Annotated in this window: 55 protein-coding genes and 1 pseudogene (2 of these 56 only partly in view); 23 read left to right on the top strand and 33 right to left on the bottom strand. The window is 63.7% G+C overall.

Features of this window, described 5'->3' with window-relative positions:
- The 7 genes from ACG0Z6_RS03060 to ACG0Z6_RS03030 form a co-directional block, all read left to right on the top strand.
- A protein-coding gene (locus ACG0Z6_RS03060; RefSeq protein WP_394458589.1) for an Rne/Rng family ribonuclease crosses the window boundary here: on the top strand, window positions 1-2,305 show its 3' portion. It extends 596 nt beyond the left edge of the window; the window shows 2,305 of its 2,901 coding nt (coding positions 597-2,901); its start codon lies beyond the left edge, outside the window; it ends in the stop codon at window positions 2,303-2,305.
- Window positions 2,306-2,417: 112 nt separating this feature from the next.
- Window positions 2,418-3,956 (top strand): POT-type proton-dependent oligopeptide transporter, encoded by a 1,539-nt coding sequence (locus ACG0Z6_RS03055; RefSeq protein WP_394458588.1) that lies wholly within the window; start codon window positions 2,418-2,420, stop codon window positions 3,954-3,956.
- A gap of 99 nt (window positions 3,957-4,055) precedes the next feature.
- A complete protein-coding gene (locus ACG0Z6_RS03050; RefSeq protein ID WP_394458587.1) occupies window positions 4,056-4,433 on the top strand; it encodes a GntR family transcriptional regulator in 378 nt (125 codons plus the stop codon).
- 26 nt (window positions 4,434-4,459) lie between these two features.
- On the top strand, window positions 4,460-5,359 hold the full coding sequence (locus tag ACG0Z6_RS03045; protein ID WP_394458586.1) for an ABC transporter ATP-binding protein: 900 nt from the start codon (window positions 4,460-4,462) through the stop codon (window positions 5,357-5,359).
- A 27-nt stretch (window positions 5,360-5,386) separates the two neighbouring features.
- Entirely contained in the window at window positions 5,387-6,508 is a 1,122-nt protein-coding gene (locus ACG0Z6_RS03040) for a hypothetical protein (protein WP_394458585.1), read from the top strand.
- A gap of 30 nt (window positions 6,509-6,538) precedes the next feature.
- Entirely contained in the window at window positions 6,539-7,420 is an 882-nt protein-coding gene (locus tag ACG0Z6_RS03035) for an ABC transporter ATP-binding protein (protein WP_394458584.1), read from the top strand.
- Window positions 7,417-8,784: a hypothetical protein gene (locus ACG0Z6_RS03030; protein ID WP_394458583.1), complete on the top strand. Its 1,368-nt coding sequence runs from the start codon at window positions 7,417-7,419 to the stop codon at window positions 8,782-8,784. Before ACG0Z6_RS03035 ends, ACG0Z6_RS03030 begins: the two co-directional genes overlap by 4 nt.
- Window positions 8,785-8,787: 3 nt before the next feature.
- Here ACG0Z6_RS03030 and ACG0Z6_RS03025 read toward each other — a convergent pair whose 3' ends face one another.
- The 20 genes from ACG0Z6_RS03025 to ACG0Z6_RS02930 form a co-directional block, all read right to left on the bottom strand.
- A complete protein-coding gene (locus ACG0Z6_RS03025; protein ID WP_394458582.1) occupies window positions 8,788-11,310 on the bottom strand; it encodes an esterase-like activity of phytase family protein in 2,523 nt (840 codons plus the stop codon).
- Window positions 11,311-11,395: 85 nt separating this feature from the next.
- Window positions 11,396-11,791, bottom strand: a complete 396-nt coding sequence (acpS, locus tag ACG0Z6_RS03020) for a holo-ACP synthase (protein ID WP_394458581.1) — start codon at window positions 11,789-11,791, stop codon at window positions 11,396-11,398.
- A 7-nt stretch (window positions 11,792-11,798) separates the two neighbouring features.
- Window positions 11,799-12,584 (bottom strand): pyridoxine 5'-phosphate synthase, encoded by a 786-nt coding sequence (locus ACG0Z6_RS03015; RefSeq protein WP_394458580.1) that lies wholly within the window; start codon window positions 12,582-12,584, stop codon window positions 11,799-11,801.
- A 7-nt stretch (window positions 12,585-12,591) separates the two neighbouring features.
- Window positions 12,592-13,383, bottom strand: coding sequence for a DNA repair protein RecO (recO, locus tag ACG0Z6_RS03010; protein WP_394458579.1), 792 nt, complete (start codon window positions 13,381-13,383; stop codon window positions 12,592-12,594).
- Between the two features lie 9 nt (window positions 13,384-13,392).
- Window positions 13,393-14,313 (bottom strand): GTPase Era, encoded by a 921-nt coding sequence (era, locus tag ACG0Z6_RS03005; RefSeq protein ID WP_394458578.1) that lies wholly within the window; start codon window positions 14,311-14,313, stop codon window positions 13,393-13,395.
- A gap of 28 nt (window positions 14,314-14,341) precedes the next feature.
- On the bottom strand, window positions 14,342-15,046 hold the full coding sequence (rnc, locus tag ACG0Z6_RS03000) for a ribonuclease III (protein WP_394458577.1): 705 nt from the start codon (window positions 15,044-15,046) through the stop codon (window positions 14,342-14,344).
- Window positions 15,047-15,108: 62 nt separating this feature from the next.
- The gene (locus ACG0Z6_RS02995) at window positions 15,109-15,468 is read right to left on the bottom strand and encodes a DUF4845 domain-containing protein (protein WP_394458576.1); all 360 of its coding nucleotides are present in this window, start codon (window positions 15,466-15,468) and stop codon (window positions 15,109-15,111) included.
- Window positions 15,469-15,503: 35 nt separating this feature from the next.
- Complete coding sequence (gene lepB, locus ACG0Z6_RS02990) at window positions 15,504-16,472, bottom strand: signal peptidase I (RefSeq protein WP_394458575.1); 969 nt, start codon at window positions 16,470-16,472, stop codon at window positions 15,504-15,506.
- A 14-nt stretch (window positions 16,473-16,486) separates the two neighbouring features.
- Window positions 16,487-18,295, bottom strand: coding sequence for a translation elongation factor 4 (gene lepA / locus ACG0Z6_RS02985; protein WP_394458574.1), 1,809 nt, complete (start codon window positions 18,293-18,295; stop codon window positions 16,487-16,489).
- Window positions 18,296-18,803: 508 nt separating this feature from the next.
- On the bottom strand, window positions 18,804-19,319 hold the full coding sequence (locus ACG0Z6_RS02980; RefSeq protein WP_394458573.1) for an RseA family anti-sigma factor: 516 nt from the start codon (window positions 19,317-19,319) through the stop codon (window positions 18,804-18,806).
- Window positions 19,320-19,365: 46 nt separating this feature from the next.
- On the bottom strand, window positions 19,366-19,965 hold the full coding sequence (locus tag ACG0Z6_RS02975) for a sigma-70 family RNA polymerase sigma factor (protein ID WP_394458572.1): 600 nt from the start codon (window positions 19,963-19,965) through the stop codon (window positions 19,366-19,368).
- On the bottom strand, window positions 19,946-20,449 hold the full coding sequence (locus tag ACG0Z6_RS02970; RefSeq protein ID WP_394458571.1) for a hypothetical protein: 504 nt from the start codon (window positions 20,447-20,449) through the stop codon (window positions 19,946-19,948). Before ACG0Z6_RS02970 ends, ACG0Z6_RS02975 begins: the two co-directional genes overlap by 20 nt.
- A complete protein-coding gene (fabF, locus tag ACG0Z6_RS02965; RefSeq protein WP_394458570.1) occupies window positions 20,446-21,690 on the bottom strand; it encodes a beta-ketoacyl-ACP synthase II in 1,245 nt (414 codons plus the stop codon). The genes ACG0Z6_RS02970 and fabF overlap by 4 nt, the downstream gene beginning before the upstream one ends.
- A 48-nt stretch (window positions 21,691-21,738) precedes the next feature.
- Window positions 21,739-21,978: an acyl carrier protein gene (gene acpP / locus ACG0Z6_RS02960; protein WP_394458569.1), complete on the bottom strand. Its 240-nt coding sequence runs from the start codon at window positions 21,976-21,978 to the stop codon at window positions 21,739-21,741.
- Between the two features lie 184 nt (window positions 21,979-22,162).
- Complete coding sequence (fabG, locus tag ACG0Z6_RS02955) at window positions 22,163-22,900, bottom strand: 3-oxoacyl-ACP reductase FabG (RefSeq protein ID WP_394458568.1); 738 nt, start codon at window positions 22,898-22,900, stop codon at window positions 22,163-22,165.
- 17 nt (window positions 22,901-22,917) lie between these two features.
- Complete coding sequence (gene fabD / locus ACG0Z6_RS02950) at window positions 22,918-23,859, bottom strand: ACP S-malonyltransferase (protein WP_394458567.1); 942 nt, start codon at window positions 23,857-23,859, stop codon at window positions 22,918-22,920.
- A gap of 41 nt (window positions 23,860-23,900) precedes the next feature.
- The gene (locus ACG0Z6_RS02945) at window positions 23,901-24,890 is read right to left on the bottom strand and encodes a beta-ketoacyl-ACP synthase III (protein WP_394458566.1); all 990 of its coding nucleotides are present in this window, start codon (window positions 24,888-24,890) and stop codon (window positions 23,901-23,903) included.
- The gene (gene plsX / locus ACG0Z6_RS02940; protein ID WP_394458565.1) at window positions 24,887-26,020 is read right to left on the bottom strand and encodes a phosphate acyltransferase PlsX; all 1,134 of its coding nucleotides are present in this window, start codon (window positions 26,018-26,020) and stop codon (window positions 24,887-24,889) included. The genes ACG0Z6_RS02945 and plsX overlap by 4 nt, the downstream gene beginning before the upstream one ends.
- Window positions 26,021-26,235: 215 nt before the next feature.
- Window positions 26,236-26,421: a 50S ribosomal protein L32 gene (rpmF, locus tag ACG0Z6_RS02935; protein WP_394458563.1), complete on the bottom strand. Its 186-nt coding sequence runs from the start codon at window positions 26,419-26,421 to the stop codon at window positions 26,236-26,238.
- Window positions 26,422-26,591: 170 nt separating this feature from the next.
- Window positions 26,592-27,140 (bottom strand): YceD family protein, encoded by a 549-nt coding sequence (locus tag ACG0Z6_RS02930; RefSeq protein ID WP_394458562.1) that lies wholly within the window; start codon window positions 27,138-27,140, stop codon window positions 26,592-26,594.
- A gap of 52 nt (window positions 27,141-27,192) precedes the next feature.
- On the opposite strand from ACG0Z6_RS02930, the gene ACG0Z6_RS02925 reads away from it, so the two are divergent.
- Together ACG0Z6_RS02925 and ACG0Z6_RS02920 are read left to right on the top strand one after the other, a co-directional pair.
- A complete protein-coding gene (locus tag ACG0Z6_RS02925) occupies window positions 27,193-27,819 on the top strand; it encodes a Maf family nucleotide pyrophosphatase (protein ID WP_394458811.1) in 627 nt (208 codons plus the stop codon).
- The gene (locus ACG0Z6_RS02920) at window positions 27,816-28,592 is read left to right on the top strand and encodes an SAM-dependent methyltransferase (RefSeq protein ID WP_394458560.1); all 777 of its coding nucleotides are present in this window, start codon (window positions 27,816-27,818) and stop codon (window positions 28,590-28,592) included. The genes ACG0Z6_RS02925 and ACG0Z6_RS02920 overlap by 4 nt, the downstream gene beginning before the upstream one ends.
- Before the next feature lie 37 nt (window positions 28,593-28,629).
- Here ACG0Z6_RS02920 and ACG0Z6_RS02915 read toward each other — a convergent pair whose 3' ends face one another.
- Both ACG0Z6_RS02915 and ACG0Z6_RS02910 read right to left on the bottom strand, forming a co-directional pair.
- Entirely contained in the window at window positions 28,630-30,102 is a 1,473-nt protein-coding gene (locus ACG0Z6_RS02915; RefSeq protein WP_394458559.1) for a DEAD/DEAH box helicase, read from the bottom strand.
- A gap of 40 nt (window positions 30,103-30,142) precedes the next feature.
- Window positions 30,143-31,267, bottom strand: a complete 1,125-nt coding sequence (locus tag ACG0Z6_RS02910; RefSeq protein ID WP_394458810.1) for an MraY family glycosyltransferase — start codon at window positions 31,265-31,267, stop codon at window positions 30,143-30,145.
- 228 nt (window positions 31,268-31,495) lie between these two features.
- On the opposite strand from ACG0Z6_RS02910, the gene ACG0Z6_RS02905 reads away from it, so the two are divergent.
- From ACG0Z6_RS02905 to ACG0Z6_RS02845, 13 genes and pseudogenes are all read left to right on the top strand, one after another.
- Window positions 31,496-33,295, top strand: coding sequence for an SLBB domain-containing protein (locus ACG0Z6_RS02905; protein WP_394458558.1), 1,800 nt, complete (start codon window positions 31,496-31,498; stop codon window positions 33,293-33,295).
- A 1-nt stretch (window position 33,296) separates the two neighbouring features.
- Window positions 33,297-34,415 carry a Wzz/FepE/Etk N-terminal domain-containing protein gene (locus tag ACG0Z6_RS02900; RefSeq protein ID WP_394458557.1) on the top strand — a complete coding sequence of 373 codons (1,119 nt, stop codon included), beginning with the start codon at window positions 33,297-33,299 and terminating at the stop codon, window positions 34,413-34,415.
- 18 nt (window positions 34,416-34,433) lie between these two features.
- Window positions 34,434-34,532: pseudogene (locus ACG0Z6_RS02895) on the top strand (sugar phosphate nucleotidyltransferase); the annotation flags it as partial.
- Entirely contained in the window at window positions 34,490-35,608 is a 1,119-nt protein-coding gene (locus ACG0Z6_RS02890) for a hypothetical protein (RefSeq protein ID WP_394458821.1), read from the top strand. The pseudogene ACG0Z6_RS02895 and the gene ACG0Z6_RS02890, both read left to right, overlap by 43 nt.
- Window positions 35,592-36,671, top strand: coding sequence for a rhamnosyltransferase WsaF family glycosyltransferase (locus ACG0Z6_RS02885; protein WP_394458556.1), 1,080 nt, complete (start codon window positions 35,592-35,594; stop codon window positions 36,669-36,671). The genes ACG0Z6_RS02890 and ACG0Z6_RS02885 overlap by 17 nt, the downstream gene beginning before the upstream one ends.
- Window positions 36,668-37,765, top strand: a complete 1,098-nt coding sequence (locus ACG0Z6_RS02880) for a hypothetical protein (protein ID WP_394458555.1) — start codon at window positions 36,668-36,670, stop codon at window positions 37,763-37,765. The genes ACG0Z6_RS02885 and ACG0Z6_RS02880 overlap by 4 nt, the downstream gene beginning before the upstream one ends.
- An 11-nt stretch (window positions 37,766-37,776) precedes the next feature.
- On the top strand, window positions 37,777-38,619 hold the full coding sequence (locus ACG0Z6_RS02875; protein WP_394458554.1) for a glycosyltransferase family protein: 843 nt from the start codon (window positions 37,777-37,779) through the stop codon (window positions 38,617-38,619).
- Window positions 38,616-39,740, top strand: a complete 1,125-nt coding sequence (locus ACG0Z6_RS02870; RefSeq protein WP_394458553.1) for an NAD-dependent epimerase/dehydratase family protein — start codon at window positions 38,616-38,618, stop codon at window positions 39,738-39,740. Before ACG0Z6_RS02875 ends, ACG0Z6_RS02870 begins: the two co-directional genes overlap by 4 nt.
- Window positions 39,741-39,783: 43 nt before the next feature.
- Window positions 39,784-40,779: an NAD-dependent epimerase/dehydratase family protein gene (locus ACG0Z6_RS02865; RefSeq protein WP_394458552.1), complete on the top strand. Its 996-nt coding sequence runs from the start codon at window positions 39,784-39,786 to the stop codon at window positions 40,777-40,779.
- Window positions 40,772-41,581 (top strand): glycosyltransferase family 2 protein, encoded by an 810-nt coding sequence (locus ACG0Z6_RS02860; RefSeq protein ID WP_394458551.1) that lies wholly within the window; start codon window positions 40,772-40,774, stop codon window positions 41,579-41,581. Before ACG0Z6_RS02865 ends, ACG0Z6_RS02860 begins: the two co-directional genes overlap by 8 nt.
- Window positions 41,582-41,589: 8 nt before the next feature.
- The gene (locus ACG0Z6_RS02855) at window positions 41,590-43,515 is read left to right on the top strand and encodes an HAD-IIIA family hydrolase (protein WP_394458550.1); all 1,926 of its coding nucleotides are present in this window, start codon (window positions 41,590-41,592) and stop codon (window positions 43,513-43,515) included.
- Entirely contained in the window at window positions 43,516-44,502 is a 987-nt protein-coding gene (locus ACG0Z6_RS02850; RefSeq protein ID WP_394458549.1) for a GHMP family kinase ATP-binding protein, read from the top strand. It abuts the gene before it with no gap.
- Between the two features lie 8 nt (window positions 44,503-44,510).
- Window positions 44,511-45,083 carry a D-sedoheptulose-7-phosphate isomerase gene (locus ACG0Z6_RS02845; RefSeq protein ID WP_394458548.1) on the top strand — a complete coding sequence of 191 codons (573 nt, stop codon included), beginning with the start codon at window positions 44,511-44,513 and terminating at the stop codon, window positions 45,081-45,083.
- 63 nt (window positions 45,084-45,146) lie between these two features.
- Here ACG0Z6_RS02845 and ACG0Z6_RS02840 read toward each other — a convergent pair whose 3' ends face one another.
- Window positions 45,147-47,018, bottom strand: a complete 1,872-nt coding sequence (locus ACG0Z6_RS02840; protein WP_394458547.1) for a polysaccharide biosynthesis protein — start codon at window positions 47,016-47,018, stop codon at window positions 45,147-45,149.
- Window positions 47,019-47,103: 85 nt separating this feature from the next.
- On the opposite strand from ACG0Z6_RS02840, the gene ACG0Z6_RS02835 reads away from it, so the two are divergent.
- Window positions 47,104-47,670 (top strand): Uma2 family endonuclease, encoded by a 567-nt coding sequence (locus ACG0Z6_RS02835; RefSeq protein WP_394458546.1) that lies wholly within the window; start codon window positions 47,104-47,106, stop codon window positions 47,668-47,670.
- 10 nt (window positions 47,671-47,680) lie between these two features.
- Here ACG0Z6_RS02835 and ACG0Z6_RS02830 read toward each other — a convergent pair whose 3' ends face one another.
- The 10 genes in view from ACG0Z6_RS02830 to ACG0Z6_RS02785 are tightly spaced (at most 26 nt apart) and all read right to left on the bottom strand, a layout consistent with a single transcriptional unit that may run on beyond the window.
- Entirely contained in the window at window positions 47,681-48,271 is a 591-nt protein-coding gene (locus ACG0Z6_RS02830) for a sugar transferase (RefSeq protein WP_394458545.1), read from the bottom strand.
- A gap of 5 nt (window positions 48,272-48,276) precedes the next feature.
- Window positions 48,277-49,464 (bottom strand): DegT/DnrJ/EryC1/StrS family aminotransferase, encoded by a 1,188-nt coding sequence (locus ACG0Z6_RS02825; protein ID WP_394458544.1) that lies wholly within the window; start codon window positions 49,462-49,464, stop codon window positions 48,277-48,279.
- Window positions 49,461-50,165 (bottom strand): class I SAM-dependent methyltransferase, encoded by a 705-nt coding sequence (locus ACG0Z6_RS02820; RefSeq protein ID WP_394458543.1) that lies wholly within the window; start codon window positions 50,163-50,165, stop codon window positions 49,461-49,463. Before ACG0Z6_RS02820 ends, ACG0Z6_RS02825 begins: the two co-directional genes overlap by 4 nt.
- A 14-nt stretch (window positions 50,166-50,179) precedes the next feature.
- Window positions 50,180-51,397: a glycosyltransferase family 4 protein gene (locus ACG0Z6_RS02815; protein WP_394458542.1), complete on the bottom strand. Its 1,218-nt coding sequence runs from the start codon at window positions 51,395-51,397 to the stop codon at window positions 50,180-50,182.
- A gap of 26 nt (window positions 51,398-51,423) precedes the next feature.
- Window positions 51,424-52,518 carry a glycosyltransferase gene (locus ACG0Z6_RS02810; RefSeq protein WP_394458541.1) on the bottom strand — a complete coding sequence of 365 codons (1,095 nt, stop codon included), beginning with the start codon at window positions 52,516-52,518 and terminating at the stop codon, window positions 51,424-51,426.
- Window positions 52,515-53,108, bottom strand: coding sequence for an acyltransferase (locus ACG0Z6_RS02805; RefSeq protein WP_394458809.1), 594 nt, complete (start codon window positions 53,106-53,108; stop codon window positions 52,515-52,517). Before ACG0Z6_RS02805 ends, ACG0Z6_RS02810 begins: the two co-directional genes overlap by 4 nt.
- A 2-nt stretch (window positions 53,109-53,110) precedes the next feature.
- Window positions 53,111-54,409 (bottom strand): lipopolysaccharide biosynthesis protein, encoded by a 1,299-nt coding sequence (locus ACG0Z6_RS02800; protein ID WP_394458540.1) that lies wholly within the window; start codon window positions 54,407-54,409, stop codon window positions 53,111-53,113.
- A complete protein-coding gene (locus ACG0Z6_RS02795; protein ID WP_394458808.1) occupies window positions 54,406-55,512 on the bottom strand; it encodes a DegT/DnrJ/EryC1/StrS family aminotransferase in 1,107 nt (368 codons plus the stop codon). Before ACG0Z6_RS02795 ends, ACG0Z6_RS02800 begins: the two co-directional genes overlap by 4 nt.
- Before the next feature lie 2 nt (window positions 55,513-55,514).
- Window positions 55,515-56,108 (bottom strand): N-acetyltransferase, encoded by a 594-nt coding sequence (locus tag ACG0Z6_RS02790; protein WP_394458539.1) that lies wholly within the window; start codon window positions 56,106-56,108, stop codon window positions 55,515-55,517.
- 11 nt (window positions 56,109-56,119) lie between these two features.
- Window positions 56,120-56,226: the 3' end of a Gfo/Idh/MocA family protein gene (locus ACG0Z6_RS02785; RefSeq protein WP_394458538.1), read on the bottom strand. Its footprint extends 976 nt past the window's final position; only the last 107 of its 1,083 coding nucleotides appear in the window; its start codon lies off the right edge, out of view; its stop codon occupies window positions 56,120-56,122.

The raw sequence follows: 56,226 nt of genomic DNA, 5'->3' as shown, positions 1-56,226 counted from the left end.
CGGCAAAGGCGCCTTCCTGATTTACCAGGAAAGCTCGCTGGTGATTCGCGCCATCCGCGACTACTTCACCTCGGACATCGGTGAGATCCTCATCGACACCGATGACATCTTCGAGCAGGCCCAGCAGTTCATGAACCATGTGATGCCCGAGACGGCACACAAGGTCAAACGCTACCGCGACGACGCACCGCTGTTCAGCCGCTTCCAGATCGAGCACCAGATCGAAACGGCCTTCAGCCGCACGGTCAACCTGCCCTCGGGCGGCGCCATCGTGATCGACCACACCGAGGCTCTGGTCTCGGTGGACGTGAACTCGGCCCGCGCCACACGCGGCGGCGACATCGAAGAAACCGCCACCCGCACCAACCTGGAAGCGGCCGACGAAATCGCCCGCCAGATGCGCTTGCGCGACCTGGGCGGCCTGATCGTGGTGGACTTCATCGACATGGAAGAGTCGAAGAACCGCCGCGAAGTCGAACAGCGCCTGCGCGACGCGCTGCGCCAAGACCGCGCCCGCGTGCAGTTCAGCACCATCAGCAAGTTCGGCCTGCTGGAGCTCTCGCGCCAGCGCCTGCGCCCGGCCCTGAGCGAAGGCAGCCACATCACCTGCCCGCGCTGCAACGGCACCGGCCACATCCGCGACACAGAAAGCTCGGCGCTGCAAATCCTGCGCATGGTGCAAGAAGAGTCCATGAAGGACAACACCGCCGCCGTGCACGTGCAAGTGCCGGTGGAAGTGACCTCCTTCTTGCTCAACGAGAAGCGCACCGAGATCACCAAGATCGAGCTCAAGCAGCGCGTCACCGTGCTGCTGGTGCCCAACAAGCACCTGGAGACGCCCAACTACAAGCTGGAGCGCCTGCGCCACGACGACCCGCGTCTGGAAAACCTGCAAGCCAGCTACACCATGATCGAGGAGCCGCAAGACGAGGTGGGCATCACCCGCCGCGGCGCCGAGCGCAAGAACAAGCAAGAGCCGGTGATCAAGGGCATCCTGCCCGAGCAGCCCGCACCCGTGGTGGCCCCCAAGCCCGCCGCGGCACCAGCAGCTGCCGCCGCACCCGCGGCACCGGCCAGCGCTGGTGGTGGGTTCTGGGGCATGATCAAGCGCCTCTTTGGCGCACCTGCAGCCCCCGAGGCGACCCCCAGCGCCGCGCCTGCAGCCGCAGGCCAAGCGCAGCGCAAAGAGCGCGGCGAGCGCTCGGAGCGTGGTGATCGCAACGGCCGCGGTGGTGAGCGCGGTGAGCGCGGCCGCCGTAACGAGCGTGGCGAGCGCGAAGAGCGCAAAGACGGCAAGGCCCCGCGCAATGCCGAACCGCGTCAAGACCGTGGTGAAGCCCGCACGGAAAGCGGTCGCCCCGAGCGCCGCCGCCCGGACAACCGCGCCGAGCGCCCCGAAGGCCAGGAAGCACGCCCGGACAACCAACGCCGGCGCGAGCGCGGTGAAGGCCGTCCGCGTCAAGACCAAGCCGAGCTGGCTGCACCCAACGCCGAGCTGGTGAATGACGCCGCCCTGGCTGCAGCGTCCGCCAACGACCCAGCCACACCGCAAAACGCGGCCGAGTCCGCCGAGGACCGCAACCGCAACCGCCGCCGCCGCCGCCGTGGTGGTGAGCGCGAGGCCACGGGTGAGCTCGACAACGGCAGCGACAACGCCGCTGTGCAAGCCGACGCGAGCGAACAGGCTGCAGCGCAAGACGACGCGCCCAAGGCCGATGCCGCCCACGAAGGCCAAGACAGCACCCACGAGGCTGGCACTGACGACGCCCAGCGCGACGGCCGCCGCCGCAGCCGTGACCGCTACCGCCGTGATCGCCGCGACCGCTCGGATCGCAGCGAGCGCAGCGATGGCCACGAGGGTGAGTCCAGCGACGCGCCTCAGCAACTGAGCCTGCAAGACCAGGCTGAGCCACAGCCCGCGGCCGTGGTCGCTGAAGTGCGCGAAACCCCAGCCCCGCTTGCAGCCGCTGCAGCGCCTCTGGAGGCCCCAGCCCCCGCTGCCGTGGTGCATGAGGCCCCTGCTGCTGCGCCCGTGGTGGCTGTCGCCCCGGCCGCAGCTGTGGTGCCACGCTTTGAGCTGCCCCTGGACTCGCTGCAAGCCGTTGCCGAAGGCGCTGGCCTGGTGTGGGTCAACAGCGATGCCGACAAAATCGCTGCTGCCCAAGCCGCCATTGCTGCGGCTCCGGCCCCTGCCCCGCTGGGCCGCGAGCCGGCTGCTGTGGTGGTGCTGGACGAAGGCCCGCTGGTGCTGGTGGAGACCCGCAAGGACCTGAGCCAGATCAAGCTGCCTTTCGAGCACGCTTAAGCGTTAATGCCCCATCAGAAATCGGCCGCAAGGCCGGTTTCAAACCCAAGCCGCTGTACCCCACAAAGGTCAGCGGCTTTTTCTTTTCCCGGCATTTTTGAAGTTGTGATTCATGAGCGAGACCTTTAAGACCGCAACGCCGCGCATGCCGCGCCAGATTCCATTCATCATCGGCAACGAGGGTTGCGAGCGCTTCAGCTTTTACGGCATGCGCAACATCCTCACCGTGTTCCTGATGACCAGCCTGCTGCTGTCCATTCCGGAGCCGCTGCGCAAGGGCGAAGCCAAGGAGGTGTTCCACACCTTTGTGATTGGCGTGTACTTCTTCCCGCTGCTGGGCGGCTGGCTGTCTGACCGCTTCTTTGGCAAGTACAACACCATTCTGTGGCTGAGCCTGGTGTACTGCGCGGGCCACGCCTGCCTGGCGATTTTCGAAAACAAGCTGGAAGGCTTTTACTTCGGCCTGTTCCTGATTGCGCTGGGCTCGGGCGGCATCAAACCGCTGGTGAGTTCTTTTGTCGGCGACCAGTTCGACAAGAGCAACCGCTCGCTGGCGCAAAAAGTGTTTGACGCCTTCTACTGGATCATCAACTTCGGCAGCTTCTTTGCCTCGCTCTTGATGCCTGTGCTGCTCAAGACCTACGGCGCGAGCGTGGCCTTTGGCATCCCCGGCGTGTTCATGTTCATTGCCACCATGATCTTCTGGGCCGGTCGGCGGCGCTATGTGATCGTGCCGCCCACCGCGGGCAAAGACCCCAACAGCTTTTTGAAAGTGGTGCGCACAGCCCTGTCTCACGCCGGCGCAGGCCAGGTGGTGGCCGGCTTGGGTGTGGCCCTGGCTTTGGTGGCCGCAGCCAATTGGAAGGGCTTGGGCATCGTCCCCGCTGCCTGTCTGGCCCTGGTGTTGGTGATGGGCTTTGGCGGCCTGGGGGCTTGGATGCAGCTGGACCGCGCCCGTGCCCGCCATGGTGAGGAGGCCGTGCGCGCCGTGCGGGCGGTGTTGCAGCTGCTGGTGCTGTTTGCGCTGGTGACGCCGTTTTGGTCGCTGTTTGACCAGAAGGCCTCGACCTGGATTTTGCAGGCCGACCAGATGAGCAAGCCCGAGTGGTTCCAGTCCTCCATGATGCAAGCCCTCAACCCGCTGCTGGTGATGCTGCTGATTCCCTTCAACAACCTGCTGCTCTACCCAATGCTGGCGCGTGCGGGCGTGAAGGTCACGGCGCTGCGGCGCATGGGCTGGGGCATTGCGTTTTCGTCGTTCGCCTTTGCTGTGGTGGGCTGTTTTCAGCTGTGGATTGACGACGGCCACCAAGTCACCATCCTGTGGCAAGTCCTGCCCTACGCGCTGCTGACCTTTGGTGAGGTGCTGGTCTCGGCCACGGGGCTGGAGTTCGCCTACAGCCAGGCGCCGCTGCAGATGAAGGGCGTGATCACCAGCTTCTGGAATCTGTCTGTGACGGTGGGCAATCTGTGGGTGCTGCTGTCCAACAACAGCGTCAAGAGCCCCGCGGCCAGCGCCTATATCGAGGGCCTGGGCTTCAGCGTCACGGCCTTCCAAATGTTCTTCTTCGCGGGCTTTGCGCTGCTGGCGGCAGCCTGCTTTGGGCTGTACGCGCGGCGCTACACGCTGCAAGACAACTACCGCAACTGAGGTCTGCTGCAGCCTCTCGGCGGCGAGTCCCCCTCTCCTGAGGGGGATTTTTTCGTTCGATTCAAGTGTATTATTGAACCAATACACAGATACACAACCGTGGCACTGAACTTTCACATCCAAGCCCAAGACGCCTTGCCCATCTACCGGCAAATCGTCGAACAGGTGCGTCGCTGGGTGGCCTCAGGCCAGGCGCTCGACGGCGATGAGCTGCCCAGCGTGCGCGCCCTGGCGCAACAGCACGCCATCAACCCCATGACCGTCTCCAAGGCCTACAGCCTGCTCGAAGCCGAAGGTTTGGTGGAGCGCCGCCGCGGCATGGGCATGTACATCAAGGTACGCCAGCAAGCGCCACAAGCCATCGAGTTGCTGCGCCCCACGCTGGAAGCCGCAGCCCTGCAGGCCCAGCAGCTGGGGCTCAGTGCCGATGAAGCGCTCACGCTCTTCGCGCAATGCCTCACGCCGCCCCAGTCTTGAGTCCCCGCCCTTCTCGCTCGACCGTCATGACGACACTGACCCCCACCCCCGCCATTCATTGCCAAGCCCTCACGCTGGAGGCCACGCAGCCCGCCGCTTGGTGGCGACGCGTCCCGCGCCAGCGCGTGCTCGACCAATGCGCGCTGAACCTGCCCGTGGGCAGCGTCACCGGCCTGATCGGGCGCAATGGTGCGGGCAAGAGCAGCTTGATCCGCTGCCTGCTGGGGCTCACCCCGGTCAGCGAGGGCCAGGCGCGGCTGCTGGGCGAGGACAGCGCGCAGCTCAGCGACGCCGTGCGCGCTCGGCTGGGCTATGTGCCCCAATCGCCCGAGCTGTTTGGCTGGATGACAGGTCAGGAACATGCCGAGGTGGCCGCCAGTCTCTACCCCGGTCACGACCGCGCCTGGTTTGAGCAACTGGCCGAGCGCTTTGCCCTGCCGCTGCAGCAAAAAGCCGATGAGTTGGCGCAGGGCGATCAGCAAAAGCTGGCCCTGGCTCTGGCGCTGGCCCACCACCCCACGCTGCTGCTCTTGGACGAACCCGTGGCCAGCCTGGACCCGCTGGCACGGCGCGCGTTTTTACGCACCTTGTTCGAGCTGCCTGAACGTGACGGTGAGGGCGACGCGCCGCCGCGCACCGTACTCATCTCCAGCCACCTGTTGGGTGATTTGGAGCGCGTGGTCAGCCATGTGTGCTTCATGCAAGCGGGCCAGGTGCAGCTCATGGACGAATGGGATGCGCTGCTGGAGCACCTGCGCCTGCATGAAGTCAGCGCCCCCATCCGGCACGCGGCCGTGCGCCACAGCCGCGCCACGGCAACCGGATGGCAGTTGCTGGTGGATGAACGGCGCACGCCCCCACCCGCCCTGGCGCAAGGCGGCCGCGGGCTGTGCATGGACGAACTGTTTGACGTGCTCAACGGCTGACGCACGCGCCCAAGGAAAGACCCTGCGATGAACACCATACACAAGCTTTTGTGCCCTTGGCGAACGCCCCACAGCCCCCTGATGGCGCTGGACGACTGGGCGGTCTTGGCCACCCTCAGCAGCCTGGTGGCGCTGGCCTTGGTGGGGCTGAGTGGTTTTGGCATGCCCGCGGCGGCCGTGCAAACGGCCTTGCTGTGGATCGTCGGCGCGGGTGTGGCACGCCAGGCTTGGGCCCTGGCCCGGCTGGCCCTTTTGCAGCGCCACAGCCGCTTGCGCCTGGCGCCACGCGCGGCTCATCAGTCCCTGCGAAAAACCGTCATGGCCACGCTGCTGTGGGTCAGCGTGGTGCTGGCGCTGCCAGCACTGGCACTGGCTTGGCTGCACCCACAGCTGGTGCAGGGCTCCGGCCGTCGTTGGCTGCTGGTGATCTGTGGCTCAGCGGTGCTGGGCGCACTGGGCGCACTGGCCCACAGCGCTTGGCAGCGCCGCCGCTTGCAGCCCGTGCTCTCTCATGCCCTGGACCCCACGCATGCATCTGGCGTGATCTGGACGGCCTTGATGCTGGCGCTATTCACGCTCCCTTCCGAACTCCACTTCTGGCGCATGAGCGGCATCTTGGTGGGTGCCTTGTACCTGTCCCGCAATCTGCGCTGCGGCCCGATGTGCAGCTGGACCGTGCTGGCCCCTGCCCAGCCCAATCTGGCCACCCAGCTGCTGCGCCACACTGCGCCCCACCTTGCCTTGGCCTGGTTGCTGGCCCTGGTGGCGAACCTCCTGCTGAGTTGGCTGGTGGGAATGCCCTTGGCGGACGAACGTTTCAACCCCTGGGGCCTGTGGATCACGCTCGTCCCCCCTGGGCTGATGTTGTGCCTGGCTTTGGTCCTACGCGCCCTGTGGCCGCAGGTGCGTGCAGCAGCGCCGTGGAGCTGGGCCTTGGGTCTAGGGGTGGTGGTGGCCATGTCCGTTGCCATGCGCGACTCCATCGTCACCCCCGCCAGCAACACCGGCGTGGCGCTTTACTTGGGCGTCGAACTCCTGGCCTGCGCCCTGCTGTGGCTATGGGCCCGCCAGCTGTGGCAGGGCCACGACCGCGGCGCCTTGCTGCGTGACCGTCAGCAGCAGCTGGAACAGCTGCGCGCGCTCAGCTGATACCCCGCTCTTCAGGTTTTACATACCGCCATGCAACACGCCCTGACCGTTCAACAACTCAGCCTCAGCCGCACGCCTCAAGCCCAGCACTGGCACGACGCGACACTGACTTGGAAAAAAGTCTCCGTGCTGAAGGACATCAGCTTCGAACTGCCCCAAGGCGCCGTGATGGGCCTGGTGGGACGCAACGGCGCGGGCAAAAGCAGCCTCATGCGCTGCCTGGTGGGGCTCACACCGCCGGATTCGGGTCACAGCCAACTGCTGGGCTGCGACAGCTTGCAGCTCAGCGACAGCGTGCGCGAACGCCTGGGCTATGTGGCGCAAACGCCCGACCTGCTCGACGGGCTCAGCGGTCATGACCACCTGAGCTTGATGCAGCAAGCCTACCCGGGCTTCGACCTGAACTACGCCTTGCGGCTGGGCGTGCGGCTGGACTTGCCGCTGGACCGACAGGCCCAGCACCTGTCGCTGGGCGACCAGCAAAAGCTCTCCGTGCTGCTGGCCTTGGCGCACCAGCCCGAACTGTTGATCCTGGATGAGCCTGTGGCCAGCCTGGACCCGCTGTCGCGGCGCAACTTCATGCGCGAGCTCTTCAATCACCCCGCGCAAGACCTGCCGCGCAGCGTGCTGATTTCCAGCCACCTGCTGGCCGACTTGGAACGCGTGGTCACCCACGTGTGTTTTCTGCGTGAGGGGCGCGTGCAGCTGGTGGATGAATGGGATGCACTGCTGGAACACCTGCGCCTGGTGGTCACGCCAGAAGCCTGGGCCACTGAAGGCGTGGTGTGCCAGCGCCGCTGCGGCACCCTGCAACACACGGTGGTAGACCTGCGTCAATGCCCGCACACAGCCCTGCCCACATCGGGCCAGCCCCTCACCATGGACGACCTGTTTGAGGAGCTCAACGCATGAGTGCCGCTCGCACCCTTGCACAGCGCAGCCCTGCAGTTTTGAAAGCGTGGGACCCCACCGGCATGGGGCGCTTTTTGCTGGGCGCCGTCACCGTGTGGTGGCTGTTGATCGCTTTCCTGGCACCACAAGGGACGGCCCTGGCGGACCTGCTGCCCATGGCATTGCCCACGCAGAGTGTGCTGCTGGTGGCGCTGAGCATGGCCTTGCAGGCACGGCTGAGTGGTGTGCACCGCGTGGCACAGGCCCGCGTCATGCCGGGTCACACCCTGGCACAAGCGCAGCGCCAAACGCTGCGGGGCTATGCCTGGGCCTGGGGCGTGTGCGCGCTTCCGCTGGTGCTGATCGACCTGCGCACCGTCCTGCAGGCCGCCAACGCAGGCCTCACGGACTGGGCAGCCCTGCCCCTAGGCCCGGCTTGGCTGGCGTGGTTGGCGCTGGCCGGCACGGCCCTACAGGCCTGCGTACAGGGGCAGCGCGTGCCGCGCGGCAGCCTGAGTGTGCTTTTGTGCGGCTTGGGTTTGGCGTCCACTCGTCTGGCAGGGCTCTGGCCCGGCCTGTCGGCGTTGGAGCTGCCCGGGCTGCTGGCGCAAGGCCTCTCAGCCCTGTACCTGCTGCTGCGCGGCCCGACTGTGCTGCGACAACTGCTGGCGCAATCACCGGTCGACATGCAGGGGCCTCTGCAGCACATGCATGCGCTGTGGCAGCGCTGGGGCCGCCAGTTCCAGTGGCTGGATGATCTGGAAGGAAAAATAGGGAATCGCTTTGTATTCCTATCCCTGCTGGCGGCACAGCAGTCCATGGTGTTGAACCATGGCAGCTGGGGCGACTCAGGGCTGCGCCTGCCGCTTCTGGTGTTCATCGCTCTGCCCCTCTTGCAATGCCGCCACCTGCACTGGCGCTACCAGCTGATGCCGCAGGCCGTCACACGCCATAGGCTGGGCTTTTCCATCTTGAAAGACAGCTTGCGCGGTATCGGGCTGATGCTGCTGCCTTTGCTCTTGTTCGCGGCGGTGCTGGGCTTGGTGTTTCAGCTGGCCACAGAAGATGCTGCCGACGCCGCCACGCTGTGGCGTATGGCCAAGATCGCCGGGAGCTTGGCGCTCGACAGTGTGCTGGCCATCGAGTTGGCAGTGGTGTTGCGCGGCTATGCCGGGTCCTGGCCTCGCGCGTTCTGGCTGTTGGTCAGGTTCGGCGTGGTGATTCTGCTCAGCGTGCTCGCAAGCAGGTATTTCGATGCATGCGGGCTGCTGTCACTGCCCCGCGCCTTCACCCCATGGACCCTCGGGGTGCAGGGCCTGCTGATGCTGGCCCTGCTGCCCTTGGTGAAGCACAGCTGGTTGGGGGCGGATTGGGGCAGTGCTTAGGCCTCAGGGCTTTTTGACGACCAAAGGCTTGGGCAGGCGGATGAGGACGAACTCGTTGTCGTCGGGTGTTTGCCCGCCGACATGGCGCCCAGCGCTCAAGGGGAAGTTGTTGTCGTTGACCAGCAGCAGCGTGCGCTCGTCCAGCACGGCCACGCTTTCGATGGTGAGGAAGGGCATGGCATAGGTGCCGCTGCCCAGGCCCACATCACCAGACTGCGCGGTAGGCAGCTTGGCGGCCAGGCCTTGCGGGTCGGCGAGTTTGAGCAGGTCCACCAGCTCGGTCTTGACCAGCTCGCTGCCTGCAGCACCCAGGCTCACTTGGTAGATTTTCTTGAAGCCTTGCAGGTCGCCCTGGGTGTTGTCGCGCTCGATGACCAGGCCCTCGCTGTCGTTGTAGAGCAGGAACTCGCCGATATTGCTGCCGCGCTCGTTGAGGCGGTAGCCCCAGGTGCGCCCGGTGTAGCGGCGCGTGGCCAGGTCGAACTCACTCAGGAGCAGGCGCTTGGCGTCGTCGCCCTGCAGCGGCTGTTCCAGCAGCGGGTAGAGCGTGCGCCCATCGGGTGAGCGTGCCATGCCTTCAAAGCCACCGCTGCGGCGCACGCGCGCGGGCGCGTCGAGCTGGGTGCTGCGGTAGGGCCAAGGCAGACCCGCCATCCAGGGCGTGTTGGCGCCGGCCTCGTCCTGCATATTGGTGCCGTCGTCGGTGTTGGCGGGGTCGTCGTAGATGGGGAAGTCGCCAAACAGGTAGACGGTGCGAATGGCAGGGAACTTTTCCTGCACGCGCAGCAGGGTGCGGAAGTCAAAGCTCTGGATGTCGGCGCGCTCTTGCATGCCGTTGTCCACGATGAGCTGGGCCAGGGTGTCGGCCATTTGCTGCGCAGGCACGGTGCGGCTCAGATAGGGCTTGCCGTGGTTGTCCAGGTCGCTGCGCGGGTTGACCTTGGTTTCGATGTTGAAGCGCACACTGCGCGCATTGGCCACGCGCACTGCGGCCTGCGGGTGCTGGGCTCCGGCGCCTTGGCTGTAGTAGTCGATATAGGCCTGCACCAGGTCAAACAAGTCCTGGGTGCGGGGCAGCACGTAGGGGCTGACGTAGCCCCTGCGCTGCGCCAACAAAGCAGACACGGGCGAGAGTTCAGGCGCGTTGAGCTGGCTGTCACCGCGAAAGAGTTTGTCGCACACAAACTGGCTTTGGATCTCGGCCAGCGTCAGGTCTTTGATGAGCTGCTCTTGGGTGCGCTCGGTGTAGGGCTGGCCGTCAGCGCGGCGGCACTTTTGCACCTCGATATAGGGATCGTGCTTGAGCACGGACACCCCATCGCGGGTGATGCCGGAGTCCGTCTCCAGCGTGCTCACGAGGTTGTCCAGCGCGGCCTCGAAAGCCGGCAAGGTGTTCTCGGGGCGCAGATTGCGCGCGCCGCGGTGGCCCTGGGCATCGAATTTGCTCGTGTCCACACGGCCATCGGCCAGCAGGTAGTCCCCGGGCTTGCCGTCGCCATTGGCGTCGAACTCACGCAAGGCCTGCAGCAGCAGATCGGGGCGGTCGGAGATCATGCCGTTCACCCCGGCCTTGAGCAGCTGGGTCATGGTGGGCAGGTCATTGACCGTCCACGTCACCACCGAGTAGCCCGCCGCTTGCAGGCTGGCCACGTCAAAGACTTCGTTGCCCGCGCGGCGTAGGCCCGGCTGCGGTTTGCTGCCACGTGCGTAGTGCGCGTCGGGGCTGGACTTCACGCCGCCGCGGTCGTACTTGAGCATGGTCCAGTAGGGCGAGAACACCGGCGTGCGCTTGACGCCGTGGGCCTGGGCGTGAGCGCGCACGGCGTTCATGACCCGCACGGCGCTGGCTTCTTCGTACTCAGGGTTTTGCGGCGAGCGCAGCCAAGTCCCGGCATTGGCCGGGTCGGGCAAGGGAATGGGCGGCTCCAGCACCACGCCGGTGGCGTCGGTGTGCAGCAGATAGGGGCCGAACTCATCGCCAAACCACAGCGTGCCATCGGCGGCGCGCTGCACGGACTCGATGTCAAAGTCCGCGCCCGTCAGCACCCGCTCGGTGCTGAAGTGGTGGGTGATGGCAAAAGGCACATGCTTGTTGGGGTCGCGCAGCTCAATGAACTTTTCCACCTGCACGCTGCCATTGCCGCCCTGCCCTTGCAGGGCCGGACGCACGGTGTAGACACGCAGGCGAAAGTCTGCCGAGTTCTCCAAGGTGCCAAAGCCGTTGTCGGCCATGGCCAGGTAGCTGCCATCACCGTTGGGCAATAGGGCCGAGAAACCTTGCACCGGCTGCTGCGCCAGCGGCAGGGCCTGCCCCAAGGAGCTGCTGACGCCCAGGTACTGCCCCGACACCGGCCCGCTAGCCTCAGTGGCGGCGGGCAATGCGGCCAAGCCCACCAGGGTGGGCTGGCTCAGCTCGGCGGTGGTGTCGCTGCTCGCGCCCCCATCCCCCACGCAGCCTGACAACAGCGCGGCCAGCGCCAACGCCATCAGCCCCTGCACCTGCGCAGGCTTCAGTCTTGTCTTCATGATTGCCTTCAAAGCTCTGTTGCACCAGCCCCCAGCCTAGGGCGGCACTGTGAAAGCTTTGTGGCGAGGGCGTGACCGTTCGTGCTCAGGCCTGGGTTTCAAGCACCACGTAGGCCACGGCGTAGTCGGCCTCGTCGCTGAGGCTCACATGGGCCACCAAGCCGCGCGCCTGGAACCACTGGGCCAGCTCGCCGTGCAGGCAGATTTCAGGCCTGCCGCTGTCGGCTGTGAGGATTTCGCAATCGCGCCAGCTCATGGGCATGCGCATGCCCAAACCCATCGCTTTGGAAAACGCTTCTTTGGCGGCAAAGCGCGTGGCCAAGTAGCTCACACCCCGCGCAGCGACGCGGGCATGGCGCTGGCGAAACACCTCCAGCTCCTGGGGCCCCAACACCTTGGCGGCAAAGCGCTCGCCACGCTGGCCCAGCGCCAGCGCGATGCGACGCGTGTCGCAGATGTCAGTGCCGATGCCAAAGATCATGCGCCCCTCAGGCGTAGGCCAGCTGGATGCAGCGCTGGTAGTCGCGCACCGTCTGGGTGTAGCCCAGCTCCAGCGCATCGGCGATCAGCGCGTGGCCAATCGACACCTCGGCCACGCCCGGCACCTCGCGCACAAAGCGCGTGAGGTTGTCGCGGTTGAGGTCGTGCCCGGCATTCACACCCAAGCCCTGAGCCAGGGCCGCAGCAGCGGTGTCGGCAAAGCCGCGCAGCACCTCGTCCTCGCGTGCCGTGCCCCAGGCTGAGGCCCAGCTCTCGGTGTAGAGCTCCACGCGATCGGCCCCCACGCGCGCGGCGTGCACCATGGCGCTGGGCTGTGGGTCCATGAAGAGGCTCACGCGCACGCCCAGGGCGTGGCAGGCTTCGATCAAAGGGCGCAGCCGAGTTTCGTCTGCAGGCAAGTTCCAGCCGTGGTCGGAGGTGAACTGGTCTTCGCTGTCGGGCACAAAAGTGGCTTGGTGCGGCCGCACCTCGCGGATGAAATCCATGAGGTTTTGCGTCGGGTTGCCCTCGATGTTGTATTCCGCATGGGGCCAGGCCTTGAGCAGCTGCGCCAGCTCGTGAACATCTTGCGTACGGATGTGGCGCGCATCGGGCCGTGGGTGCACCGTGATGCCTTGTGCGCCCGCTTGCAGGCACAGCTCGGCGGCGCGCAGCACGCTGGGAATGCCCAGATGGCGCGTGTTGCGCAGCAAGGCCACCTTGTTGACGTTGACAGACAGCGCGCAGCGTCCGCTGTGGCGCTGGGTGCTCTCGGGGGCGACCAGTGGGTTCATGTGCGGTTCAGTTCAGAAGTTTTTGCGCTTCCACCAGCACCTCACGGGTGCGCAGTGGGCGCTGGCCCAGATGATATTGAAGCAAGGCGCGCAGCACCGCCTTGAGCGCCGCGCCATGGTCGGTGCAGCACTGCTCACAAGCCTGCTGCAGCGCGGCCACGCTGCCGTGCAGCAATGCGGCTTGCAACGCCACCCAGTGCCGCCCGCGCAGCTGCGGGGCCTCGTAAGCGGGCAGTTGCACGCCGCTGTCGGCACTCAGGGTGTAGAGCGTCTCGGCCTGCAAATCCTGCTGTGTGGTGGCCAGCACGGACAACTCCGGCAGCAAGCCGCAATCGGCCAGCAAGCGCAGTTCAAAAGCACGCAGGGCGGCCTGTGCGGCCTGCTGCTCTTCGGGCTGCGAGAGCTGCGGCAGCGCCAGCGCATAGGCATCAAAGAGCTGCGGGTGTGGGTCGTGGCGCGGCAGGAACTTCATCAACAGCTCGTTGAGGTAGTAGCCGCTGAACAGCGCCGCGCCTGCGGGCAAGGTGGCGCCACCGAGCCACTCGGCACTGCGCAGGGTTTGCACCTCGGCCACGCCCTGCTCTTGCAGCTTGCTGGGCTTGGACAGCCCCACATTCAGGCGCATAAAGGGCAGCAGCACGCCGCGCAACTGCGAGTAGGGGCGCTTGGCCCCTTTGGCCACCACGGCGATGCGGCCATGCTCGCGCGTGAACAGCTCCAGCACCAGACTGGTCTCACTCCAGTCGTAGTGGTGCAGCACATAGGCGTGCTGTTGGGGAGCTGCTGCGCGGGCCGCCATCGTGGCGGCTTATTCGTAGCCGTAGGAGCGCAGATGCTCCTCGCTGTCGGCCCAGCCCGAACGGACTTTGACCCACAGCTCCAGGAACACACGCGATTCGGTCAGCCGCTCCAGCTCTTGGCGCGCTTCGGAGCCGATGCGCTTGAGGCGCTCGCCAGCGTGGCCGATGATCATGCCCTTTTGCGCATCGCGCTCCACCACGATGGTGGCGCTGATGCGGCGCAGCTGGCCCTCTTCTTCCCAGCGGTCGATCACCACTGTGGCGCTGTAGGGCAGCTCATCGCCGGTCAAGCGAAACAGCTTCTCGCGAATCAGCTCGCTGGCCAAAAAGCGCTCGGAACGGTCGGTCAGCGCCTCGCTGTCGTAGTACCAGTCCTGCTGCGGCAAATGCGGCTTGAGGATTTGCATCAAGCGCAGCGCGTCGGCGTCTTTGGTGGCGGACAGGGGCACGAACTCCTCGAAGTTGCGGCGCTCCTGCATGCTCTTGAGCCAGGGCATGAGCTCGGCGCGGCGGTGCACCGTGTCCAGCTTGTTGGCCACCAGCACCACGGGCTTGTCCTTGGGCAACAGGTCCAGCACCTTGGCGTCATCAAGGCCGAACTTGCCGGCCTCCACGACAAACAGCACCACGTCCACATCACCCAGCGCGCCGTGAACGGTGCGGTTGAGGTTGCGGTTGAGCGCCGTGCCGTGCTTGGTCTGGAAGCCCGGCGTGTCGACAAACACGAACTGAGCCTCTTCGACGGTGCGCACGCCCGTGATGCGGTGGCGCGTGGTCTGCGCCTTGCGCGATGTGATGGAAACTTTCTGCCCCACCAAAGCATTGAGCAAGGTGGATTTGCCCACATTGGGTCGCCCCACGATGGCGATCAGGCCACAACGCTGGGCCGGGCCCTCGCTGGGTTCGGAGGTCCGGTTCTCTTCAGTCATGCTCACTCTTGCTAGGGTTCGGGATGCGTCAATCGCGCAGGCCTGACCCGGGCTTGTCCCGGGCCAACAATTCATTCAACAAAACACGCGCCGCTTCTTGTTCGGCGGCGCGGCGCGAGCGCCCTTCGCCACGGGTGCGCAAATTCAGGGCCGCCGCCTCGCACTCAACCACAAAGGTTTGTGCGTGCGCCTGGCCCAGGGTTTCAACGATGCGGTAGTGCGGCACGGCCAATCGCCGCGCCTGCAGCCACTCTTGCAAGGTGGTCTTGGAGTCTTTGCCCCAGGTATCACTGGCACTGGAGGTGATGAGCTCGCCCAGCAAACGCCGCACGATGGACAGGCCCGCATCGTAGCCCCCGTCCAAAAACGCAGCGCCCAGCACGGCCTCCATGGCATCGGCCAAGATGGAGGGCCGCGCTGCTCCGCCGCCGCGCGCCTCGCCTTCGCTCAAGCGCAGCACCTGCGGCAAGCCCAGCTCCAGCGCCAGCTTGTGCAGGCTGTCTTCACGCACGAGATGCGCGCGTATGCGGGTCAGATCGCCTTCGTCCGAGCCACCATAGCGCTCGTACAGCAGCGAGGACACCGCAAGGCTCAGCACCGCGTCGCCCAAAAACTCCAGCCGCTCGTTGTGCTCCTGCCCAAAGCTGCGATGCGTCAAAGCACGCGCCAGCAACTGGGGCTGGCGAAATTGGTAACCAAGCCGCTTTTGCAGCTCTTCAAACATCTGTGCCATGGGCGTGTACTGCGCTAGAGAAGGCACCGCAGCGCTTGCTGTCAGTGCCTTGGGGCCGAGCGTTACTGGGACTCGCCCCGGTATTTGATCAGCAAATAGACGGGGCCAGCGATTTCGATCTCTTTATCGTAGGCGAAGCTGATCTTGACCTTGTCGTTGACCTTGGTCACATCAAGGTCTGAGGCGCTGATGCTGACGATGGAGTACTCCACCTGCTTGATGCGTTCAAACTCCTGACGCGCTGCCCCAACCGTCAAGGGGCTACCCGATGCAATGCGGTTCACCGCCTTGAGCACGGTGTAGTACTCCATCACGGATGGTGCCGTGCGAATGGCGACGATGCCAAAAAAACCGATCAACACTGCCCAGAAAAGCAAACCAATCAGGCTAAGGCCCCGCTGCCCCGCTTGAGTACGCGTCATGTTTCAGCTCCTATGCAGACGCCTTTGAAGGCGTACTAATTGATGACCCCTACACGCTTGATGTCACTGAAGTTCATCCACACCATAAAGGCCCGGCCGACGATATTCTCATCCGGCACAAAACCCCAAAACCGCGAATCCAGAGAATTGTCCCGGTTGTCACCCATCATGAAGTAGTGACCAGGCGGAACGGTGCAGGTGACGCCGTCCACGCTGTATTTGCAATGATCACTGTGCGGGAACATGGAGCTGGGCGTGATGGTGGGCCGAAAGTCCGGCTGCACCAGCATCTGGTGCTCGCGGTCCCCGAGTTTTTCGGTGAACCGAGCGCGGTAGCGCATGCTGTCTTCGTCGTAATACTGCCCCTGGGTTTGGGCCAGCACCAGCTTGCCGTTGACGTAGAGCTGCTGGTTCACGTACTGCACGGTGTCACCGGGCAGGCCCACGGCGCGCTTGATGTAATCCAGCCGCGTGTCCTCAGGAAAGCGAAACACCACCACATCACCGCGGCGCACGGGCTCGTTGTCCAGGATCTTTTTGTTGATGACGGGCAGACGCACGCCGTAGTGGTACTTGTTCACCAGGATCAGGTCGCCGACCAACAGCGTCGGCACCATGGAGCCCGACGGGATCTTGAAGGGCTCGAACAAGAAGGAGCGCAGCAAAAACACGATCAGTAAGACCGGGAACAGACCTGCGGTCCAGTCCAACCACCAGGGCTGACGCAAGACGGCTTCACGCGCTTGCTCCAACTGCCCTTCGATAGGCGCTGCAATGCCTTGTGCGGCCAAGGCCTCGCGTCGCTTGGCGTCATTGGCCAGCAAGGCCTCGGCTGCACCCTCACGCTGAGGGCGGAAGTAGAACTGCTCGGCCAGCCAATAAAGCCCTGTGACCAAAGCCAAAATGAAGAGCAGCAGCGAGAAATTGCCCAGCCAATATCCGGCATACCAGCCGCCACCGTAAACCAGCAGCGCCCCAAACAAAGCGCTGGTCAGTACATTCATGAAGGGCTTGCTCATTATTCCTCGACTTGCAAAATCGCCAGGAAGGCTTCCTGAGGCACTTCCACAGAACCGATCTGCTTCATGCGCTTCTTGCCTGCCTTTTGTTTTTCCAGCAATTTGCGCTTACGCGTGATATCGCCGCCGTAGCATTTTGCCAGCACGTTTTTACGCAGCGCCTTGATGTTCTCCCGGGCGATGATGTTGGCGCCAATGGCCGCCTGAATCGCCACGTCGTACATCTGGCGCGGAATGATTTCGCGCATCTTGGCCGCCACTTGTCGGCCGCGGTACTGGCTCTGGGTGCGGTGCACGATCAGCGACAGCGCATCAATGCGGTCGCCGTTGATCAGCATGTCCACCTTCACCACATCGGAGCTGCGGTACTCCTTGAACTCGTAGTCCATGGAGGCGTAGCCACGTGACACCGACTTGAGCTTGTCGAAGAAGTCCAGCACGATTTCCGCCAGCGGGATTTCGTAGGTCAGCATCACCTGGCGGCCGTGATAGGCCATGTTGAGCTGCACGCCGCGCTTCTGGTTGGCCAGCGTCATCACCGGGCCCACGTATTCCTGCGGCATGTACAGATGCACCGTGACGATGGGCTCGCGAATCTCTTGGATCTTGCTGACCTCGGGCATCTTCGAGGGGTTCTCCACCTCGATCAAGGTGCCGTCGCCCAGCAGCACCTCGTACACCACGCTCGGAGCGGTGGTGATCAGGTCCTGATCGAACTCACGCTCCAGCCGCTCCTGCACGATTTCCATGTGCAGCAAGCCGAGGAAACCGCAGCGAAAGCCAAAGCCCAGCGCCTGCGACACCTCGGGCTCAAAGCGCAGCGAGCTGTCGTTGAGCTTGAGCTTTTCCAGTGCATCGCGCAGCTGGTCGTATTCGCTGGCCTCGGTGGGGTAGAGACCCGCAAACACCTGCGGCTGAATTTCCTTGAAGCCCGGAAGCGCGCTCTCGGCCGGCCCCAGGTTGTTGGGCAACTTCTTTTCCAGCGTGATGGTGTCACCCACCTTGGCCGCCGCCAGCTCTTTGATGCCTGCGATGATGAAGCCCACCTCGCCCGCATTGAGTTGATCGCGCGACTCGCTCTTGGGTGTGAACACGCCGAGCTGGTCAGCCGGATAGACGGCGTTGGTAGCCATCATGCGAATGCGCTCGCCCTTTTTGAGCGTGCCGTCGACGACGCGCACCAACATCACCACGCCGACGTAGTTGTCGAACCAGGAGTCGATGATCATGGCGCGCAGCGGCGCATCCACCTGCCCTCTAGGGGCAGGCATGCGCGCCACAACGGCTTCCAAGATGTCGTCAATACCGAGCCCCGTTTTGGCCGAGCACGGGATACCGTCGCTCGCATCAATGCCAATCACGTCCTCGACTTCTGCCTTGGCGCGTTCGGGGTCGGCCTGGGGCAAGTCCATCTTGTTCAGCACAGGGACCACTTCCACACCCAAATCCAGCGCGGTGTAGCAGTTGGCCACGGTCTGTGCTTCCACGCCCTGCGAAGCATCCACCACCAGCAAAGCCCCCTCGCAGGCCGACAGCGAACGGCTAACCTCGTAGGAAAAGTCCACGTGGCCCGGTGTGTCGATGAGGTTCAAGTTGTAGGTCTTGCCATCGCGCGCCTTGTACTGCAGAGCAGCGGTTTGCGCTTTGATGGTGATGCCGCGCTCGCGCTCGATGTCCATCGAGTCCAACACCTGGGCTTCCATTTCGCGGTCACTCAAACCGCCGCAGCGCTGGATGAGCCGATCAGCAAGCGTGCTCTTGCCGTGGTCGATGTGGGCAATGATGGAGAAATTACGGATGTGATTCATGCTGTTCGGGGCTGCGCCGTACTACCAGGCAAGACGGCTCGGGGCCGTTGCCGCGCACGCACTGGTCGCCAAGCGAAATCGGGCCGCAAGGCCCATGCTGAAGCTAAAAAAAAGGCACGTCGAAAGAGGTGACGCGCCTTCCAACAAAACAAATGGCAACTGCTTGTTGGGCCCCCATTGTAGCCAAAAGGGTGAGTCAAGGCATGGGCCAAAGCAGCGACAGGGTCTCGTTGCAGGGTGCCAACAGGGATGTTATCAACACCTTATCAACAATCAAAACCAAGCAATACAGTCGGGAAATAGGGTCGCCATCATATGCTGAAAATAGCCTCGTTTAGGTCTATTTGATGGTGCCTTGATCCAACCATGCTGCCGCAGGCAAAAGACTTATCCACACCTACAGCACTCAATCCACCATCCACAAGCATCTACACGGCGCAGTCCACGCATGGACTGAAGCAAGCCAGAGTCAGCAGACATCCAAACTGCAGCCCCCCCCCCCCCCCGCTCACTCCCGATCGCCAGCCAGCGCCCAAAAATCTTCGGCTTCACTCGATTCAAAAGTGCGCTGCGGCACGGCAGGCGCAGGCGGAAGCACACCAAAAGTGCGATGCGCGAGACTGGGGTTGAGCGCATCCACAAAGGTCGGCGCAAAGCGGGCGCCTGCTAGACCCTGGGCCTCATGACCAGCAACAGGCACAAAGCCGGGGCTGTGCAATACACCCACAGCCACCGCCATCATGCTGGCCGCCACAGCCAGCGGTGGCCACCAAGTCGGCCCCCGGGACAGCCGATGGGGCTGACGCGCCACGGCCGCCATGACCGAAGCCACCCGATCCGCGTCGGGTGCGGGCCAAGGCCTATCCTGCGCCAACACCGACGACAGCTGCTGATGCGCCACCCATTGCTGCGCCAGAGCGGGCTGCCGCTCCAGCGCATCAAGCACAGCGTTCAGCTCCTCGGCCGACGCGTGGCCGTCCTGAACCCCGCTGAGCCACTCTGCGTGCTTGCTTTCGTTGTTCATAGCCTTCGATGCCCCAATCCGACTTCATCCAACCGATGCGCACGAACTAACGCCATGGCCGCCCTGCGGTGTGGGCCAGCAACGGCCGCAGCTGCTGCGCCACGGCCTCGCGGGCACGGAAAATCCGTGACCGCACCGTGCCCACAGGGCAAGACAGCGCCAGCGCGATCTCGTCGTAGCTCATGCCTTCGATTTCGCGCAGCGTCAACGCACTTCGGTACTCTTCGGGCAACTGCTGCATGGCGCGATCCAAAGCCTCAGCCAACTGCTTGCTCTGGAGCACCGCATCCGGGCTGCCCTCATCATTCAGACCCGCTTGCGCCTCAAAAGTTTCCATCTCGGGCTCCGGGTCGAACTGCAACTGCGGCCGCATCAGGGCAGATTTGGCAGTATTCGTCGCAATGCGGTAGAGCCAGGAGTAAAAAGCGCAGTCACCCCGAAAGCCGGGGAGTGCTTTGTAAGCACGGATCAGTGCCTCTTGCACAAGGTCGGGCGCCGAATCCACCTGCGCCACGGGCAGCATGCGAGCCACCACCCACTCCAGGCGCTGCTGGTACTTCAGCACCAAAAGTTCAAAGGCTTTGACGCGCCCTTGCTGCGCAGCCTGCACCAGCAGCCAGTCGGCATCACGGTCTCGCGTGCTCATGCTCCACCCATTTCAGCGTCGCACACAGTTGGTTCCACTGCGCCGGCAAGTGGCGGGCATGCAAAAACACATAGTCCCCCCAGCGCCAAGCGGACGCTCCTTGCGGAACGAGGCGCAACAACATCCAGTGGTTCAAATCCAGCCGCACATCGACATCTACAGCACAGCGGCACGCGCCCTCGCCTGCCACATAAAACCAGCCTTGGCCGTCCCACAACAACTGACGCCCGGCGATCACCTCCCGGCGTGGACGTAGCCGCCAGGCCAACAGCAGCATGGCGGCGGCGCCCACCAGAGCCACCGCCAAAGGCGGCAACCACTGGCCTTCCTCCACCCAATACAGTGAAGCCAGCCAGTGCAGCAGCACGGCAAAAACAAAAGCTGCAATGGTCAAAGACCATGGCAGCTGAGGGAGGCTTGTCGGCAGGAAAACCACCAGGGGCGGCGCAGTTCTCGTCGCCTGACCCATGGTGAGCGCGCTCAAACGCGCTTGAAGATCAGCGTACCGTTGGTGCCGCCAAATCCGAAGTTGTTCTTGGCTGCGTACTCGATGCGCATCTCACGCGCCGTGTTGGCGCAGTAGTCCAGATCGCACTCAGGATCTTGGTTGAAGATGTTGATGGTGGGCGGCGCCACTTGGTGATGCACGGCCAGCGCCGTGAACACCGATTCAATGCCGCCAGCACCACCCAGCAAGTGCCCCGTCATGGACTTGGTCGAAGACACCACCATCTGCTTGGCGTGTTCACCAAAAGCCAGCTTGATGGCATTGGTTTCGTTGATGTCGCCCAGCGGCGTAGAGGTGCCATGCGCATTCATGTATTGCACCTGATCGGCGGCAATACCGGCGTTGCGCAAAGCTGCGCGCATGGCGCGCTTGGGACCGTCTACGTTGGGAGCGGTCATGTGATAGGCGTCAGCGCCCATCCCAAACCCTGCCAGCTCGCAGTAAATCTTGGCACCACGCTTTTTGGCGTGTTCGTACTCTTCCAGCACCAACACACCCGCGCCCTCGCCCAACACAAAGCCATCGCGGTCTTTGTCCCAGGGGCGGGATGCCGTTTTCGGATCGTCGTTGCGCGTAGACAGCGCCCGCGCCGCAGCGAAGCCCCCCACACCCAAGGGCGACACCGTGGATTCAGCACCGCCGGCGATCATCACGTCGGCGTCACCGTATTCAATCAAGCGACCTGCCTCACCGATGCTGTGCAGCCCGGTGGTGCATGCTGTCGCAATGGCCAGATTCGGGCCTTGGAAGCCGTAGCGAATCGACACATGGCCGGAGATCATGTTGATGATCGAGGCCGGCACAAAGAAGGGAGAGATGCGGCGCGGGCCACGCGCCGTCAAATCTCCGTGGGTGCCCTCAATCATCGGCAAGCCCCCGATGCCCGACCCCACCAGCACGCCGATGCGCTCGGCCTGCTCTTCGGTGAGTTGGTCGCCATGGGCAAGCCCTGCATCCTGGACCGCTTGAATCGCCGCAGCCATACCGAAATGGATGAAGCGGTCCATCGTCCGAGCCTCCTTGGAAGACATGTAGTCCTCCACCTGGAAGCCCTTGACCTCGCCAGCGAACTGGCAGGCAAAGTTGCTGGCATCAAACGCAGTGATGCGATCAATGCCCGTGCGGCCGGCGGTGATGTTGGACCACCCCTCGGTCACAGAATTGCCCACAGGGCTGATCAGCCCCAAACCAGTGATGACGACGCGACGACGGCTCATGCGTGAATGCAGTTGACTCTTGAGGAAACACCAGGGAGCCTAAGCTCCTTAGGCCTTTTGATGCTTGACGGCGTAGTCGATCGCCAGTTGCACCGTGGTGATTTTTTCGGCCTCTTCGTCCGGGATTTCGATGCCGAACTCGTCTTCCAGGGCCATCACCAGTTCCACGGTGTCCAGAGAATCTGCGCCCAGGTCTGCAACGAAAGCCTTTTCGTTGGTGACGTCGGCCTCAGGCACGCCGAGTTGCTCGGCAATGATTTTCTTGACACGTGTTTCAATATCGCTCATGACTCCTCCAGGAGGGGATTGCTAGAACAACCCGGGATTCTAAAGCCTTAGAGTGTTGCCTCTAAATTCGGCGCCCGAGGCAGACCGGCTTCCTAGGAAGTCGCTCGCCCTCGCACTCTAACAGCCTTACACCGGCCGGGTGAATCCGGTGGGCCGCCCGGCCACGAAGGGCCGGCAGCGGGCCTCAATTCATAAACATGCCACCGTTGACGTGTAGCTCAGCACCGGTGATGTAGCCTGCCTGCGGCGAGGCCAAAAATGCCACCGAGTGCGCCACTTCCTCGGGCGTGCCCAAGCGGCCCGCGGGGATTTGCGCCAACAGCGCAGCCTTTTGGGCCTCGGGCAGCACTTCGGTCATGTCCGTGGCAATAAAGCCAGGCGCCACACAGTTGACGGTCACACCGCGGCTGCCCAACTCTCGGGCCAGGGCGCGCGTCATGCCGGCCACACCAGCCTTGGCTGCAGCGTAATTGGCCTGACCTGGGTTGCCCGATGCCCCCACCACCGAGGTGATGTTGATGATTCGGCCATAGCGGGCCTTCATCATGGTGCGCATCACCGCACGGCTCATGCGGAACACGGCCTTGAGGTTGGTGTCCAGCACGGCATCCCAGTCCTCGTCCTTCATGCGCATGGCCAGGGTGTCACGGGTGATGCCGGCGTTGTTCACCAGCACGTGCAGGCCGCCGTAGGTCTTGCTGATTTCATCAATGACAGCCTCGACAGAGGCCGCGTCGGTCACGTTCAAGACCAAACCACGGCCGCCCAGCGGCGCCAGCGCTTGCGTGATGGCCTCAGCACCAGCCGCGCTGGTGGCCGTACCCAACACCACAAAACCTTGTTGCGCCAGCGTCAGGGCAATGGCACGGCCAATGCCACGGCTGGCGCCAGTGACCAGGGCGATTTGCTTCGATTCACTCATGCTGAGTCCTTCTTCCTTCAAGCCAGCAGGCCACGCACTTCAGCCAGCGAAGCGGGGTCCAAGACAGTGGCGCTGATCAGTTCAGCATCAATACGCTTGACCATGCCTGCCAGCACCTTGCCGGGGCCGCATTCGATGATGTGGGTGCAGCCACGCGCCTTGAGCGCCTGCACCACCTCCACCCAGCGCACAGGACCAAAGGCCTGACGGTACAGAGCATCGCGCAAGGCCGAAACCTCGCTCGTCACCGCCACGTCGACGTTGTTGATCACCGGGAAGTCCTGCGTCGCAAAGGCGACATCAGCGAGGCGCTCACGCAGGCGCTCTGCCGCAGGCTTCATGAGGCTGGAGTGGAATGGAGCTGACACCGGCAAGAGCAACGCGCGCTTGGCACCTGCGGCCTTGAGCGCTTCGCAAGCGGCATCCACGCCTGCCTTGCTGCCCGCAATGACGGTCTGCTTGGGGTCGTTGAAGTTCACAGCCTCAACCGCCTGAGCAGTTTGCGCCGCCACTTCCAAACAGGTGGCGCGCACCACTTGCGCATCCAAACCCAGAATGGCCGCCATCGCGCCCTGCCCCACGGGCACAGCCTCTTGCATGGCCTGGGCGCGCAGTCGCACCAGGGGCAAGGCATCGGCCAAGCTCAAAGCCCCCGAAGCCACCAAAGCCGTGTACTCACCCAAGGAGTGCCCTGCAGCAGCCACAGGGCGCAGACCCGTCTCGGCCAACCAGGCCCGATAGCACGCCACGCCCGCTGTCAGCATGACGGGCTGGGTGTTGGTGGTCAGATCCAGTTGTTCTTTGGGGCCCGTGTGAATCAGGGCTCCAATGTCTTCACCCAGCGCCGTGCTGGCTTCGTCCAGCGTGCGGCGCACTTCGGGGTGGTCGCCCCAGGCATCCAACATGCCAACGGCTTGCGAGCCTTGGCCGGGAAATACAAAAGCAAATGTCGTCGCCATAAATTGGACTTTCAGTCTTGGGGGTGCTGTCGGTGCTGAGCTCAGAAGTCCAGCAGCGCGGCACCCCAGGTGAAGCCACCGCCCACGCCTTCGAGCAGCAAGGTGTCGCCGCGTTGGATGCGTCCATCGCGAACCGCCTGGTCCAACGCCAGGGGGATGGAGGCCGCGGAGGTGTTGCCGTGCTGATCCACGGTCACGATGAGCTTGTCGCTGGGCAACTGCAGCTTCTTGGCCGTGCCCTGCATGATGCGGATATTGGCTTGGTGCGGAATCAGCCAATCAACGTCGGTCGCCGTGCGGCCGGCCTTCTCCAGCACCGAGCGCGCCACTTTGTCCAGCACACCCACGGCCAGCTTGAACACAGCCTGCCCATCCATCTTCAGGAAGGGGTGCCCCTGAACCGCGCCACCACTGAGGCCGCCCGGGGTGCACAAAATGCCTGAGTGCTGGCCATCGGCATGCAGCTCGCTGGCCAGAATGCCGGGCTCGTCGCTAGGACCAAGCACCACCGCACCCGCACCGTCACCGAACAGCACGCAGGTGGTGCGGTCTTTGAAGTCGAGGATGCGCGAGAAGGTCTCAGCCCCCACCACCAAGGCATGCCGCGCTGCGCCGGACTTGATCATGGCGTCAGCCACGGTCAGCGCATACACAAACCCGGAGCAAACAGCCTGCACATCAAACGCCGCGCCACCGGGAGCTCCCAGCTTGTGCTGCAAAAGACAGGCCGTGGAGGGGAAGACCATGTCTGGCGTGGATGTGGCCACGATGATCAGGTCAAGATCTGACGCCGACAGCTGCGCAGCCTCCAAAGCCGCACGCGCGGCATGCAAGGCCAGATCGCTGGAAGGTTGGTCAGGCGCCGCGAAGTGGCGTGCCCGGATGCCGGTGCGCTCAACAATCCACTCGTCTGACGTCTCTATGCCGTCGCGCGCAAGGCGCTGGGCCAAGTCGGCATTGGTGACGCGTGATTCAGGGAGGTAGCTGCCCGTGCCAAGAATACGGGTGAAGCGAGGAGTAACAGTGGTCATGCAGCTTGGGCGGGCGAGGCCGCCTGGTCTTGCGCAGAAGCAGCGCCCGAGGCCTCGGAGGCCTGCAGGGTCGCCACGATGCGTTCGTGAACCCGGTCCATCAACCGGTTGCGGGCCGCATCATACGCGCGCAACAGCGCGCGCTCGAAGGCATAGGCATCTGCCGACCCGTGGCTTTTGAAGACCAGGCCGCGCAAACCCAGCAAGGCCGCGCCATTGAAACGGCGGTGATCCACGCGTTTTTTGAAGCTCTTGAGCACAGGCATTGCCAAGAGCGCTGAAAACTTCGTCAGTGCATTGCGCTGAAATTCAGTGCGCATGAACTCAGAAATCATGCCCGCCAAGCCTTCGGCCGTCTTGAGTGCCACGTTGCCGACAAAGCCGTCGCACACCACGATGTCGCTGGTGCCCTTGAAGATGTCGTTGCCTTCAACGTTGCCGTAGAAGTTCAACACCTCCCGGGCATGCGCATCACGCAACAGCTCTCCGGCGCGCTTGATGACCTCGCTGCCTTTTATCACTTCCTCACCGATGTTCAGAAGGCCCACCGTCGGTTCGGGCTTTCCATCCACAGCCGAAACCAAGGCGCTGCCCATCACTGCAAACTGAAGCAGGTGCTCAGCCGTGCAGTCCACATTGGCACCCAAATCCAGCACTGTCGTGTAGCCGCCCGTTGAATTGGGCATCACCGAGGCAATGGCCGGGCGATCAATACCCGGCAAGGTCTTGAGCAGATAGCGCGCCACTGCCATGAGTGCGCCCGTATTGCCTGCAGAGACGCAGACATGTGCCGCCGCCTCGCCTTCACCTTCACCTTCACCGCACTTGAGCTGACTCAAGGCCACACGCATGGAAGAATCCTTCTTGCGGCGCAGGGCCACCTCGACAGGATCATCCATCTCCACCACCTCGGTGGCTGCCACCACGCGGCAACGCGGCCAGGAAGCAGCTGCAGCCAGCGCCTCCGGCTTGCCGACCAACAGCAACTCAGCATCCGGGTGCGACTGCAAAAATGCTTGGCAAGCGGGCAAGGTGATGGACGGGCCGTGGTCTCCACCCATGCAATCCACCGCCAAACGCACCGGCGACACAGGCGGCAGGTGAGAAAAGGAATCCGAAATGGAAGGCATCAAATCACAATCGGGTGGTAAGACTCAGGCAGAGCAAGGGCTCGCACCTTAAGCGAGGCTTGCCACACACATCAAGGGGACTGCCCCTAGCTCAACCCGCAGCCAATGCACAGAAAAACGAAAGCCCGGTCAACGCTACGCGCTGTGCCGGGCTTGTCGGATTCAATGCATCAAGTAGCCGCGGGCGCAAAGCCCAGGCAACCTCGCTCGATCACTCAGGCCGCGTCGGCCTTGGTCTTCAGGACCTTACGGCCACGATAGAAGCCATTGGGGCTGATGTGATGACGCAGATGCACTTCGCCGGTGGTGGGCTCAATCGCCACGCCGGGGTTGACCAGCGCATTGTGCGAACGATGCATGCCACGCTTGGAAGGCGACTTCTTGTTTTGCTGAACGGCCATGTTGTTTCTCCTAAAGGCTTCGGTGCGTTCGAGGCTTGCTCGTTGAGCGGGCGCTACGCCCTGCCCACTACCGATGCCTCGGCCCGTGCCTGCAACCACCGCTCACCACTGAGCCAGCACCCGCAAGCCGGGAAAAGTCCATGAGTATAGCACAGACCACCCCAAGCAGCCTACTTGTCCTTTTTGAGTGCAGCGAGCACCGCAAATGGGTGGGGAGCTGCCTCAGCCTCAGCCTCCTCGGGCAACTCGTCGTGGTGGCTCAACGGCTCCTGGCATTGATCGTGACGCGGCACCAGGGGCAAGGCCAACAACAGCTCGTCCTCCACCAGCTCCAGTGCATCGACATTGCCGGTGTAGGACAGCACCTCGTGCTCGCTGTCCAGGTCCAACTCAGCCGCAAGGGCCTCGTCTCTCACAAAGCGAAAACGTCGCTCTACATCAAGCTGCTGCAGCACGGGCTGCAGGCAATGCTGGCAAGTCAGCGGCACCTCCGTCTGCGCTGTCAGGCGCAGCCAATACTGCGCATCGGCGCCGCGAGGCGTGATGCACTCGCCTTCGAGCTGCCACGCCAGAGCGGGCCAGGGATGGGTGTAGTCGGGCGCCGCGAGCTCTCGCAAACGCTGCAGCGTCTGGGTATCCCAGCTCCCTTGCGCCACACCGGACTGCCGCGCGAAGGCCTCAATGTCGAGACGCTGCGGATCAAAAACACGATCTTTCATGCGTGCCAAGTGTAAGAGGCTCCGCCCCATGCGGTGGGAAAATCAGCGCATGATGCACGCCCACTCACCCACATCCACAGTCGCCAAGGCACTGATCCTGGCCTCAACATCGCGCTACCGCAAAGAATTGCTGGAGCGCCTGCGCCTGCCGTTTGGCTGCGTTGCGCCTGAAGTCGACGAAACCCCACTGCCGGGCGAAGCGCCCGTGCAAGTCGCCACGCGCTTGGCGCTGGCCAAAGCCCTGGAAGTCGCACGGCGCCATCCCGAGGCCATCGTCATCGGGTCCGACCAGGTGGCCGATCTGGACGGGCATTCCATCGGCAAGCCTGGCACCCACGTCCGGGCGGTGGAACAACTGCGCGCCATGCGCGGGCGCACCGTCGTGTTTCAGACGGCCGTGGCCGTGGTCTGCATATCGAGCGGTTTCTCTTCCCAAGCCCTGGCTCAGGTGCAGGTGCGCTTTCGCGAGCTCAGCGACGCCGAAATCGAAAACTACCTGCACCACGAACAACCCTACGACTGCGCAGGCAGCGCCAAGTCGGAAGGCCTGGGTATCGCACTGCTGGAGCGCATCGACTCGGATGACCCCACAGCCCTGATTGGTCTGCCACTGATTCGCACCGCAGAGCTGCTGCGCCAAGCGGGAATGAATCCACTTTGCCACCCGCCTCTGCCATGACGACCCGCACCACCACTGGCCGATTGATCCTCGTACCCTGCCCTCTGGATTTCGGCATCGATGACGCCAACACCGACCTGCGCAGCTCACTGCCTGAGCACAACATCGCCAGCGCGGCGCAACTCACACACTGGGTGGCAGAGAACGCCAAAAGTGCGCGTGCCTTTTTGAAGCGGGTGCACGGCATCTATCCGCTGGCCAAGCCCTTGCAGGACATTGCCATCCGCGAACTCCCCCGCCCAAACAAGGGCCGCGGCTCGGAGGTGCAACACAGCACGCACTGGCAGGAACTGCTGCAGCCCTGTCTTCAAGGGCAAGACCTGGGTTTGATTTCAGAAGCAGGCATGCCTGCCATCGCCGACCCCGGCGCGCAGCTGGTGGCGCAAGCCCACCAACTAGGCATTGAGGTGCAGCCCATGAGCGGCCCATGCAGTCTGTTGCTGGCCCTGGCCGCCAGTGGGCTCAATGGGCAGAGCTTTGCCTTCGTGGGCTATCTGCCTGTCGAAGCAGACAGCCGAACCGCGCGCCTCAAGCAACTCGAACAGCGTTCGATGCAAGAGCAGCAAACCCAGCTCATCATCGAAACGCCCTATCGCAATGGTGCGCTGCTGCAGGCTTTGCTCAGCACGCTGCGCCCAGGCACGAGGCTTTCAGTCAGTCACGGTCTGAGCACGGAGCACGCACGCACGCTCAGCGGCACAGTAGTGCAATGGCGTCAGCGCAGCTGGAACATCCCAGACAAAGTGCCTGCAGTGTTTGGGCTGCTGGGCTAGCCTCAGGCAAAGCCCAGCTGATTCAACAGCAAGGCGCTCAGGACTCAGCAGCTGGCGCCGTCTGCTTGGCCCCGAAAAGCGCCGCCACCTTCTTTTTGGGGCGAATATTGCCCGTGGCACCACGCGGCGCAGCAGTGGGAGCCGGGGCAGCTTCCCATGCAGGCTGCTCGGTGCGCTCAGGCGCGACATAGGGCTTGTCAAAGAAGGGATCCCGCGGCGCTTGCGGTGCGTAACGAGGGCCAGCAGCACGCCGCCCCTCGTCAGCCCCGCGCTCGCCACGCGATTCACCACGGCCCGGCTCCTCACGACCACGCTCCCAGTCGCTGCGAGGGCGGCGCGGACGATCGTCTTCGAGTTCCAGCGCTTCGAGGTCGAGCTTGCGCTTGATGAGTTTTTCGATATCCCCCACCAAGCGCGCATCGGATTTGGTCACCAGCGTGAAGGCCAAGCCCGAAGCCCCCGCGCGGCCAGTGCGCCCGATACGGTGCACATAGTCCTCGGCATTGAAGGGCACATCGAAGTTAAAGACCGCGGGCAAGTCGGCGATGTCCAAGCCGCGAGCGGCGACATCAGTTGCTACCAAGAGCTCCACCTCGCCACGCTTGAAGGCCTCGAGCGATTTGAGCCGCTCGTCTTGGCTCTTGTCGCCATGTAGCGCGGCGGTTTTGAGTCCATCGCGCTCAAACGACCGAGCCAGGCGCGCCGCACCGAGCTTGGAATTCACAAACACAATGGATTGCGTGATGCCACGCTCGCGCAGCAGGTACTGCACGGCACGGCGCTTGTCGTCGTCTTCGACGCTGAAGAAACGCTGCTCCACCGTGGAGGCCGTGGCGTTAGGCCGCGCCACCTCAACCAACTCTGGGTCTTGCAGATAGCTCTGCGCCAGACGCTTGATTTCCGTTGAAAACGTAGCCGAAAACAGCAAGGTCTGACGCTGCTTGGGCAGGTAGCTCAAGATGCGCTGGAGGTCCGGCAGAAAGCCGATATCCAACATGCGATCGGCCTCGTCAAGCACCACATACTCGACTTGATGCAGCGCCGCCGTCTTGGCTTCGATATGGTCCAGCAGCCGCCCGGGCGTGGCAATCAGCACCTCGACACCACGGCGCAACTCTTCCATTTGAGGCTTGATGTCAATGCCACCAAACACGCATGCCACACGCAGCTGGCTGTGCTTGGCATAGGCCTTGACGTTGTTGGCCACCTGGTCAGCCAGCTCGCGCGTGGGCGCCAGCACCAAGGCACGCACCGGATGGCGCGCCGGAGATGCGCTGGAGTTCTCGTGCTGCAACATGCGCTGCAGCAGAGGAATGGAGAACGCTGCCGTTTTGCCCGTGCCCGTTTGCGCTGCGCCCATCACATCGCGCCCACTGAGCACGATGGGAATGGCCTTGGCCTGAATGGGCGTCATGGTGGCATAGCCTTGGTCGGCTACAGCACGCAGCAGCTTGGCGTCCAGCGGCAGAGTGTCGAAGCAAGCCGCCGGAGTCGGAGTGTGATCAGTCATGGGGCAGCATTATCCGCCAACCCCCACAAACGCGTACTGCTCAGTGATGCTGGTGCTCGCGCTGCTGCTCCGCACGCTGGCGAAACACCATCCATTGCGGCGTACGAAAGCGCACGATGCGCCAGTACAGCCGCACATAGGTAACACCAAACACCAGCAAGCAAGCCGCCAGCCAGGGTGTGGAATCCCAAAACAACAAGGCTGGCAACAGCGACGAGCCGCACAAGGTCCACAGATACGGAGCCGTCATGGAGTTGCGCCGAGTCAACAGTCGGGCATCCTGGGCGCCAATCGCCCATCGCATCAACCTGCGATAGATCAGGGAATGCAGGTGGATGCCGTCAGGCTCACCCGGCGGGGCGCTACGGATGTAGCGCCTGCGGTAGATGGAGAACATGGTCTCAAACACCGGGTAGATGCAGACCATGAGAGGGAACAGCGGTGACACCTCCGGGTTTCGCGACAGCAGAAGCACACCAATTTCACCCAGGAAAAAGCCCAGGAAATAGGCGCCGCCATCGCCCAGAAAAATCATCCCGCCGGGGAAATTCCAGACAAAAAAGCCCAGAACAGCCCCTACTGCAATCAGTGCCCACAAGGCCAGCGCGGTATCTCCCACCACAAAGGCCACATAGGCCATGGCCAACAACATCAGACACACACACATCGAGGACAGGCCGTTGAACCCATCGATGATGTTGATGGAGTTGGCCACCCCCGACACCACGAACACAGTAATCAGCGTCGCACCCAGCGTGGTGCCAACCACCCAATCCATGCCCGGAATGTCGGTACGCGTGATCAAGGCCCCCATCCACCAAGCCGCCAGCAGCGCCGAGACCGCCGTTGCCAGCAGGCGCTTGCCGGGCGAGACACGTTTGGTGAAGTCTTCAATCAAGCCCGCCGCAAAGGCTGGCACGCTGCAAGCCAAGAGCATGAGCCCGATTTGGGCGTGCGGATGGTGGCGCCACAGCAGCAAACCCGCGCATACCAAAACACCCACAAAAATTCCCACACCGCCAATACGCGGCACAGGACGCGCATGAAATTTCTGCGGGCCAGACAAATCGTGGTCAGCAGATAAGTGCCCATGGCTGCGCGACGAATGCACCACAACCAGTGTCACCAACATGGCCACAAAGAACGGGACGAACACATAGAGCATGCGCACAGTGTAGCGACGCACTCGATCTACACGAACAAGCTCGCCCTGCGCATGCTTGGAGGCTGAAACATTCCTATGCCGTGCTTACAATCGCCGCTCTTTGGACCTCGCCGCGCCTACATGCCTACGCCTCAGCAAAGAAACCACCTAGGTAGCATCCCAGCCACGCACCCACGCAGCCCGTTGCGTCAGCTTGGCTTGGGTGTCTTGGCAGCCAGTGCATTGCTCTTGAGCTTAAGCGCGGCTCAGGCCGCAGAGCCCATCGGCACCCAGCAAGCCGCCGAGCGATCCCTTGTAGAGGCTTCGGGGCCGGTGCGCCTGTCGCCCGCGGCACCGCGCAGCGAGGCGCCTGAGGCGTCAACGCCGTCGCCACTCATTGGCGCGGCGCTTGACCAGCCCTTGAGCGAGTTTGAGCAATTTGTGAGCGCGCAGGCAGGAAGCCCGGTGCGCCGCCTTGGCGCTGAACTGCTCGCCCCGGATTCACGCAGCCCATTGGCAGATGGTCAGCGGCAAATTCCCGCCGACTACCTCATCGGCGTGGGCGATGAAATCCACATCACCTTGTGGGGGTCGGTAGATGCAGACCTGCGCGTGGTGGTGGATCGCAGCGGCCGCATCTCGTTGCCGCGCGTGGGCAGTGTGCTGGTTGCAGGTGTGCGCTACAGCGATTTGAACGACACGGTGCAGCGCCGTGTCGCCCAGGTGTTTCGCAACTTCCAGCTCAGCACCGCCCTGGGCAAGCTGCGTGGCATTCGTGTTTACGTCACCGGCTTCACCCAGAAGCCCGGCGCCTATACCGTCAGCAGCTTGTCTACCGTTGTCAGCGGCCTGCTGCAGGCCGGTGGCCCATCTGCCAGCGGCAGTTTCCGCAAGATTGAACTGCGCCGTGGCGGCAAAGCTGTAGCCCGCTTGGACCTCTACGATCTGCTGGTCAAGGGCGACAAATCTGGCGACCTGGCACTGCAGGCTGAAGATGTGATCCACATCCACCCGGTGGGTCCCCAGGTTGGCGTGCTCGGTAGTGTGAACCGCAGCGCTGTGGTTGAACTGGTCGATGGCGAAACACTGGCCGATGCCCTCAGCATGGCAGGCGGATTCAACACCGTGGCCGACCGCAGTCGCGTGGCCATAGAGCGCTTGGCTGACCGCAATGAACAACGAATCAATCAGCTGGCCATGCCCGCTGAGAACCGCACGACCCTGACCCACGGTGACATCGTGCGCGTGTTCAGTGCCGTCAGTGCATTCCTGCCACAGCACCGCCAGCACAAGCGTGTGCTGGTGCAAGGCGAAGTGCGCCACCCGGGCGAATACATCCTGCCACCAACAAGCAGCTTGGCTGACGCGATTGCGGCAGCTGGCGGCCTGACCCCGCAGGCCTACATCTTTGGCGCGGAGTTCACACGGGAAAGCGTTCGCAAAGCCCAGCAAGAAAACTACGAGCGCGCGCTGCGCGATTTGGAATTGGAATTCACCAAGTCCACATCCACCCTGAAAGCTTTGAGCGCCGACGAGGCCAACAGTCAGGCTGCACGTGCCAACAACAGCAGTCGCTTGATTGAGCGCCTGCGCGCTGTCAAACCCACCGGGCGCTTGGTGCTGCAGCTCGACGCCACCGCACGCGAACTGCCCGCGCTTGCGGTAGAAGATGGCGATCGCCTCAACATCCCTGCCCGCCCCAACACCGTGGGTGTGTTTGGCAGCGTGTTCAACGGCGGCAGCTATTTGATCAACGCTGGCAGCACCGTCAACGACATGCTCAAGCTCGCAGGTGGCCCCACCCGTGGCGCGGACACCGGCAGCGTCTTTGTATTGCGTGCCAACGGCAGCGTGGTCAGCGCTCGCCAGTCCGGCAGCGGCTGGTTTGGCGTGGGCAGCAACCTCAATGTCCCAGCCCTGCCTGGCGACACGATCTTCGTGCCCGAAGAGCTGAACAAAACCACCTTCGCACAAGAAGCCAAGGAGTGGACCCAAATCCTCTACCAATTCGGCCTGGGTGCTGCGGCATTGAAGACTTTGAAGAACTGATATGAGCAACGCCCCACGCACCGCTTCGCAGGACTTGGCCTACGAAGACGACGGAATCAGCCTGACCGAGGTCCTCGGTGCCCTTTGGCCCAAACGACACCTGATTGCAGGCATCACCATCGCTGCAGGCCTGGGTGCCTACGGCATTGCTCTGCTCATTCCGCCCACTTACACCGCGCGCACCAGCTTTATCAGCCCGCAGGCGCAACAAAATTCAGCCGCCGCTGCCCTGGCGTCCCTGGGCGCACTCTCGGGCATTGCCGGCGCCGCGGCCGGCGTGAAAAGCCCAGCGGACCAGTACGTGGCCCTGATGCAAAGCGCCACATTGAGCGACCGCATCATCGAACGCTTCAAGCTTGATGCTGAGTATGAATCGAAGTTCCGCGTGGACGCCCGCAAAGAGCTTGCTGGCAATGTGCGCATCGCTGCCGGGAAAAAAGACAACCTCATCTCCGTCGAAGTGGACGACGAAGTACCTCAGCGCGCGGCCGAAATTGCCAATGCTTATGTGGAAGAGCTCAAGCGTTTGTCCAATGGCTTGGCCTTGACCGAGGCTCAGCAGCGCCGTCAATTTTTTGAGTTGCAACTCGGCAAAGTCAAAACCAGCCTGACAGCAGCTCAAACGGCTCTTCAAAAAACTGGCTTTTCGGCTGGGGCACTCAAAAGCGAACCACGCAGCGCTGCTGAAGCCTATGCGCGCACCAAGGCTGAAATTGCAGCGCAGGAAGTCAAGATTGGCACGCTGCGCCGCACATTGGCAGACAACGCCCCCGAAATGCAGCAAGCCCAGGCCGCGTTGGCCGGCATGCGTTCACAACTGGCGCAGATGGAGCAGCCCTTGCCAACAGGCAGCCAGCAGGACTACATCAGCGCATTTCGCGAATACAAATACCAAGAGGCGCTTTTTGATGTCTACGCCCGTCAGTTCGAGCTGGCCCGCGTGGATGAGGCTCGCGAGGGCACGCTGATTCAGGTACTGGACGCAGCGACACCACCTGAAAAACGCAGCAAACCCAAACGCACCATGTTGGCTGCAGCGACGGCCCTAGCAGCCCTGCTGCTGAGCTGCATGGTGGTGTTGATCAGGCATTTTTGGCAGCAGCGCTCGAAAGCAGCGTGATCTCTCGGTTTTCCATCCATGTCTGACATTCAAGTACTCCCCATCATCCTTGCAGGCGGCAGCGGCACGCGGCTATGGCCGCTGTCGCGCGCGGGTTGCCCAAAACAGCCCATCCCACACACCTGAACTTCAACTATTGGCCGCATCGCGCAATTGCTGAAATGACCATGAAGGCCCGGATCGCCTATCAAGCACTCCTCTTCTTCAACTCGACGATGTTGTACTCGGTCGCGGTGCGCAGCACCGGGTCGCGCGACTTGCTGTTCTTCTCTGCTTTCCTCGCAGCGCTGTCGTTAACGGCCAACTTGGCAGTGCAATTGTCTGAATCCCAGTTCAGGAGCGGCATTGGGGGCTTGAAGATCGCCTCCGTCGCGCTATTGACATGGGTCTGCCTAAACACTGGAATTGCTCCCCCGACTATAGCTTTGGCGCTCGGCATCTCCGCCTTCCTTGTTACGCATCGGGAGGCGCTAGCGGGAGCACCAAGCCGCTTGACTATGGCGGCGGCGGCGGCACCGATCCTCACCACCGCGGTCTTGACCGTTCTAGTTTGGGGCAAGTGGGTCGCAGTCGATGCCGACCTCCTGCTAATGCTGCTCATCCTGCCGTACCTACTGACGGCGCTCGCCAGCCGCCGCCGGGCAACGGAACCTCGCCAGGCCAGCGTCGCAAGCGAACGCCTGCACGCGTGGACGTTGATCGTGTCGCAGTTGCTACCGACAGCTTCCTCCATCGTGATACTGACGCTGGTGTCGTACGAGAAGGACGCGACGGCCGTCGCCAACTTCGTGATGATGGAGCGAGCCGTCGCCATCGGCGGCAGTCTGGTCTATTTCTATGCACGGGTGAAGGGCAAGGTGCGCCACATGGCCGGTGCAACGGGAGCTGGTTTCCTGCTCACACTGACGGCCATCTCCTCAGCCGCGATACTCGACGTCGCCAGCCCTTCGATTGCCGTGGCCTACCTAGCCTCTGGCTGCCTACTGTCCTACGGGACGATCTCCCTGGGAGCCCGATACGCCACGGGCATCCTCGCGATCAATGGCATAGCCCTGTTCGGCGTGACAATCGCCTCGTCTCGCCTCCTGCCCCTGCATCCCGTCGACGTTCTAGCCGTCTACATCTGTCCCCAGCTGCTACTGATGGCCGGGCTTATCGTCTTCGCATCCCGCAAACATGATCAACCTGCTTAAGAATCTCTATATTGCAGCGGACTACAAGCGCAGTGCGGCAAGCCTAAATCACACCCTACGTGTTGGCGGGCCCGCGAGCGCAGGCACGATGGTCGTCTTGGTCTATCGGCTGGAGCCGCGCTCCGGCGGACTCCGCAATGTTGCGCGCATAGTGAACGCACTGGCAGGCCACCTCGGCAAGTCGATACAGCTCTACATCCAGAACCCCGAGAAGACCGATGCCTCGCTAACAAGGGAGTACGGCTTTAGGGCGGACGTCGCATCGTCCCTGCCTACTGCCGCGGACTTATACGTCACGACCAGCTTCATCTTCAGCCTAAGCCTGCCCGACCTGCTAGCGAAGTTCCCGTCCCGCTGGAACCACATCATCCAGGACTACGACGAGCTGTTCTTTCCCATCTCGACGCGCTACTACCACGCGGCGAAGGTCAAAGTGGGGCCTGAAGCCTTCATCGCCTCCGGCAAGTGGATGAAACTGCCTGGCCGCACCGCCTACCTCCCCTTTCCCGTCGATCCCGCGATTTATCACGCGAGCCCGGCTTCTGCCGCCAAGCGGGACATTGATGTCCTGTTCTTCCACAAGCCGGAACTTCCGCGTCGATGCGCGCTGGTCTGCGAGCAACTGGCCGAGACGCTCCTCGTGGCACGCCCCGATCTGCGGATCGCGTTCTACGGCTCGAACCTATCCAAACGCCTGACCAAGGCCCGCGTTGAACACCTGGGAGCCCTGCCCTCGCTGGAGACTCTCGGGAACGTGTACCGCCGTTCCCGCGTCGGCGTGTCATTCAATCTAACGAACCCCTCGCTTATCCCTTTCGAACACATGGCCAGCGGATGCATGCCGGTGTCGCCGTACGTCGAATCGCCACCCGAATTCCATCTGCCCGGCATCCATGTGGAGGGCACGCTGAGCCAGCTGAGCGAACACGTCCTGGCCCGGCTTGAGCTGCCAGACCTGGAAACCCAAGCCCTGTCACTCTATGACAGCTATCTAGACCAAGGCTATCTCTGCCGCAAGGAAGACTTCGGCCGCGCCGTAATCGAAGCCATCGAGACTCTGTGAACCTGATCGTTCCATTCCGGCTGATCGCAGGAAGCCTGTGCTTCCTGTACCTAATCCTGCCGCTGGTTTTCGCCACCAGCGTCAGAGAAGTGCTGGCGCTCGCCCCGACTCCGCCAGCCGACTTCGCGGTAGGCGCGCTCTATTCGGGCTGCACCTTCCTGATCATCCTGCTGGTGCCGAAGGACATCGTCATACGCAGCGACGCCCTCAAGATGAACCGCAACGCCGCTCGCGTAATCGCTTGGCTCACGATCCTCCTTTCCGCCTATTTCTTCGCCAATGCGCTGCGCGACCTCGATACGGTGATCTATTTCGACAAGGTCGCTGCCCATGCGGCGTACGAGGAACTCAATTCCGAGTACGGACTCCGCTTGAAATACAACGTACTGCTCTGCCTCTTCCTGGTAACGGGCCTAAAAGCCGGCATGCGAGGCTGGGGCGCGTTGTTCTTCGTCGTCCCCATCCTGTTCGAGGTGGTGTTCTCTAAGCACAACTACGCCACGCATCTGCTCACCTATCTGTTCCTCCTAACATGGAATTCGCGGATGTCCCGTAAGGCGGTCCTGATCAGCTTCGCCACCATAGTCGGAACGCTCCTAGCAGCGCGATTCATCTTCTATTCCGACTTCCAGAACGATCCCGCGCAATCGCTGGCGGCGATGCTAGGGGAGTTCACGATTTCCTGGCAGAGCATCCCTTCCGCGCTGAGCTACTCGGGCAGCAAGTACACGGGTACGACGGAGTGGTACTCGGACATCATCAGCAACGCGGCCGGACTGGAAATCGGACTGGCGGGCAACCCGGTCGCGGAAGCGATCTTCTACTTCGGTGACTGGGCGGGACTGGGCGTCATCGGCGGTGCACTCGTATTCATGCTGTTGGCAAGGGCCTCGGCCAGGAACTTCGCAGCAGGCGTCGCCCTGCTGGTAGCTACTTACTACCTGCGCGATTGCTTCCGTACGGGGTGGAGTCTCGGGCTGTCGGTATTCGCTAAGTCTTTCGCCATCTTCTCGGCAATTACGCTCGGCCTGATGGCGATTCATTTCCTCGGATCGCGACTCTCCGCGAACGCATCCATTCCGCATCACAGTTGACTCTCAGCTCAATGGACAAAGTTCTTTCAATTGTCTGCGCGTACTTCCCTAACAACGAGCGACTCTCCTCCCTGGTCAGGTCGCTGCTGGAGGCGGGAGACGTCATAGTCGTGAACAACGGGGGCACGATTCAACTCGACGTGCCCGCCGGCCCGCACCACGCGAGCGTCATCGATTCGGGCCGCAATCTGGGCACGCTCGCCTCCTACAACTTGGTGATCAAACAGAAACAAACGTACAGCCACTTCTGGCTATGGAATCAGGACAGTGAGATCAGTCCAGAAGACGTGAGGGCATTTGTGACGAAGGCCGAACAGTGTTTCTCCAGCGATCCGGCCACAGTATGTGTCACGGTCTTCGACAAGAAGAACTTCGTCTCTCCGTTGAACCGCCATTTGATCCTTGCGAAGGAATCCACCTCCATCCTGTCGCGCGAACGCCTGCAGAAACTTCTGCCCGAATGGTTCGACGAGAAGCTCTTCATGGACTACGGCGACTGGGACTTCTCCTACCGCCTCTACAGGGCCGGCGGCCAGGTCAGCCAGATCCACGGGATCCATATCGGCCACCAACTGGGCGAACCCGAGAAGACCGTGTTCGGCGCGATGAACCGTTCATCCCCGATGCGACTCCACATGCAGGGCATCAACACCGCCTACCTCCTCCGGAAGCACGGTCCCTTCAACTTTCCGAACGCGCTGTTGACGGCACGGCTCTTTTTCGTTCCGTTCAAGAACTTCTTGTTCAAGGACTCGATCAAGCGGAACAGGCAATTTCTGTCGGGCGTGCTGTCGGGGATCAAGGGCGGGCTGAGCTCGACATATGCAACCAATTTGAACAGGGGAATGAAATGAATATTCTGATCACCGGTGGCGCCGGTTTCATCGGGCTGAAGCTCGCACGGGCGCTCACAAGCGCCGGTGACTCGGTCCTGGTGCTGGACAACCTGTCGCCGCAGATTCACGGCGAGAACGTCGACTGGCCGGCAATCCTCAAGGACCTGCCGAACACTACGTTGGTCCGTGGCGATGTCAACGACGAACGCCTCGTGAAGGATCTCGTGTTGAAATCCGACGCCATCGTCCACCTGGCCGCCGAGACCGGCACCGGCCAATCGATGTACGAGATCAACAAGTACTCCCACATCAACGTGTCGGGTTCCGCGCTGCTGCTGGAAGCTGCCTCCCAGCATCGGCAGCGGATCAAGAAGTTCGTGTTCGCCTCGAGCCGCTCCGTCTACGGCGAAGGTTCCTATGTCTCCGCCGACGGTGCCCTGCACTTCCCGGCGCCCCGATCACCGCGCGACCTCGGTGCGAAGCAATGGGATCACCGCGCCGCGGACGGCTCGCCGCTGCGCGCGATCGGTACCGCCGAGCAGCACGCCATCTCTCCCGCGTCGATCTACGCCGCGACGAAGTACGCGACCGAACTATATTGCCGCATCGTCGCGGACGGCTACGGCATGTCCATCGACGCCCTCCGCTTCCAGAACGTGTATGGCGAAGGTCAGTCGCTGAAGAATCCGTACACCGGCATCCTGTCAATCTTCTCCAACCTGTTTCGGCAGAACAAGGAGATCAACATCTTCGAGGACGGCGAGGAGTCCCGCGACTTCATCCATGTGTCAGATGTCGTGCGCGCCATCGAGATCTCGCTGCGCAGCGCCTCCACCGGTTATCGCGTCTTCAACGTGGGCACCGGCAAACCGACCTCCGTGCTGGAGATCGCCAACACGCTCAGGTCCATCCTCAAGAGCGACTCGGCACTTCGCATCTCCGGCGACTTCCGCGTCGGAGACATCCGTCATTGCTTCGCGGACACCTCGGCCGCGAAGGCCCATCTGAACTTCGAGGCGTCCGTCGGCATCGAAGAGGGTCTCGGCCGCTTCGCCGCCTGGGTCTGCACGCAGCCCGTCGTGACGGCCGATCCGGCCCGCGCGATGGCGGAGCTCAAGGAAAAGGGCCTGGCGAACTGACCGCCCTTCCTCTCGTACAATCTCATATCCAGGTCAATTCCAAATGAACGTTTCCATCATCGCCGGGGGTGCCGGCTTCGTCGGATGCAACCTGCTGCCCCTGCTCGCCAAGGAGGACCGTCACCTGATGGTCCTGGATAACCTGTGCCGCGGCCGCGAGGAGTACCTCGACGCCGCACGCGACGCCGCGCCAGGCCGTGTGCACTTCGTCCACGTCGATCTGTCCGATCACGCCGCGACACTGCAGGCATTCGAGTCCGCCCTTAAGTTGGGAGCCATCGACGAGGTCTGGCATCTGGCCGCCAACTCCGACATCCCCGCCGGCGTCATGGACGCCAACGTCGACCTGCGCGACACCTTCATGACCACCTTCTCGCTGCTCGAGGCGATGAAGCTCTACAAGGTCCCGGCCCTGCATTTCGCATCCAGCTCGGCCATCTACGGCGACCTCGGCGGCGTGCCGCTGCACGAGGCCATCGGCCCATTGCTGCCAATATCTAACTACGGCGCCATGAAGCTGGCATCAGAGGCACTCATCTCTGCTGCCGCCGAGTCTTACTTGGAACGCGCGAACCTTTTCCGCTTCCCCAACGTCGTCGGCGCTCCTGCAACCCATGGCGTGATCCTGGACTTCATCAACAAGCTCCAGACAGACCCCGGGCGCCTCGACGTTCTTGGTGACGGCACCCAGCAAAAGGCCTATCTGCATGTGTCGGACCTCGTGGACGCCATGATGCACATCCGTGCCGCCACTCACCTGCCCAAGATTTTCCCGGTCAACATCGGACCGGTCGACGACGGCGTAACGGTCCGCTTCATCGCCCAATCAGTCATCGCGCGTGTGAGCCCCCAGGCTGGCATCCACTTCGGCACCGGCAACAAGGGCTGGGTCGGCGACGTGCCCAAGTTCCAGTACTCCGTTGAGCGCCTGCGCGAGGCGGGCTGGGCTCCCAGCCGAAACTCCGCCGACGCCGTGCGTCACGCGATCGACCAAATTGCGACACAGGAAGGCTTCGCGGCAGGCGTTACGAATGGCTAACACCCCGAAGGTGACGCTCCTGGTTCCGGCATTCAACGAGCCGGAACATATCCTGGAGCAGAGCCTGTCCAGCGTGATGGAGCAGACCTTCACCGACTTCGAGTGCATCGTGGTCGATGAAAGTACCTGCCCGGAAGCCGCGCAGGCCTGCCAACGCATCTGTGCGCGCGACCCGCGGTTTCACTACATCCATCCGACCGAACGCTTGGGTCTACCTGGTAGTCTGAACCTCGCGATATCTTTGGCGAGAGCGCCGTTGTTGGCTCGCTTCGACTCCGATGACGTCTGCCTACCGGAACGGCTCGCCATCCAGGTGGCGTTCATGGACGCGTCTCCGGACGTCGGCGTGGTGGGCGCAGGGCTGCAGTTAATCGATGAGGCAGGCCGACCGACTGCAGAGCGCCACTACCCAGAGCGCTCCGAAGAAATCGCGCGCAAGCTTCAGTTCACGACCACGCTGGCGCATCCGACGGTCATGTATCGTGCCGATATCGCCAAGCGCTTCGGTAGCTACGATCCGACGTTCCGCTTCGCAGAGGATCTCGATCTCTGGCTGCGGTGGCTAAATCGTGGTGTGAAGTTCGCGAACGTCCCGGACGTGCTAGTAAAGTACAGGCAAGCGCAGACGCGCCGCCATCCGAACCACTGGCGCTTCAACCTCCGAGCACGAGTGCGGAACTTCGGCCCCAGCCACTTGCTGCGCCGCATCGCCGGCATCGCCTGTATCGGCACTTGGTCAATCCTCCCCGCCCCCGTGCAGGAGTCGGTCTTCCGGTTCATTCTCCTACGTGTCCGTCGATAAACAGCACCATGACGTCGTCCCCCACGTTCCTCTGCAACGTCGCCATCCTCGCGGGAGGTCAGGGCACCCGCCTCGCCAGCCGCTCCGGCGCCCTGCCCAAGCCCATGGTCCCGGTGATGGGCAAACCGGTACTGCAGCACCAGATTGAGCTCTGCCGCAGGCACGGATTCACCGACATCGCCCTGCTGGTCCATCACCGACACGAGACCATCTCTGACTTCTTTGGAGACGGCTCGCGATTCGGCGTGCGCATCCGCTACGCGGTCGAGGACGCACCGCGCGGCACCTCCGGCGCACTGCGAGACGCGCTACACGCACTCAAGCCACAGTTCCTGCTGCTATACGGCGACACCTATCTCGATATCGACCTACGCCGATTCTTCGGCGCGCATCTGGCCTCCGACGCGAATGCCACGCTGTTCCTGCACCCGAACGACCATCCCTATGATTCCGACCTAGTCGACATCGACGATCAGGGGCAGGTACGCGGCATCCACCCCTATCCGCATCCGGAAGGACAGCACCTGCGCAACCTGGTGAACGCCGCGCTATACGCCATCCGCAACGAGTCCCTGACCTCAGTCACACCCGAGGCCGGCAAGGCTGACATCGCCAAGCACATGTTCCCCGCAATGCTCGCCCAAGGCTTGCGACTGCACGGCTATGTCACGCCTGAGTACATCAAGGACATGGGTACACCGGACCGTCTCGACAAGGTCGAGCGCGACATCGAAGTAGGCCTGCCAGAGCGGCTGTCCTGGCGCGGGCTACGCAAAGCGGTTTTCTTGGATCGGGACGGAACCTTGAACCGCGAGGTCAACCACCTGAAGTCCCCCGACCAGATCGAGTTGCTCCCAGGCGTCGGCGAGGCTGTGCGGCAGCTCAACCGAGCAGGTCTGCTCGCTGTACTCACAACCAACCAGCCCGTTATCGCTCGTGGCGACGTAACGATCGAAGAGCTTCATCAAATCCATGCACGCTTGGAGAGCCTGCTTGGCACACAGCGCGCCTACCTGGACGCGATCTACTACTGCCCGCATCATCCGGACAGGGGATTCGAGGGCGAGGTGCCAGCGCTAAAGATCGTCTGCGACTGCCGCAAGCCCGCGCCCGGCATGATCGAGCAAGCCTCGCGGGATCTCGCCATCTCCCGCGAAGGCTCCTGGATGGTGGGCGACACGACCGCCGACATCGAGGCGGGTCGGCGCGCCGGCGTTCGCACGATGCTGCTGCACACCGGGTACGGGGGACAGGACGCCAAGCACACCGGACGCCCAGACTATGTCGCCACCAACCTGGCCGAAGCGGTGCAGTGGATCACTGTGGGTCACGCCCGTGCACGGCGCCAGTTGGCGCCCATTGCGCTGGCTGCGCTGGACCGCCGCGTCATCCTGATCGGCGGTCTGGCACGATCGGGCAAGTCCTCCGCAGCGCAGGTGCTCAAGGAACTGCTGGCGGTGCTTGGCAAGCACGCCCACATCGTCTCGCTGGACGGCTGGCTCAAGCCCGGCAGCGAGCGCGCCGAAGGCACGGGCGTGCTCAATCGTTACAATCTAGCGGCCGCGGTCTCCCGGCTCGCAGAAATCGCCGGGGCGACGCAGCGCGTAGAGTTTGAGGAGCCGGTCTATGACCGCTTCACGCGTACCATAGCCTCGCACAGTGAACGCCATTCAGTCGGTACAGATGACCTACTCATCATCGAGGGTGTCCCAGCACTTTGCCTACCCGCGCTGACACCACCAGCTCGCACCCTGAGGCTATTCATTAACGAGTCAGAGGATATCCGCCTCAAACGATTGAAGGACGACTACACCGCCCGCGGCTACACGGAAGAACAGACAACTGAAGTTCTGAACAGCCGAGCCAGCGACGAAACCGCGACAATCCGCAGATCTGCAGAATCTGCGGAGCACATGATTGATTGGGAGAAGTAAGTGATTGTCAGCAAGACTCCCTTGCGGATGAGTTTTGTCGGCGGTGGCAGCGACCTGCCCGCCTACTACCGCGAGGAAATCGGCGCCGTGCTGTCGACATCGATCGACAAGTACATGTACATCTGCGTCAACAAGAAGTTCGATGGGCGCATCCGGCTAAGCTACACGAAGACCGAGGACGTCCAGTCGCGGCATGAGATCGAGCATCCGCTGGTCCGACAGGCGCTGGATGTGGTTGGAATTGACGGTGGCATCGAGATCGCCTCGATGGCGGACATCCCGTCCAAGGGTTCAGGCCTGGGATCCTCCAGCACCTACACCGTGGGCCTGCTGAATGCGCTATACGCCTACCGCAACCGCTTCGCCTCGAAGGAAACACTAGCGCGGCAAGCCTGCGAGATAGAAATCGACCGCTGTGGCGAGCCAATCGGCAAGCAGGACCAATACGCGGCGGCCTACGGCGGCCTCAACCTCATCCGCTTCCACCCGGACGACTCGGTGTCGGTTGACCCAGTCATCTGCAAGCCCAGCCTGCTGCAGGAGATGGAGGATTCGACCCTGGTCTTCTTCACTGGCCGTACCCGCAGCGCGTCCGCCGTGCTGGCAAGCCAATCGGCGGCGATGCAAGCGACCGACCGCCGCGCGCTGATGCGCCGGATGGTCCAGTTAGCCTTCGAGATGAAAGAGCAGCTCGAATCTGGCACGCTTGAGCATCTAGGTACGCTGCTAGACGAGAACTGGCGCCTCAAGGCCCAACTAACGTCTGGAATCTCCGATACGCAGATCGACAGCTGGTACGCCGCAGGCTTGGCCAATGGCGCGCTAGGCGGCAAGCTGCTCGGCGCCGGCAATGGCGGATTCATGATGTTCTACGCTCCTCAGGAGCGTCACGCGCAAATCACCGCTGCGCTCGGCGATCTGCAGCCTGTGAAGTTCCGGTTTGATCGCACCGGCGCTCAGATCGTTTTCTATCAACCTACCGAATGACGTTTCCCATGTCCACCGAATTCACTGTCTCCAATTACCTCGCCGCCCACGCCCGCCTTGCTCAACAGCTGGACACCACGGCGTTCCAAAAGGGAATCGACATGGTCCGTGCAGCATTCGAAGGCGGCAAGAAAATCCTGACTTGTGGCAACGGCGGTAGCGCATCGACCGCATCACACTACATCACCGACTGGAACAAGATGGTCAACTTGGCCACAGGCAAGAAGTTCCGTGGCGTGTGCCTATGCGACAACATGGGCCTGATCACAGCCTATGGCAATGACTTGTCCTATGCTGATGTGTTTGCCGGCCAGGTGGACGCGCTGATGGACGAAGGTGATCTCCTGATAGCCGTGAGCGGCAGCGGCAACTCACCCAACGTGCTGAAAGCTATCGAATCGGCGCGTAAGGCTGGCGGCAAGGTCCTCGGCATCGTCGGTTACGACGGTGGCAAGATGATGCCGATGTGTGACCACAGCGTCTGGGTGAACTCATTCGACATGCAGATGTGCGAGGACGTCCATCTGATGTTCGGCCACATGGTCATGAAGACTTTGTGCAGCACACCCATCAAGGAATGATCGAGCTGTTGAGTGCTTGACTTGTAGAACTACGGGGCTTGAATGCCCCGTAGTTCTACCATCTCAAGCCCGACTCACACCATACTCAGCGGGGAGAAGATCCCGAAGAGCAGTGCGCAGCCTATCGTCACTGTTCACGGGATCGGCGAGTGTCTGTGTCAGCCAGACCACTACCGTTGAAGCGGCTTCGCTACTGTTCAGCCTGGCGATACTGAGAGGTGGGATCGATGTCGGTAGCGAGTTGTCGCTGTCAGTGAGCAACTCCTCATACAGCTTCTCTCCAGGCCTCAACCCGGAAAACTCGATCCGCACCTCATTGAGATCCCTTCCGCTCATCCGGATCATCGCCTTAGCCAAATCCACAATCCTCACCGGCTCCCCCATGTCCAGCACGTAGACCTGCCCGGTTTCCCCAATGGCACAGGCCTGCACCACCAACCTCGCCGCCTCCGGAATCGTCATGAAGTAGCGGGTGATGTCCGGGTGCGTCACCGTCACCGGGCCGCCCTTGGCGATTTGTTCTTTGAACTTGGGGATCACGCTACCGCTAGAGCCCAGCACGTTGCCGAAGCGCACGGCCATGAACTTGGTGGTGTGGCCCTGCCCGGCCATGTGGCTGATGACGAGTTCGGCGGCGCGTTTGGTGGCGCCCATGACGTTAGTGGGGTTGACGGCCTTGTCGGTGCTGATGAGAACGAAGCGTTCGGTGCCGTGTTCAGCGGCGGCTTGGGCAGCGTGGTAGGTGCCCAGGGTGTTGTTGCGCAGGCAGGCCCAGGCGTTTTCTTCTTCCATGAGCGGCACGTGCTTGTAGGCGGCGGCGTGGAAGACGATCTGGGGTTTGTATTTGCCGAAGACGTGGCGCAGGTGTTCGAGGTCTTTGACGTCGCCCACCAGGCGCACCAGGGGGATGTGGGGGAAGCTCTCGCCCAGCTCTTGCTCGATGCGGTAGAGCGCGAATTCTGAGAGCTCGTAGAGCACGATCTTGGACGGGCCGTACCTCGCCACCTGCCGGCACAGCTCTGAGCCGATGCTGCCGCCCGCGCCGGTGATGAGCACGACTTTGCCGTTCAAGCACTCGCTGATGCCGCCTTCGTCCAGTTCCACAGGTTCGCGGCCGAGCAGGTCTTCGGGCTCGATGTCGCGCACCTGGTCGACATGGCGCCCGGCCAGCAGCTCTTGGCTGCTGGGCACGGTGAGCACAGGCTTGTGCGTTTGCGCGGCCAAGTCCAGCGCCACGCGGCGTTGTGCGGTGGTGGCCCCTGGCATGGCCACGATGATGTGGGTGACGCCGTGCAACTGGGCAAAGTGCGCGGCGCTCGCCAGTGGCCCCAGCACGGGCAGGCCGGCCACGCGTTGGCCGTGTTTGGCGGCGTTGTCGTCCACCAAGCCCACCACCACCCAGCCTTGGCTGTGCTGAATGCCAGCCACGAGCAGCCGAGCGGCGTCGCCCGCGCCCATGATGAGGGCACGGCGTTGCTCGTGGGCACTGCCGTTGATGCGGCTGCGCATGTGTTCGTAAAGCATGCGGTAGCCCATGCGCATCATGGCCAGGCCCATGAGCGTGAAGACGGGGTGCAGGGCAAGCACCGCACGGGGCACTTTGCCGAGCTGCGCCATGAGCACCATGGTGGCAGCGACAAGGCCTGCCACAGCGCACACGGCGGCCAGGCGCTTGACCTCGCCAAAGCCCGAGAAGCGCCAGATGCCCTTGGGCACTTTGAGCGCCAGCAGCAGCACGCCGTAGAGCGCCAGCACGCCCAGCAGCACCCAGTGGTCGTAGTCCGGGCGGGCGCTGAACCAGCGCTCAAAACCAAGGCGAAACAGATAGGTGGCCTGCCAAGCCAGTGCCACCACCGCAAGGTCCATCAGCAAGGCCAGCCGCTCGCGGTGCGGACGGATGAGCGTGAGGAAAACATCAAATGATTGCCAAAACATAGGGCGCTATTGTCGCGAGAAGATGAGGGGCCTGCGCGACAGAGCGTGCACGCCGATAATGGCCAGATCCACAGGAGACTGCCCCATGGGAGAAGCTGCTCTCAAATCCCCAGCCATGACCCCTGACGAGTTCTTGGCGTGGGAGGCCACCCAGACCGAGCGCCACGATTTCGTGGGCGGGGTGCCCTATGCCATGGCTGGGGCGGAGGACAGGCATGTCACGGCCAGCCTGAATGTCGCCATGGCCCTGCGCCAGCACCTCAGCGGCAGCCCATGCCGCACCTTCATGGCCGACATGAAGGTGCAAGCCCAAGCGGGCGACGCCTATTTCTACCCGGATGTGGTGGTCAGTTGCAGTGCAGCCGACCGCGAAAGCCCCTTGATCAAACGCGAACCGACGCTGATTGTGGAGGTGCTGTCGGCCAGCACCGCCGCCTACGACCGGGGGGAGAAATTCGCCCAGTACCGCGCCATCGCCTCGTTGCAAGAAGTGGCGTTCATCGATTTGGATTCGCGCCGCAGCGACATCTACCGACGCGGCGGTGATGGGCTTTGGGTACTGCACCCCTTTGACCCCACCGATACCGTGCATTTCGCCAGCGTGGATTTGCATTTACCCCCCGACGTTTTGTTTGCCGAGTTGGACGACTGAGCGCGCCGGTTCAGCCCTTGAGCAGCGTGCGCAGCGTGGCCCAGATCAGGCGCGCATCGGTGCGCAAACCGGCTTGGCGCACGTAGTCCGCCGAGAGTTGCAGCTTGGCGGGCATGACCACCTCGATGTACTCGCGCTCGGGGTCGGCGGCGCGGGCCAGGAGTTCTGATTCATGCCGGAAGGCCAGCGAGGCGGGGTCGGTGATGCCGGGCCGCACGGAGAGCACCAGCGCGCGCAGCTCGGCGGGGTAGAGCGCCACATAGCGCGGCACTTCGGGGCGCGGGCCAACGAGGCTCATGGCGCCGCGCAGCACGTCCCAGAGCTGGGGCAGTTCGTCGATTTTGCTGGCGCGCAAAAAACGGCCGCTGCGGGTGATGCGGTCGTCAGCGCCCACGGTAATTTGCAGCCCGGCGTTGTCCACGCGCATGCTGCGGAATTTGTGGATGAAGAAGGGACGGCCAAAGCGCCCTACCCGCTCCTGGCGGAACATCACGGGCCCGCGCGAGTCGAGCTTGATCCACACGGCCACGACCAGCAGCAGCGGCGCGAGCGCCAGCAGGCCCAGCGCACTCACCACAATGTCAAAGAAGCGCTTGGCCATGGCCCTCAGGCCACCCCGAGGCTGGCGCGCACGGCGGCAATGACGCGCTGCACGTCAGCGTCCGTCATGGCCGTGTAGAGCGGGATGCTGACCGTGCGCTCATAGGCTTTTTGTGAGTGCGGGAACATCTCGGCGGTGAGGCCGTAGCGCTCGCGCCAGTAGGGGTGCTGGTGCAGGGGCACGTAGTGCACGCTGCAGCCAATGCCACGGGCAAACATGGCCTCGATGAATTGATCGCGGCTGACCGGGGCCTCGTCGGCCAGGCGCAGCACAAAAAGGTGCCAGCTGTGGGTGTCGCCCTCGGGCGCTTGGGGCGGCAGGATGAGGGGCAGATCGGCAAAGGCCTCCAGATAGGCCTCAGCGATGTGCTCGCGCCGCACCTGAAAGGCCGAGAGGCGCTTGAGCTGGTGCAGGCCCAGGGCGGCGGCAATGTCGGTGAGGTTGTACTTGAAGCCCGGCGCCACGATCTCGTAGTACCAGCTGGGCACCTTGGCGGTGAAGCGGTCAAAGGCATCGCGGTTGATGCCGTGCAGGCGCATCACGCGCGCGCGGCGAGCCAGCTCGGCGTCGCGCGTCACCAGCATGCCGCCCTCGCCCGTGGTCATGGTTTTGTTGGCGTAGAAGCTGAACACCGTGGCGTTGCTGCCCAGCGTGCCGATGAGCTCTTTCTCAATCGTGGTGGGCAGGGCGTGGGCGGCGTCTTCCACCACCTTGAGCCCGTGTTTGCGCGCGATGTCCAAGAGCGCCAGCATGTCCACGGCCAAGCCGGCGTAATGGACGGGGATGATGCAGCGCGTGCGCGGCGTGATGGCGGCTTCGATCTGCGCGAGGTCGATGTTGAGGGTGGCCGGGTCGATGTCCACCAGCTTCACGTCCGCGCCCAGATAGCGCACCACTTCGGCCGTGGCGGTGAAGGTGTGGGTGGTGGTGATGACCTCGTCACCCGGGCCTATGCCCAGGGCTTCCAGCGCCAGGTGCAGGCCTGCGGTGGCGGAGTTGACGGCCACGCATTCGATTTGCGGCTCGCCCAGAAACTCGGCAAAGGCCTGCTCAAAGCGCTTGGCTTTGGGGCCGGTGGTGACCCAGCCGCTGCGCAGCGTGTCGACGACTTCGGCAATTTCTTCCTCGCCGATTTCAGGCAAGGCAAAGGGCAGGAAAGGCAGCGCCTGGGGCGCGGGGGCAGAGGTGGTCATAGCGGTTTGGTGATGAGGGCCAGACGGTGGGTGCGCAGCAGCGGCAGCGTGTTGAGTAGCGTGTAGGCCATGGGGTGCAGGCGGCAGGCCAGGCGCGCCAGCGGGGGCGCCAGGGTGACGCGGCGCAGCTGCAGCGCCCCGTGCGGGAAGAGCTGACGCAGCCGCCGCACGGGCACGCCGCGCACATCGGGGTTGCGCGGATTGTCCACCACGAAGTCGTACCAGATGAGCGCGCCGCCGGGCTTGAGCCAGCGCCACAGCGTCTGCGCCAGGCGCAGTTGCAAATCGTCATCCAGGATGGATGAAAACACGGTGGATTGCAGCACCAGGTCCTGGCTGGCCTCGGCCACATCGGCCACGCTGGCATCACCCGCTAGCAGGCGCACAGACTCGGGCAGCACGGCGCGAGCTTGGGCCAGGCGCGCGGGCAGCAGCTCCACGCCGCACAGGTGTTCGGGGCGCAGGCCCAGGCGCAGCATCTCCAGCAAATTGCCGCCTGCGCCGCAGCCCACCTCGGTCAGCCGCCAGTCCTGGGGCTGACCATCACGCTGCGCCAGCAGCTGCAGCAGCACGCGCTGGCGCTCTTGTGTCATTTGCCAGACCTCGGGGCGCAGCAGGCTGTAGCGGTCGCCACCGGCCAGGCGCTCGTCGCGCCGGGCGTAGCGCTGGGCAATGGCTTCGAGTTCGCGGCGGTCAGGCATGGCGCAGCAGCTCCCTAACCCAAGGCGTCGATGAAGCGCTGTGCCAGCACCGGGTAGGTGTGGCGCTGCAGCACATAGCGGCGCCCGCGCTCACCCATGGCGGCCCGCTCTTGCGGACTCAGTGCCGCCAGCGTGCGCAGACCCTGGGCCACAGCGGCAGGGTCTTGCGGCGGCACGGTAAGGCCGCAGCCCGCCTCGGCCACGGGGTCGTTGCCCGCGTCCACGGAATGCAGCACGGCGCACTGCGCCATCATGTAGTCCATCAGCTTGTTGGGTGCGATGCCAAAACGGTAGATGGGCGTGCGCTGCCAGCCGATGTAGGCAATGTCCAGCCCCGCCAGCAAGGCGGGGATCTGCGCTTTGGGAATGGGGTCGAAGACCTGCACATGGCTCAAGCCCTCGCTGGCCACGCGCTGGCGCAGCCGCGCGGCCTCGTGCCCGCTGCCCACCAGCACAAAGCTCAGGGGCTCCTGACGCAGCGCAGCGGCGGCGTCCAGCAAAACGTCCAGCGCATTGGGCAAGCCCATGGAGCCCGCATAGCCCACCACGGTGCGCCCTTGCGCGCGCAGCGCTTGCAGATGCGCCGCCAGCGGCGCGTTGAGCGTGTGCGCTTCAGCGGCCTGCCAGTCGTCCAGCGCAATGCCATTGGGCACGATGTGCAGCTTGGCCAGGTCCAGCCCATGGGCGGCCATGTGCTCGTGCACGCAGGGCAGCATGGAGACGACCACATCGGCGTCGCGATAGGCGTCGTTCTCGGCCTTTTGGCACAAGAGCGCAAAGGGGTGGCGCGGCGACATGCCAGACAGCTCGATGGGCGAGAGCGGCCAGAGGTCATGCACCTCGTAGACCAGCTTGGCGCGGGCACGCCGGGCAATGCGCCGCGCCACCCAGATGTCCATGGGGTAGGTGCTGGAGGCGATGACGACATCGGGCTCGAAGCTGTCGGCCAGGATGTCGGTGTCCTTCCAGACATGGCGGCAAAAAGCCCAGATATTGCGCACGCGCCCCAGGCCATTGCCTTCGTAAGCGGGGGTGCGGTACCAGCAGTAGGAAATGCCGTCCAGGGTCTGCGCGCCGGGCTGGGGCTGGGTGGCGCGCACATGCGAGTGGCTGGCCGCCACGATGAGCACCTGATGCCCCTGGCGCACCCATTCGCGCGCCAGGTAGTAGGGGCGGAACTCCATGCCATGTTGTGGCGAGCCCGCGTAGTGGTTGATGAGCAGTATCTTCATGCAATCAGGGTGTCAAACAGCCGCGCTCAAGCGGCGGGGCTGAGGCTGTGCAGCCGCGCGACAAAGCGCTGCACAGCCGGGGCAAACAAGGCGTTGTCGGCCACCCAGGCGCGGTTGCGCGCACCGGCGGCGTCGGCAGCATCGGCATCGGGGGCGAGCTGCTGCAGGCGTGCGGCAAGCGCGTTCAGGTCTTCGTCCTCGCGCAGAATCAAACCACTGCGGTCCGGCCCCAGCAGCTCGTGGTTGGCGGGCAGGTCAGACAGCAGCGGCAGGCATTCATGGGCCATGGCCTCGAGCACCGAGACCGAGACCGAATCGCTCTCAGGCAGGCTCAGGTACCAGCGCGCTTGCGCGTAGTGGCGGGCTTGGCTGGCGGCATCGAGCCGGCCCACAAAGCTCACGCGCTGCGCCAGGCCCAGCTGCGCGCACTGCTGCTGCAGGGCTTCGCGCAAAGAGCCATCGTTGGCCACCACCAGGCGCGCTTGCGGCAGCTGCGCAGCCAGGGCCGCGAAGACGGTGATGACGCGCTGCGGGCGGTAGATGGGCTCCAGCCCGCGATTGGCGAAAAACAGCGCCGGGTCTTTGCGCGCGCTTTGGCGCGGCAGCTGCTCCAGCCCGAAGGGGAAGGTCATGACCTCGCCCGCACCCAGCTCGCGCATGCGCGCGCTCATGTGCTCGGAGTCCGACGTGGTCAGCGCACAGGCCTGCAGCACTTTGCGCGTGACCCAGGCATAGCCCCAGCCCTGCTGCGGCGTGACGAGGATGTCGCTGCCCCAGGCCGAGCCAACGATTTGCCCGCGCAGCCGCCAGCCCTGCTTGGCCACCCAGGCCAGCGTACCGTGCGAGGTGAGGTAGTGGGCGTGAATCCAGTCAGCGTCCACCCGCGCCAGCCAGGCCGCCAGGCGCGGCAACTGCATCAGCACCGAGAGGTTGCCCCCCGCGTGCTGGGGTGAGGTGTTCAGCGCCAGACGGCGGCTTTCGGGGATGAGGAATTGGAAGTCCGGCGCGAAGTCGCGCGACGAGGCCGCATAGAGCTGCAGCGCCGGGCGCTGTGCGGCCAGCGCGCGCGCCCACTTCAGCAGATGCGGGCTTTGCCCGTCGCCCAAGAGCACCAGCTTCATGGCGCCCCCTGCGGCAGCTCGCCGGCCCAGGCACGGTAGTGCTCGGCCAGCTCGGGGTGTTGGCGCAGCAGCTCAGCGTCACGCGTGCGCACGTCACCCACCACGCGGGCGGGTTGGCCGGCAACGATGGCAAAGTCCGGCACCTCGCCACGCACCTGCGCATAGGCGCACACCACCACGCCGCGGCCCAGGCGTGCGCCGGGTTCAATCAGGCTGTGCGGCCCGATGAAGCTGTAAGCACCAATCTCCACCGGCGCACTCACATAGCCCGGCAGTGGCTGCGGGTGCTGCACATAGTGGCGGCCCAGCAAGCGCACGCTGCGGTGCGAGCTGTGGGTGAGCACGCTGACGAAATTGGTGATCTGCACGCCCTCATGCAGGGTCAGGCCGCCTTGCGCGTCCAGAAAGTTGAACTGGCCAATGAAGACATGGTCTGCCAGGCGCAGGCCTTGAGCGCCTTGAATGCAGGTGCTCGGGGCAATGCGGGTGTGTGGGCGCACGCCGCGCGGGCCATCGCGCTCGCCAAACACCATGCGGTAGGCCAGGGCCTGCCAAACGGCACGGCGCCAGCGGTTGAAGTGGGAGCGCAAAGTCATGGCGTGCGGGGTGTGGAAGGGTCTGGGGTGAGCGCGTCTTGTGCGGGCCAGCGCGACCAAGTGGCCAGGGCCCAGAAGTAGTAGCCGAAGTACAGCAGCATGGCCGCCGACACCCCCCAGGCCGCACCGATGAGCCCACCACTGTGCCAGCCCAGCATGATGCCAGCCACAAAGGCCACCTGCCCCACCAGCGCCAGGCGCAAGGCCCAGGCTTGAGCGCGCCAGGCCAGCGTCACCACGCCCAGGGGTGAGGCCACGAAGTGCAGGGCCACATAGGGGGCCAGCGCCCGGGCCAGTTCGCCCGCATCGGTCCAGCGCTCGCCAAACACCCAGGCAAAGAGTTCAGGTCCCCACAGCAGCAACACCACGGCCAGCGGCAGGGCCAAGGCGCTCAGCGCCAACATGCTTTGGCGCACCAGGCGCCGCGCCGCCACGGGCTCGGCACAGGCCACCAGCTGCGGGTAGAGCGACTGCGACAGCGCTCCGCCCACCAACCCCGCCGGGGCCTTCAGATACCGCAGCGCCAGGGCCCAGTAGCCCGCGGCCGCGTCGCCACTCAAATGCACCAGCAGCAAGAGAGCCAGGCTGTCCTGCAAGGCCGAGGCAAAGGCGTGCGGGGTGTTGAGCAGCGGGAAGTCGCGGTGCAGCCGCGCCTGTGCCTGCCAACCGGGTGTGCGCCACACGGCCCACCAACGGCGCCAGCGGCCACCCGTCAAACCCAAGGGCGGGGCCGTGCGGGCCAACCACAGCGCAGCGGCCAGCGCCGCCAGCACCGGCCCCAGCAGCAAGCCCAGCGCACCAAAAGCCGCCAGCCCCAAGCCCAGCTGCAAAAGCGCTGCGCCGCCGTACTGCAGCACCCGCGCCCAGGCCAGGGCGGCAAAAGCCTGCGCTCGCGTGGCCCACAGCGTGAGGGCCTGCGCCAGCGCACCCGCGAGCACCGCCAAAGGCAGCCACAAAATCAGGGGCGAGGCGCCCTCGCCCGCTGCCGCCCAGGCCCACCACAGCAGCGCCAGCACGGCACTGGCCAGCGTCACGGCCAGCAGCACGCGCGCGCACAGCGCCAGCAGAGCCTGCGCGGCGCTGTCTTCGCGCGCCAGCGGCAGGGCAAATTCATAGCGCGCACAGCCCACCACGGCCAGATTGGTGGCCACGGTCCACAACAGGCTGAACTGCCCGAACTCCGAGGGCGAGTACAGGCGCGTGAGCCAAGGCCCCAGCAGCAGCGGCAACACTTGCGCGGCGGCACCGCCGGCCAGCAGCGTCAAGGTGCCACGCCACAGGGCGGAGACCCTCATGCCTGCAGCGCCTGGCGCAAGGCAGCCACCACCTGGTCTTGCTGCGCGTGGCTGAGGTCCGCACTCATGGGCAGGCTCAAGACGCGCTGGGCCGCCGCCTCGGCATGCGCCAGCGAACCCACCACGCGGCAGTGCTGCTCATACGCGGGCTGGCGGTGCAGCGGGCGCGGGTAGTGGATGGCCGTGGGCACGCCCTGCGCTTTGAGCGCGGCCTGCACAGCCTCGCGCTGAGCCGCGTCTTGCAGCAGCACGGTGAACTGGGCCCACACGCAGCTGCGGTCTGGGCGCACCACCAAGCGCTGCAGGGGCAGTGGTGCCAGCAGCGCCTGGTAGCGCTGCCCCAGGGCCAAGCGCTGCTCGACTTCCCAATCAAAGCGCTCCAGCTTGGCCAGCACGATGGCGCACTGCAGCGTGTCCATGCGCCCGCCCACGCCCACGCGGGTGTGCACATAGCGCTGGCCTTGGCCGTGAACGCGGATCTCGCGCGCGGCCTGCGCCAACGCGGCGTCGTTGGTGAACAGCGCCCCGCCGTCGCCATAGCAGCCCAAGGGCTTGCTCGGGAAAAAGCTGGTGGCCCCCCAGGTGGAGAGCCCACAGCTGGGCCGCCCCTGGTAGAGCGCGCCAAAGCTCTGCGCGGCGTCTTCAATCACAGCCAGGCCATGGCGCTGGGCCAGCGCGTTGATCTCGGTCATATCGGCCACCTGGCCGTAGAGGCTCACCGGCATGAGGGCGCGGGTGCGCGGCGTGATGGCCGCCTCGATCAGCCTGGGGTCGATATTGCAGGTGTCAGGCTCGATGTCGACAAACACCGGCACTGCGCCCAACAAGGCAATGACCTCGGCCGTGGCGGCAAAGGTAAAGGGCGTGGTGACGATTTCGTCGCCCGGCTTCAGGCCCAAGGTCATGAGGGCGATGAGCAGGGCCTCGGTGCCGCTGGCCACGCTGATGCAATGCGCCACACCCACACGCTGGGCCAGCGCGGCCTCCAGCTCGGCCACCTCGGGGCCCATGATGTACTGGCCGTGGTCCAGCACCGCTTGCATGCGCTGCGCAATGCGCTCTTTGAGCGGCAGGTACTGGGCTTTGAGATCGATGAAAGGCAGCGTCATGGCGGGTTGTCTGAAGAGTCTTGAATCGGCACGCAGCCCTGGTCTTGCAGCGCATAGACCTCGCCCGTGGCGGGGCAGCGGGCGCGGCCGTCGGGGCCGAAATGCAGGCGCTCGCCGTGGCGGCTGACCCAGCCCACCTGGCGCGCGGGCACACCCACCATGAGCGCGTGTTCGGGCACATCGCCCTTGACCACCGCGCCCGCGCCGATGAAGGCGTAAGCACCGATGGTGGCACCACACACCACCGTGCAGTTGGCGCCCAGAGTGGCGCCACGGCACACGCGCGTGCGGCGGTATTCGTTCTTGCGCACCACCGCTGCACGCGGGTTGTAGACATTGGTGAAGACCATGGAGGGGCCGCAAAACACCTCGTCCTCCAGCGTCACCGCGTCGTAGACGGAGACGTTGTTTTGGATCTTCACGCCGCGGCCAATGAGCACATCGTTGCCCACATACACGCCCTGCCCCAGCGAGCAGTCGGCACCGATGCGCGCACCCGCACAGACATGACTGAAGTGCCAGACCTTGCTGCCCGCGCCAATTTGTGCGCCCTCGTCAACGATGGCGCTGTCGTGTTTCCAGTAGCTCATGGTGATGGGGCTCAAAACACCAGCGGCAGGCCCACGCGCTGCCCGTCGCGCGCGCTGCGGTAGGCCGCAATCAAGAGCTCCAGCGAGCGCAGGCCTTCGTAGCCGTCCACATGCGCCT

The sequence above is a fragment of the Roseateles rivi genome (assembly GCF_043555845.1).
Lineage (GTDB): Bacteria > Pseudomonadota > Gammaproteobacteria > Burkholderiales > Burkholderiaceae_C > Roseateles > Roseateles rivi.
This window is presented reverse-complemented; position numbering and strand designations above follow the sequence as displayed.

Coding starts and splice junctions, on each gene's coding strand:
- ACG0Z6_RS03055 (WP_394458588.1), top strand. CDS start 2,418: ATGAGCGAGACCTTTAAGACCGCAACGCCGCGCATGCCGCGCCAGATT.
- ACG0Z6_RS03045 (WP_394458586.1), top strand. CDS start 4,460: ATGACGACACTGACCCCCACCCCCGCCATTCATTGCCAAGCCCTCACG.
- ACG0Z6_RS03040 (WP_394458585.1), top strand. CDS start 5,387: ATGAACACCATACACAAGCTTTTGTGCCCTTGGCGAACGCCCCACAGC.
- ACG0Z6_RS03035 (WP_394458584.1), top strand. CDS start 6,539: ATGCAACACGCCCTGACCGTTCAACAACTCAGCCTCAGCCGCACGCCT.
- ACG0Z6_RS03030 (WP_394458583.1), top strand. CDS start 7,417: ATGAGTGCCGCTCGCACCCTTGCACAGCGCAGCCCTGCAGTTTTGAAA.
- ACG0Z6_RS03025 (WP_394458582.1), bottom strand. CDS start 11,310: ATGAAGACAAGACTGAAGCCTGCGCAGGTGCAGGGGCTGATGGCGTTG.
- acpS (WP_394458581.1), bottom strand. CDS start 11,791: ATGATCTTTGGCATCGGCACTGACATCTGCGACACGCGTCGCATCGCG.
- ACG0Z6_RS03015 (WP_394458580.1), bottom strand. CDS start 12,584: ATGAACCCACTGGTCGCCCCCGAGAGCACCCAGCGCCACAGCGGACGC.
- recO (WP_394458579.1), bottom strand. CDS start 13,383: ATGGCGGCCCGCGCAGCAGCTCCCCAACAGCACGCCTATGTGCTGCAC.
- era (WP_394458578.1), bottom strand. CDS start 14,313: ATGACTGAAGAGAACCGGACCTCCGAACCCAGCGAGGGCCCGGCCCAG.
- rnc (WP_394458577.1), bottom strand. CDS start 15,046: ATGGCACAGATGTTTGAAGAGCTGCAAAAGCGGCTTGGTTACCAATTT.
- ACG0Z6_RS02995 (WP_394458576.1), bottom strand. CDS start 15,468: ATGACGCGTACTCAAGCGGGGCAGCGGGGCCTTAGCCTGATTGGTTTG.
- lepB (WP_394458575.1), bottom strand. CDS start 16,472: ATGAATGTACTGACCAGCGCTTTGTTTGGGGCGCTGCTGGTTTACGGT.
- lepA (WP_394458574.1), bottom strand. CDS start 18,295: ATGAATCACATCCGTAATTTCTCCATCATTGCCCACATCGACCACGGC.
- ACG0Z6_RS02980 (WP_394458573.1), bottom strand. CDS start 19,319: ATGAACAACGAAAGCAAGCACGCAGAGTGGCTCAGCGGGGTTCAGGAC.
- ACG0Z6_RS02975 (WP_394458572.1), bottom strand. CDS start 19,965: ATGAGCACGCGAGACCGTGATGCCGACTGGCTGCTGGTGCAGGCTGCG.
- fabF (WP_394458570.1), bottom strand. CDS start 21,690: ATGAGCCGTCGTCGCGTCGTCATCACTGGTTTGGGGCTGATCAGCCCT.
- acpP (WP_394458569.1), bottom strand. CDS start 21,978: ATGAGCGATATTGAAACACGTGTCAAGAAAATCATTGCCGAGCAACTC.
- fabG (WP_394458568.1), bottom strand. CDS start 22,900: ATGAGTGAATCGAAGCAAATCGCCCTGGTCACTGGCGCCAGCCGTGGC.
- fabD (WP_394458567.1), bottom strand. CDS start 23,859: ATGGCGACGACATTTGCTTTTGTATTTCCCGGCCAAGGCTCGCAAGCC.
- ACG0Z6_RS02945 (WP_394458566.1), bottom strand. CDS start 24,890: ATGACCACTGTTACTCCTCGCTTCACCCGTATTCTTGGCACGGGCAGC.
- plsX (WP_394458565.1), bottom strand. CDS start 26,020: ATGCCTTCCATTTCGGATTCCTTTTCTCACCTGCCGCCTGTGTCGCCG.
- rpmF (WP_394458563.1), bottom strand. CDS start 26,421: ATGGCCGTTCAGCAAAACAAGAAGTCGCCTTCCAAGCGTGGCATGCAT.
- ACG0Z6_RS02930 (WP_394458562.1), bottom strand. CDS start 27,140: ATGAAAGATCGTGTTTTTGATCCGCAGCGTCTCGACATTGAGGCCTTC.
- ACG0Z6_RS02925 (WP_394458811.1), top strand. CDS start 27,193: ATGCACGCCCACTCACCCACATCCACAGTCGCCAAGGCACTGATCCTG.
- ACG0Z6_RS02920 (WP_394458560.1), top strand. CDS start 27,816: ATGACGACCCGCACCACCACTGGCCGATTGATCCTCGTACCCTGCCCT.
- ACG0Z6_RS02915 (WP_394458559.1), bottom strand. CDS start 30,102: ATGACTGATCACACTCCGACTCCGGCGGCTTGCTTCGACACTCTGCCG.
- ACG0Z6_RS02910 (WP_394458810.1), bottom strand. CDS start 31,267: ATGCTCTATGTGTTCGTCCCGTTCTTTGTGGCCATGTTGGTGACACTG.
- ACG0Z6_RS02900 (WP_394458557.1), top strand. CDS start 33,297: ATGAGCAACGCCCCACGCACCGCTTCGCAGGACTTGGCCTACGAAGAC.
- ACG0Z6_RS02890 (WP_394458821.1), top strand. CDS start 34,490: ATGGCCGCTGTCGCGCGCGGGTTGCCCAAAACAGCCCATCCCACACAC.
- ACG0Z6_RS02885 (WP_394458556.1), top strand. CDS start 35,592: ATGATCAACCTGCTTAAGAATCTCTATATTGCAGCGGACTACAAGCGC.
- ACG0Z6_RS02875 (WP_394458554.1), top strand. CDS start 37,777: ATGGACAAAGTTCTTTCAATTGTCTGCGCGTACTTCCCTAACAACGAG.
- ACG0Z6_RS02870 (WP_394458553.1), top strand. CDS start 38,616: ATGAATATTCTGATCACCGGTGGCGCCGGTTTCATCGGGCTGAAGCTC.
- ACG0Z6_RS02865 (WP_394458552.1), top strand. CDS start 39,784: ATGAACGTTTCCATCATCGCCGGGGGTGCCGGCTTCGTCGGATGCAAC.
- ACG0Z6_RS02860 (WP_394458551.1), top strand. CDS start 40,772: ATGGCTAACACCCCGAAGGTGACGCTCCTGGTTCCGGCATTCAACGAG.
- ACG0Z6_RS02855 (WP_394458550.1), top strand. CDS start 41,590: ATGACGTCGTCCCCCACGTTCCTCTGCAACGTCGCCATCCTCGCGGGA.
- ACG0Z6_RS02845 (WP_394458548.1), top strand. CDS start 44,511: ATGTCCACCGAATTCACTGTCTCCAATTACCTCGCCGCCCACGCCCGC.
- ACG0Z6_RS02840 (WP_394458547.1), bottom strand. CDS start 47,018: ATGTTTTGGCAATCATTTGATGTTTTCCTCACGCTCATCCGTCCGCAC.
- ACG0Z6_RS02835 (WP_394458546.1), top strand. CDS start 47,104: ATGGGAGAAGCTGCTCTCAAATCCCCAGCCATGACCCCTGACGAGTTC.
- ACG0Z6_RS02830 (WP_394458545.1), bottom strand. CDS start 48,271: ATGGCCAAGCGCTTCTTTGACATTGTGGTGAGTGCGCTGGGCCTGCTG.
- ACG0Z6_RS02825 (WP_394458544.1), bottom strand. CDS start 49,464: ATGACCACCTCTGCCCCCGCGCCCCAGGCGCTGCCTTTCCTGCCCTTT.
- ACG0Z6_RS02820 (WP_394458543.1), bottom strand. CDS start 50,165: ATGCCTGACCGCCGCGAACTCGAAGCCATTGCCCAGCGCTACGCCCGG.
- ACG0Z6_RS02815 (WP_394458542.1), bottom strand. CDS start 51,397: ATGAAGATACTGCTCATCAACCACTACGCGGGCTCGCCACAACATGGC.
- ACG0Z6_RS02810 (WP_394458541.1), bottom strand. CDS start 52,518: ATGAAGCTGGTGCTCTTGGGCGACGGGCAAAGCCCGCATCTGCTGAAG.
- ACG0Z6_RS02800 (WP_394458540.1), bottom strand. CDS start 54,409: ATGAGGGTCTCCGCCCTGTGGCGTGGCACCTTGACGCTGCTGGCCGGC.
- ACG0Z6_RS02790 (WP_394458539.1), bottom strand. CDS start 56,108: ATGAGCTACTGGAAACACGACAGCGCCATCGTTGACGAGGGCGCACAA.